The organism is Streptomyces sp. NBC_01171 (assembly GCF_045039805.1).
In the GTDB taxonomy this organism is placed as follows: domain Bacteria; phylum Actinomycetota; class Actinomycetes; order Streptomycetales; family Streptomycetaceae; genus Streptomyces.
Genome location: NZ_CP108609.1, coordinates 1 through 55,603, shown reverse-complemented (window position 1 = coordinate 55,603; position 55,603 = coordinate 1). Strand labels below are relative to the sequence as shown.

51 protein-coding genes and 8 pseudogenes (1 of these 59 cut by a window edge) are annotated in these 55,603 nt (G+C 68.8%); 27 read left to right on the top strand and 32 right to left on the bottom strand.

Going from position 1 to position 55,603, the window contains the following annotated elements:
* Positions 1-288: the 5' end (the start) of a PP2C family protein-serine/threonine phosphatase gene (locus OG448_RS00295; RefSeq protein ID WP_405558613.1), read on the bottom strand. It extends 1,035 nt beyond the left edge of the window; only the first 288 of its 1,323 coding nucleotides appear in the window; it begins with the start codon at positions 286-288; its stop codon lies beyond the left edge, outside the window.
* Positions 288-1,091 carry an alpha/beta fold hydrolase gene (locus OG448_RS00290; RefSeq protein WP_405550498.1) on the bottom strand — a complete coding sequence of 268 codons (804 nt, stop codon included), beginning with the start codon at positions 1,089-1,091 and terminating at the stop codon, positions 288-290. Before OG448_RS00290 ends, OG448_RS00295 begins: the two co-directional genes overlap by 1 nt.
* A gap of 164 nt (positions 1,092-1,255) precedes the next feature.
* Between OG448_RS00290 and OG448_RS00285 the strand changes: the two genes are divergently transcribed.
* A complete protein-coding gene (locus OG448_RS00285) occupies positions 1,256-1,630 on the top strand; it encodes an EamA family transporter (protein WP_405550497.1) in 375 nt (124 codons plus the stop codon).
* Positions 1,631-1,738: 108 nt separating this feature from the next.
* Here OG448_RS00285 and OG448_RS00280 read toward each other — a convergent pair whose 3' ends face one another.
* Positions 1,739-2,653 carry an SDR family NAD(P)-dependent oxidoreductase gene (locus OG448_RS00280; protein ID WP_405550495.1) on the bottom strand — a complete coding sequence of 305 codons (915 nt, stop codon included), beginning with the start codon at positions 2,651-2,653 and terminating at the stop codon, positions 1,739-1,741.
* 470 nt (positions 2,654-3,123) lie between these two features.
* Positions 3,124-3,594: a GNAT family N-acetyltransferase gene (locus OG448_RS00275; protein WP_405550494.1), complete on the bottom strand. Its 471-nt coding sequence runs from the start codon at positions 3,592-3,594 to the stop codon at positions 3,124-3,126.
* Positions 3,595-3,988: 394 nt separating this feature from the next.
* Between OG448_RS00275 and OG448_RS00270 the strand changes: the two genes are divergently transcribed.
* Positions 3,989-4,171: a hypothetical protein gene (locus OG448_RS00270; RefSeq protein ID WP_405550493.1), complete on the top strand. Its 183-nt coding sequence runs from the start codon at positions 3,989-3,991 to the stop codon at positions 4,169-4,171.
* A gap of 477 nt (positions 4,172-4,648) precedes the next feature.
* On the top strand, positions 4,649-5,128 hold the full coding sequence (locus OG448_RS00265) for an HIT family protein (RefSeq protein WP_405550492.1): 480 nt from the start codon (positions 4,649-4,651) through the stop codon (positions 5,126-5,128).
* 754 nt (positions 5,129-5,882) lie between these two features.
* On the opposite strand, the gene OG448_RS00260 is transcribed toward OG448_RS00265, so the two are convergent.
* From OG448_RS00260 to OG448_RS00250, 3 genes and pseudogenes are all read right to left on the bottom strand, one after another.
* A complete protein-coding gene (locus OG448_RS00260; protein WP_405550491.1) occupies positions 5,883-6,095 on the bottom strand; it encodes an SCO4225 family membrane protein in 213 nt (70 codons plus the stop codon).
* A gap of 176 nt (positions 6,096-6,271) precedes the next feature.
* Positions 6,272-6,735 (bottom strand): annotated as a pseudogene (locus OG448_RS00255) (GNAT family N-acetyltransferase).
* Positions 6,736-7,265: 530 nt separating this feature from the next.
* Complete coding sequence (locus tag OG448_RS00250; protein WP_405550490.1) at positions 7,266-7,691, bottom strand: hypothetical protein; 426 nt, start codon at positions 7,689-7,691, stop codon at positions 7,266-7,268.
* A gap of 69 nt (positions 7,692-7,760) precedes the next feature.
* On the opposite strand from OG448_RS00250, the gene OG448_RS00245 reads away from it, so the two are divergent.
* Positions 7,761-8,384 carry a TetR/AcrR family transcriptional regulator gene (locus OG448_RS00245; RefSeq protein WP_405558611.1) on the top strand — a complete coding sequence of 208 codons (624 nt, stop codon included), beginning with the start codon at positions 7,761-7,763 and terminating at the stop codon, positions 8,382-8,384.
* Between the two features lie 407 nt (positions 8,385-8,791).
* Positions 8,792-8,917, top strand: a pseudogene (locus OG448_RS00240) (alpha/beta hydrolase); the annotation flags it as partial.
* A 79-nt stretch (positions 8,918-8,996) separates the two neighbouring features.
* Here OG448_RS00240 and OG448_RS00235 read toward each other — a convergent pair.
* The 3 genes and pseudogenes from OG448_RS00235 to OG448_RS00225 form a co-directional block, all read right to left on the bottom strand.
* Positions 8,997-9,178: pseudogene (locus OG448_RS00235) on the bottom strand (hypothetical protein); the annotation flags it as partial.
* A gap of 298 nt (positions 9,179-9,476) precedes the next feature.
* On the bottom strand, positions 9,477-10,502 hold the full coding sequence (locus OG448_RS00230; protein ID WP_405550489.1) for a hypothetical protein: 1,026 nt from the start codon (positions 10,500-10,502) through the stop codon (positions 9,477-9,479).
* 86 nt (positions 10,503-10,588) lie between these two features.
* On the bottom strand, positions 10,589-10,795 hold the full coding sequence (locus OG448_RS00225; protein ID WP_405550488.1) for a hypothetical protein: 207 nt from the start codon (positions 10,793-10,795) through the stop codon (positions 10,589-10,591).
* A gap of 1,415 nt (positions 10,796-12,210) precedes the next feature.
* Here OG448_RS00225 and OG448_RS00220 point away from each other — a divergent pair.
* Positions 12,211-12,720: a transglycosylase SLT domain-containing protein gene (locus OG448_RS00220; protein WP_405550487.1), complete on the top strand. Its 510-nt coding sequence runs from the start codon at positions 12,211-12,213 to the stop codon at positions 12,718-12,720.
* 15 nt (positions 12,721-12,735) lie between these two features.
* Here the strand turns inward: OG448_RS00220 and OG448_RS00215 are convergent, their stop codons facing one another.
* Positions 12,736-12,882 carry a hypothetical protein gene (locus OG448_RS00215; protein WP_405550485.1) on the bottom strand — a complete coding sequence of 49 codons (147 nt, stop codon included), beginning with the start codon at positions 12,880-12,882 and terminating at the stop codon, positions 12,736-12,738.
* Positions 12,883-12,967: 85 nt separating this feature from the next.
* Here OG448_RS00215 and OG448_RS00210 point away from each other — a divergent pair, with 85 nt between their 5' ends.
* Positions 12,968-13,168 (top strand): LAETG motif-containing sortase-dependent surface protein, encoded by a 201-nt coding sequence (locus OG448_RS00210; protein ID WP_405550484.1) that lies wholly within the window; start codon positions 12,968-12,970, stop codon positions 13,166-13,168.
* Between the two features lie 526 nt (positions 13,169-13,694).
* On the opposite strand, the gene OG448_RS00205 is transcribed toward OG448_RS00210, so the two are convergent.
* A complete protein-coding gene (locus OG448_RS00205) occupies positions 13,695-14,489 on the bottom strand; it encodes an SDR family oxidoreductase (protein WP_405550483.1) in 795 nt (264 codons plus the stop codon).
* Positions 14,490-14,569: 80 nt separating this feature from the next.
* On the opposite strand from OG448_RS00205, the gene OG448_RS00200 reads away from it, so the two are divergent.
* Together OG448_RS00200 and OG448_RS00195 are read left to right on the top strand one after the other, a co-directional pair.
* Positions 14,570-14,746: a hypothetical protein gene (locus OG448_RS00200; RefSeq protein ID WP_405550481.1), complete on the top strand. Its 177-nt coding sequence runs from the start codon at positions 14,570-14,572 to the stop codon at positions 14,744-14,746.
* A gap of 79 nt (positions 14,747-14,825) precedes the next feature.
* On the top strand, positions 14,826-15,482 hold the full coding sequence (locus tag OG448_RS00195; RefSeq protein ID WP_405550480.1) for a maleylpyruvate isomerase N-terminal domain-containing protein: 657 nt from the start codon (positions 14,826-14,828) through the stop codon (positions 15,480-15,482).
* A gap of 46 nt (positions 15,483-15,528) precedes the next feature.
* Here OG448_RS00195 and OG448_RS00190 read toward each other — a convergent pair.
* Positions 15,529-15,624 (bottom strand): annotated as a pseudogene (locus OG448_RS00190) (IS630 family transposase); the annotation flags it as partial.
* Positions 15,625-15,969: 345 nt separating this feature from the next.
* On the opposite strand from OG448_RS00190, the gene OG448_RS00185 reads away from it, so the two are divergent.
* On the top strand, positions 15,970-16,665 hold the full coding sequence (locus OG448_RS00185) for a type 1 glutamine amidotransferase domain-containing protein (protein ID WP_405550478.1): 696 nt from the start codon (positions 15,970-15,972) through the stop codon (positions 16,663-16,665).
* A gap of 209 nt (positions 16,666-16,874) precedes the next feature.
* Here OG448_RS00185 and OG448_RS00180 read toward each other — a convergent pair whose 3' ends face one another.
* Positions 16,875-18,014: a tellurite resistance/C4-dicarboxylate transporter family protein gene (locus OG448_RS00180; RefSeq protein ID WP_405550477.1), complete on the bottom strand. Its 1,140-nt coding sequence runs from the start codon at positions 18,012-18,014 to the stop codon at positions 16,875-16,877.
* Positions 18,015-18,109: 95 nt separating this feature from the next.
* Complete coding sequence (locus OG448_RS00175) at positions 18,110-19,141, bottom strand: DUF4331 family protein (protein ID WP_405550476.1); 1,032 nt, start codon at positions 19,139-19,141, stop codon at positions 18,110-18,112.
* Between the two features lie 442 nt (positions 19,142-19,583).
* Between OG448_RS00175 and OG448_RS00170 the strand changes: the two genes are divergently transcribed.
* A complete protein-coding gene (locus tag OG448_RS00170; protein ID WP_405550475.1) occupies positions 19,584-20,207 on the top strand; it encodes a TetR/AcrR family transcriptional regulator in 624 nt (207 codons plus the stop codon).
* 38 nt (positions 20,208-20,245) lie between these two features.
* Here the strand turns inward: OG448_RS00170 and OG448_RS00165 are convergent, their stop codons facing one another.
* Entirely contained in the window at positions 20,246-21,451 is a 1,206-nt protein-coding gene (locus OG448_RS00165) for a YbfB/YjiJ family MFS transporter (RefSeq protein ID WP_405558610.1), read from the bottom strand.
* 314 nt (positions 21,452-21,765) lie between these two features.
* A complete protein-coding gene (locus OG448_RS00160; protein ID WP_405550474.1) occupies positions 21,766-22,068 on the bottom strand; it encodes a muconolactone Delta-isomerase family protein in 303 nt (100 codons plus the stop codon).
* A gap of 206 nt (positions 22,069-22,274) precedes the next feature.
* Here OG448_RS00160 and OG448_RS00155 point away from each other — a divergent pair, with 206 nt between their 5' ends.
* From OG448_RS00155 to OG448_RS00145, 3 genes are all read left to right on the top strand, one after another.
* Positions 22,275-23,198, top strand: coding sequence for a LysR family transcriptional regulator (locus OG448_RS00155; RefSeq protein WP_405550473.1), 924 nt, complete (start codon positions 22,275-22,277; stop codon positions 23,196-23,198).
* Between the two features lie 218 nt (positions 23,199-23,416).
* On the top strand, positions 23,417-24,124 hold the full coding sequence (locus OG448_RS00150; protein WP_405550472.1) for an SDR family NAD(P)-dependent oxidoreductase: 708 nt from the start codon (positions 23,417-23,419) through the stop codon (positions 24,122-24,124).
* Positions 24,125-24,229: 105 nt separating this feature from the next.
* Positions 24,230-24,604 carry a YybH family protein gene (locus OG448_RS00145; protein ID WP_405550471.1) on the top strand — a complete coding sequence of 125 codons (375 nt, stop codon included), beginning with the start codon at positions 24,230-24,232 and terminating at the stop codon, positions 24,602-24,604.
* Between the two features lie 131 nt (positions 24,605-24,735).
* Here the strand turns inward: OG448_RS00145 and OG448_RS00140 are convergent, their stop codons facing one another.
* Together OG448_RS00140 and OG448_RS00135 are read right to left on the bottom strand one after the other, a co-directional pair.
* Positions 24,736-25,287, bottom strand: a complete 552-nt coding sequence (locus OG448_RS00140; protein ID WP_405550469.1) for a VOC family protein — start codon at positions 25,285-25,287, stop codon at positions 24,736-24,738.
* Between the two features lie 138 nt (positions 25,288-25,425).
* A complete protein-coding gene (locus tag OG448_RS00135) occupies positions 25,426-25,641 on the bottom strand; it encodes a hypothetical protein (protein ID WP_405550468.1) in 216 nt (71 codons plus the stop codon).
* A gap of 504 nt (positions 25,642-26,145) precedes the next feature.
* On the opposite strand from OG448_RS00135, the gene OG448_RS00130 reads away from it, so the two are divergent.
* Positions 26,146-26,859, top strand: a complete 714-nt coding sequence (locus OG448_RS00130) for an SDR family NAD(P)-dependent oxidoreductase (RefSeq protein WP_405550467.1) — start codon at positions 26,146-26,148, stop codon at positions 26,857-26,859.
* Between the two features lie 252 nt (positions 26,860-27,111).
* On the opposite strand, the gene OG448_RS00125 is transcribed toward OG448_RS00130, so the two are convergent.
* Entirely contained in the window at positions 27,112-28,131 is a 1,020-nt protein-coding gene (locus tag OG448_RS00125) for a GlxA family transcriptional regulator (protein ID WP_405550466.1), read from the bottom strand.
* A 554-nt stretch (positions 28,132-28,685) separates the two neighbouring features.
* Here OG448_RS00125 and OG448_RS00120 point away from each other — a divergent pair.
* Both OG448_RS00120 and OG448_RS00115 read left to right on the top strand, forming a co-directional pair.
* A complete protein-coding gene (locus OG448_RS00120; protein ID WP_405550465.1) occupies positions 28,686-29,681 on the top strand; it encodes a TDT family transporter in 996 nt (331 codons plus the stop codon).
* 741 nt (positions 29,682-30,422) lie between these two features.
* Positions 30,423-30,764 (top strand): annotated as a pseudogene (locus OG448_RS00115) (ATP-binding protein); the annotation flags it as partial.
* A 34-nt stretch (positions 30,765-30,798) separates the two neighbouring features.
* Here the strand turns inward: OG448_RS00115 and OG448_RS00110 are convergent.
* The 3 genes from OG448_RS00110 to OG448_RS00100 form a co-directional block, all read right to left on the bottom strand.
* Positions 30,799-31,173: a hypothetical protein gene (locus OG448_RS00110; protein WP_405550463.1), complete on the bottom strand. Its 375-nt coding sequence runs from the start codon at positions 31,171-31,173 to the stop codon at positions 30,799-30,801.
* Positions 31,174-31,242: 69 nt separating this feature from the next.
* On the bottom strand, positions 31,243-31,794 hold the full coding sequence (locus tag OG448_RS00105) for a hypothetical protein (RefSeq protein WP_405550461.1): 552 nt from the start codon (positions 31,792-31,794) through the stop codon (positions 31,243-31,245).
* Between the two features lie 28 nt (positions 31,795-31,822).
* The gene (locus OG448_RS00100) at positions 31,823-32,686 is read right to left on the bottom strand and encodes an NADP-dependent oxidoreductase (protein ID WP_405550460.1); all 864 of its coding nucleotides are present in this window, start codon (positions 32,684-32,686) and stop codon (positions 31,823-31,825) included.
* Between the two features lie 1,290 nt (positions 32,687-33,976).
* On the opposite strand from OG448_RS00100, the gene OG448_RS00095 reads away from it, so the two are divergent.
* Positions 33,977-35,260, top strand: coding sequence for an MFS transporter (locus tag OG448_RS00095; protein WP_405550458.1), 1,284 nt, complete (start codon positions 33,977-33,979; stop codon positions 35,258-35,260).
* Between the two features lie 457 nt (positions 35,261-35,717).
* Here the strand turns inward: OG448_RS00095 and OG448_RS00090 are convergent, their stop codons facing one another.
* Positions 35,718-36,866 (bottom strand): ABC transporter substrate-binding protein, encoded by a 1,149-nt coding sequence (locus OG448_RS00090; protein ID WP_405550457.1) that lies wholly within the window; start codon positions 36,864-36,866, stop codon positions 35,718-35,720.
* A 714-nt stretch (positions 36,867-37,580) separates the two neighbouring features.
* A complete protein-coding gene (locus tag OG448_RS00085; protein ID WP_405550456.1) occupies positions 37,581-38,165 on the bottom strand; it encodes a CGNR zinc finger domain-containing protein in 585 nt (194 codons plus the stop codon).
* 141 nt (positions 38,166-38,306) lie between these two features.
* Between OG448_RS00085 and OG448_RS00080 the strand changes: the two genes are divergently transcribed.
* Together OG448_RS00080 and OG448_RS00075 are read left to right on the top strand one after the other, a co-directional pair.
* Positions 38,307-39,602: an MFS transporter gene (locus tag OG448_RS00080; RefSeq protein ID WP_405550455.1), complete on the top strand. Its 1,296-nt coding sequence runs from the start codon at positions 38,307-38,309 to the stop codon at positions 39,600-39,602.
* Between the two features lie 52 nt (positions 39,603-39,654).
* Positions 39,655-40,776, top strand: coding sequence for an epoxide hydrolase family protein (locus OG448_RS00075; protein ID WP_405550453.1), 1,122 nt, complete (start codon positions 39,655-39,657; stop codon positions 40,774-40,776).
* Positions 40,777-41,073: 297 nt separating this feature from the next.
* On the opposite strand, the pseudogene OG448_RS00070 reads toward OG448_RS00075, so the two are convergent.
* Positions 41,074-41,696, bottom strand: a pseudogene (locus tag OG448_RS00070) (helicase); the annotation flags it as partial.
* Here OG448_RS00070 and OG448_RS00065 point away from each other — a divergent pair.
* Together OG448_RS00065 and OG448_RS00060 are read left to right on the top strand one after the other, a co-directional pair.
* Positions 41,635-41,961, top strand: a pseudogene (locus OG448_RS00065) (hypothetical protein); the annotation flags it as partial. The pseudogenes OG448_RS00070 and OG448_RS00065 sit on opposite strands and share 62 nt — an antisense overlap.
* Positions 41,962-42,346: 385 nt before the next feature.
* Positions 42,347-42,607 carry a hypothetical protein gene (locus OG448_RS00060; protein WP_405550452.1) on the top strand — a complete coding sequence of 87 codons (261 nt, stop codon included), beginning with the start codon at positions 42,347-42,349 and terminating at the stop codon, positions 42,605-42,607.
* Positions 42,608-42,688: 81 nt separating this feature from the next.
* On the opposite strand, the gene OG448_RS00055 is transcribed toward OG448_RS00060, so the two are convergent.
* Both OG448_RS00055 and OG448_RS00050 read right to left on the bottom strand, forming a co-directional pair.
* Positions 42,689-43,639 (bottom strand): NADP-dependent oxidoreductase, encoded by a 951-nt coding sequence (locus OG448_RS00055; RefSeq protein ID WP_405550451.1) that lies wholly within the window; start codon positions 43,637-43,639, stop codon positions 42,689-42,691.
* 572 nt (positions 43,640-44,211) lie between these two features.
* Positions 44,212-44,943, bottom strand: coding sequence for an alpha/beta fold hydrolase (locus OG448_RS00050; protein WP_405550450.1), 732 nt, complete (start codon positions 44,941-44,943; stop codon positions 44,212-44,214).
* A 742-nt stretch (positions 44,944-45,685) separates the two neighbouring features.
* Between OG448_RS00050 and OG448_RS00045 the strand changes: the two genes are divergently transcribed.
* Together OG448_RS00045 and OG448_RS00040 are read left to right on the top strand one after the other, a co-directional pair.
* Positions 45,686-46,288 carry a hypothetical protein gene (locus OG448_RS00045; protein ID WP_405550448.1) on the top strand — a complete coding sequence of 201 codons (603 nt, stop codon included), beginning with the start codon at positions 45,686-45,688 and terminating at the stop codon, positions 46,286-46,288.
* The gene (locus OG448_RS00040) at positions 46,254-46,670 is read left to right on the top strand and encodes an ATP-binding protein (RefSeq protein ID WP_405550446.1); all 417 of its coding nucleotides are present in this window, start codon (positions 46,254-46,256) and stop codon (positions 46,668-46,670) included. The genes OG448_RS00045 and OG448_RS00040 overlap by 35 nt, the downstream gene beginning before the upstream one ends.
* A gap of 1,503 nt (positions 46,671-48,173) precedes the next feature.
* Here the strand turns inward: OG448_RS00040 and OG448_RS00035 are convergent.
* Entirely contained in the window at positions 48,174-48,380 is a 207-nt protein-coding gene (locus OG448_RS00035; RefSeq protein ID WP_405550445.1) for a hypothetical protein, read from the bottom strand.
* 264 nt (positions 48,381-48,644) lie between these two features.
* Between OG448_RS00035 and OG448_RS00030 the strand changes: the two are divergent.
* Positions 48,645-48,809: pseudogene (locus OG448_RS00030) on the top strand (XRE family transcriptional regulator); the annotation flags it as partial.
* A 40-nt stretch (positions 48,810-48,849) separates the two neighbouring features.
* On the opposite strand, the gene OG448_RS00025 reads toward OG448_RS00030, so the two are convergent.
* Positions 48,850-49,257, bottom strand: coding sequence for a hypothetical protein (locus tag OG448_RS00025; protein ID WP_405550444.1), 408 nt, complete (start codon positions 49,255-49,257; stop codon positions 48,850-48,852).
* 1,228 nt (positions 49,258-50,485) lie between these two features.
* On the opposite strand from OG448_RS00025, the gene OG448_RS00020 reads away from it, so the two are divergent.
* Both OG448_RS00020 and OG448_RS00015 read left to right on the top strand, forming a co-directional pair.
* Positions 50,486-51,025, top strand: coding sequence for a SigE family RNA polymerase sigma factor (locus tag OG448_RS00020; protein WP_405550442.1), 540 nt, complete (start codon positions 50,486-50,488; stop codon positions 51,023-51,025).
* Entirely contained in the window at positions 51,022-51,843 is an 822-nt protein-coding gene (locus tag OG448_RS00015; protein ID WP_405550441.1) for a hypothetical protein, read from the top strand. The genes OG448_RS00020 and OG448_RS00015 overlap by 4 nt, the downstream gene beginning before the upstream one ends.
* On the opposite strand, the gene OG448_RS00010 is transcribed toward OG448_RS00015, so the two are convergent.
* Positions 51,823-52,383, bottom strand: a complete 561-nt coding sequence (locus OG448_RS00010; RefSeq protein ID WP_405550440.1) for a hypothetical protein — start codon at positions 52,381-52,383, stop codon at positions 51,823-51,825. The two genes, OG448_RS00015 and OG448_RS00010, sit on opposite strands and share 21 nt — an antisense overlap.
* Positions 52,384-52,548: 165 nt before the next feature.
* Positions 52,549-55,065 carry a Helicase associated domain protein gene (locus tag OG448_RS00005; RefSeq protein ID WP_405550439.1) on the bottom strand — a complete coding sequence of 839 codons (2,517 nt, stop codon included), beginning with the start codon at positions 55,063-55,065 and terminating at the stop codon, positions 52,549-52,551.
* Positions 55,066-55,603: the final 538 nt, after the last annotated feature.

Sequence of the window (55,603 nt, the reverse complement as noted above, 5' to 3'; positions counted from 1 at the left end):
GCGCAGCAGGGGCGCGAAGTGCGTTTCGTGGTAGAGCTTTCCGCCGACGGTGAGGAGGTCAGGGAAGCGGAATCTGCCCACCACCGTCTCGCGCGTGAGACCGAGCCAGTCCAGCAGCGTGGTGTTGATCTTGGCGATGGTGCCGTCCATCAGCGTCGAGAGGTAGCCGCAGGGTGCCGCTTCGTACAGGTCCTCGGCACTGTCCTCCAGCAGGGCCGTGAAAGCGGCATCCGTGCCCGCCGCGTCCCGGATGCCCACCGGGTCCGGCTCCTCGCCGGTGCTGCACATCACCGCAAGGACTCCAGAAAGTCGAGCACCGCTTTGTTGGTGGTCTCGGGGGCGCTCAGCTGCGGGCAATGCCCGATGGCATCCAGAGTGACGAGACGGGAGGAGGGAATCGCGGCGTGCACGTACGCGCCGACCTCGCGGGGCGCGATCACGTCCTGGGAGCACTCCAGTACCAGAGTCGGCACCGTCACACTCTTCAGGTCCTCGCGGCTGTCGGACAGGAAAGTGGTGCGGGCGAAAACCGCCGCGATGTCCGGGTCGGTGGCGCAGAAGCTGTTGGTCAGCTCCTGGCCCAGTTCCGGCCGGCCCGGATTGCCCATGATCACCGGGGCCATCGCGGAGGACCAGCCCAGGTAGTTCGACTCCAGCGAGGTCAGCAGCTCATCGATGTCATCTGCGGTGAAGCCGCCCCGATAGCCGTCGTCGTCGATGTAGCAGGGAGACGGAGCGACCATCACCAGTGCCCCGATCCGCCGCGGTGCCATCCGCGCGGCCAGCACCCCCACCATGGCGCTGACCGAATGCCCGACGAACACCGCCCCTTCCAGGTCCAGCTCGTCGCAGACCTCCACCACATCCTGGGCGTAGCCCTCAAGTGAGGAGTACCGCTCTTGGGTGAACGCCGACAGATCCGAACCGCCAGAGCCGACATAGTCGAACAGCACTACCCGGTACCGCTTCTCCAAGGCCGGCACCGCCAGCCGCCACATGTTCTGATCACAGCCGAAACCGTGCGCCAGCACTACCACCGGCCCCTCGGCCGGGCCGGTGACCGTCACGTTGTTCCTGCTGCGAATATCCATTCCCGCCATACTGTCACTTGGCCCGGCAGACCCGGACCGGGGTACTGGACAGCCCCTCCGGGAACGAGCGGCCCGTCGTACTCGACCCATCTCGTTCTGGCGCTTCCTGGTCGGGGCGGTGCTGCTGCCCGCCTGGGCGCTGCGCCCGTCCCGCAAGGCGCCGCGTGCGCCGCAGCCTGCCACGGCACGGCACCGGCGAGGAGGCGTTCACCCTGACTCTGTGGTCCTTCCTCATCGGCGCGGCAGTGATGCTGCCGCTGGCCCCTCACCAGGGTCTCCTCCCGCAGGGCGGAAACTTCACCGAGGCGGCGCTGGTGACGCTGTACATCGCCGCCGTCACCACGGCGCTCGCCGACCCGCTGTACTTCGCCGGCGTCGCCGCACTCAGGGCCGCCACCGCGTCGGTGACGATGCTCCTCGAACCCGTCAGCGCCGCTGTCCTGGCCGTGCTCTTCCTTGACGAACAGCTCACCACGGGGGTCATCGCCGCCCTCGCCCTCACCGAGTCCCGCCCGCAGGCCCCGCCCGACACCCAGTGAAGTGACGCCAGGCCCCTTGCCATGTGCTCCAATTCCGGTTGAGCACTCTCTGTGATGACGTCGTGGCCGCGATTGTGACTGAGCGCTTGAGTTGGCGAGTTGAGTGCTTCAGATGGCGGCGGCAGGCGCGACGCCGGTCAGCTCCGTGCTCGCCTCCCACAGCCGACGTGCCGTCTCGGCGTCCTCCAACTGAGCCCACAGCCGCTCGCGGTGCGGCCGACCGCGCAGTCCGAAGACGCGCGGGCCCCACAGCTCACCCCCGGCGATCTGGGGGTCCAGCACCGCCCGGACCGCGGGCCGGGCACCCGCGTGCTTGCCCTGGAGAACAAGTGCGGCGGCCGCCCCGCGCAGCGCCGTCCCGGCCTTCCGTACATGGACCGGCGGCCGCGACGGGGTGAGCGAGTCCAGCGCACCGCCTGGATGGACCACCACGCTCGACACCGTGCTGCCCGCGGCCCGCAGACGGCGATCGAGTTCCAGGCCGAAGTACATCTGGGCCAGCTTCGACCGGCCGTAGGTGCGCTTGGCCCGATAGCCGGCCCGGGACTGCAGATCGTCCAGGTCGAGCCGCTCGGACTTGGCGGCGAAGCTGCCGACGGTCACGACGCGGGCGCTCGGCGCGGCCTCCAGCAGCGGCAGCAGCCAGTGGGTGAGCGCGAAGTGCCCGAGGTGGTTGGTTCCGAAATGCACCTCGTTGCCGTCCCGCGTCTCCCCCCGCTCCAGCCCTTCGCGGAGGACGCCGGCGTTGTGGACCACCGCGTCGAGGCGCTCTACCTCCAGGGATTCCGCGATTCCCCGCAGCGAGCCGAGGTCGGCGAGGTCCAGGCCCACCGAACGCACCCGCGCACCGGGCACCCGCGCACGGATCGCGTCCATGGCGGCCTCGGCCCGCTCGGCACTCCGGCTGCCCAGCACCACCGTGGCGCCGGTACCGGCCAGCTGCTCGGCGGTGAAATACCCGATACCTGCGTTGCCGCCGGTGACCAGATACACGCGGTCAGCGGCGGAAGGGATCTGAGACATGGCGGGAACTCCCGTGAGATGCGACGGCGGCTCCCGGCGGAGCAACCCGGCGCCCACGCTGCCACTGGCCTCCGACATGTCGCCGATAACCCTCCGACAGGGCGGAACCGGCCGCGCGTTCACGCGCAGTCGCACGACGCCTGAGTGTTTTTAGCCAAGGCTGGTGAGGGCGCCGACGGGTACGGCCGGAGCCACCGACTCCAGCAGCGCCGCTGCGGCTGCGCGCAGAGGGCGCGAAGGCGAGGGAAGGCTTGCCCGACCCCGAGACGCCGGTGAAGACCATTGCGTCGGGAGGGACCGTGAGGTCACCCGAACGTCGTACTGGACGGGTGAGGGCTCCTGGGGATCGGGCGCTGCTGCATCTGTCGTGCCGCAAGGCCAACAACGCCTGGCCGCACTGGGGCGTCTCGGTAGTCGGCCCCAGTGCGTGGCTGGGATCCGTCCCCGACGACTAGGACTTGTCCGGGCGATCACGAAGTTGTCGGCGGCAGGTTCTTCATGAGGACGACGCTGTCGTAATTGGTGACATCCCACCGCCAGGTGCCGATCGGTTCGTAGCCTCGCCGGCGATACCAGTCGACGAGGTCTGTGGCCTGCGAGGAGGTGTCGATGACGGCCTGGGTCGATCCGAGGGCAGTAATGCGTGACTCTGCCAGAGCCAGCAGCCGTTGCCCGAGACCGGTGCCTCTTTGCGACGGCTCGACAGCCAGTTGCCAGAACGAGCCCCCGCCCACTGGCGCCGGGTATCCGGCCGGAGTGGTGTGCGGAGCTGACACGGTGACGGTTCCGACCAGTACGTTTCCGTTCATTGCGACCCAGCACTCGCCCTTGCTCAGGCGGTGCTGTGTGTCCTGCGGAGATTGGTAGGAGGCGAAGAAGACCCGCCCGGCAGCAGCGTGGTCCGCGTAGGCGCGGTGGAGCAGAGACGTGAGCTGCTCCACCGAATCGCCGTTGCGGAAACGCCTGACCCGCACGGTCGCGGACGGATTTGCTTCCGTCTAGTTGATGTTCATTCTGGCAGTCAAGCGCACTTCTGGTATCTGTCGAGCTCAGTCATGTGACTCGTCTTTGCTCAGGACGTTGTTCTGGGTATGGGGCGGGGCGATCTGACAGATGCCGAGTGGGAACGGCTGCGGCCGCTCGTACTCCGCTACGGAGACGCATGGGATTCGCTGGTACCACGAGGAGTTCGACGGCGCCCGTGATCACAACAACCAGCCGATCAAGGGGATGACCGGACCGAACCAGACGCTGCAGTTCGTCCTCAAACACGTCCCCATGCCTCAACGGCGAGTCATGATCTTTGAGTTGAACGCCCACTTGGTGATTCGCCCGATGGCCGACACATTCCAGAAGAGCGCTCTCGTACAGGACCGGCACAATCGCCACGCGGTGTGCCATGAGGCGTCCTACGGCTCCTTCCGGGAGGAGTACCTGCTGCCCGCACTACTGAACATGCACGCCCTGCTGCGGGGGCTGTACGAGAAGATGGAGGAGGAAAACCGCAACACCAGCTGAGAGTGGCGCCCGCCTCGGGACGCTCGCCAGGCCCAGTTTCGGTCCTGATGGTGCTGCTGATCAGACCGGATCCGCCTAGGAGCCCCGGATGAGCCAGCAGTCGGCCCCCGCGCCCGTTCCCGACCGCCAGCCCCTGAACGAGCACGCCGCCGCGTTCGCTGGTCGGCCGCGGAGTCCGGTGTGCGGTGTGAGGACGCCCGAGACGCCCGCCTGGAGCGTCTCGCCGGGTAGCACCCCCGTGTCGCCTGAGCACGGACCGCGCCGCTCCCAGGTCGTCATGGTGGAGCCCGAGCAGAGCCAGCTAGAGAAGCTGACCGCAACCGAGACGCACCGCTTGGACCGCGCGATCGTCGCGATCAGCGCCAACCCCGCGCTCGGCCGGGGTCGCTCTTCGCCTCGTTTGGTTGGTTCTTGATGTATGTGGGGAGGTTGGGGAGCGAAGAGCGGGCCTTGATCACCTGTGGCTAGGTTGGGGCCATGACTGGTGACTGGAGGATGGATCGGATCGGGGCTGCTCTGCGAGGTGAGAACCCGACCGTGCTGCGGCGGCTTGAGGCGGGGTTCGCGGTGATCGGCGATGTTCAGTTCTTGCCGGGTTACTCGGTTCTCCTCGTGGACGAACCAGGTGTTCAGCGGCTGTCTGATCTGCCGAAGGCGAGGCGGCTGTCGTTTCTGTCCGACATGGACCGGCTCGGAGAGGCCGTTGAGCGCGTCTGCCGACGCTTGGATCCCGGCTTCCGCCGGGTCAATCTGGAGATTCTGGGGAACACCGACCCGTTCTTGCATGCTCATGTCTGGCCGCGGTTCGAGTGGGAGCCGGCCGAGCTGGTGGGCAAGCCTGTCTGGCTGTATCCGGGTGACCGGTGGAGTGACGAGGGGTTCAGGCTGGGTCCGCAGCATGACGTGTTGCGGGACGGGATCGGGAGCGAACTGGATCGGTTGCGTTCGATGGGCTGACGGTGTGCGTCCGCCGGCCGTCAGGTCGGCCGGCTCGGTGATCAATGGCGGTAAGTGGACGACGGTCACTGAGTCCTTCGCAGCGTAACGATGTCGGGGCTGGCGGTGGGGACGGAAGGACGGGCGGCTTCGGCACGGCACCACATCATTACGACGCCGAACCGGGCCACCGTCCTGTGGCTGTCCCCTGTCGACTCCGCCGGCGCGGTCGTCGCTGCCCTCCAGCGTGCTTGTTCAGACGCGCCATAGGAAATAACGTCAAGGATCGTGAAGCGGGCGGGGCCCAGAGAGTGGGGGCTCCTGTTCAGCGTCCCGAGTCGCGGAAGGCCGTGCTGACCCTTAGACCGGATGTATGAGCAGTGACACTCCTGAGGCCCATCACCCCGGGGAGATCGTCTCCGAGTCGGGGATCTACGAGTGCGACTGTGCGCAGCACCATGCGTACAGCACAGACGTGAAAGGCCACCGGTTTCCGCCCCTTCCCGATGCGTGCACTGGTAGTGGCTGGACATTGAAGGCGGCCGCACATCCGGAGTCCTGACCGAGCGGGAAGACGGCGCTTGGCCCGCTGATGGGACGGGCAGGCCTGGGCGCCGCGGTCCGGCCTGCGCACGTCTTGGTCGAACGGGGGGCGAGCTCGTCGGAGTCCAGGAAGCCACTTCCGACCACCAGGCCGAACATCGGGACATCGGTGACTGGCCACCGCCGGCCCCTCGGCCTGGCTGGGGAGCGATGGCCAGCGGCGGAAGGTCGGTCAGGACACGAAACGTCGAGCGGCAGCCAGCACGAAGACAGCGATGCTGAGCGGCGCCGTGGTGATCACCGGGTGGACAGCGGCGTACCCGGAATTCGGCCCGAAGAATGTGTCGCCCAGGAAGTACGTCAACGCCACCGCGACCACGGCGAGGTAGCCGCTTGCGAGCCAGTTGTCTACCGCGGGCGCCAACCGGGTCCGCAGCCGAGCCATACGCGAGCTCGCGGGCTGCGCACTGTCGGAGCCCCGCTGTGCGGGGGAGCCGAGAGGACTGCAAGGCCCGGACGCGGTCGAGCGCGGCATCCATTCGCCTCAAGAGACATCGAGGCGTGGCCACCAGGTAGGACGAGATCAAGGGTCGCTTCGCGGCACCGTCCTCGTTGCCGCCATCACTGAGTGGTTGCGGCGTACTGGTCCGAGGACAACTCGAACACCCGTACTCGCCGACCGCAGGTGGGATTGACGGTCTCACGGACGGGATGCATCCCCAGTTTGGTCATGATCCGTTCGGAGGCGTCGTTGCCCAATTGAGCGATGCTGACGATCCGCTCCAGCCCTCGATCCTCGAACCCGAACCGCACAGCAGCCATAGCGGCCTCGGTGGCCAAGCCCTGCCCCCAGTGGGAACGTCCCAGGCGCCAGCCGACCTCAACCGCCGGCAGTACCTCCGGCAAGAAGCCGGGCACCGAAAGGCCGGTGAACCCGGCCAGCTCGCCAGTAGACCGGACCTCCACGGCGAACAGGCCGAAGCCCTGTGACTCCCACTCGCTCTCCCATGCCTGAACCCCACAGCGAGTCTGCTGCCGTCACGGATCCACCGCATGACCTCGGGGTCGGCATTGACGGCAGCCATGGGCGCGATGTCTTCCTCGCGCCAGCGACGCAGGATCAAACGGGGAGTCTCAAGCGTGACCATCCGGTCATCCTGGATCACAAACGGGCTCGCCGCCATCCTCGCCAGGCACTTCAAATATGAGGCGCTGCAGCGCTCGTTGCTCCAGCCGGACGCCGCCGGCCGAGTCCGCGCTGCCTTCCCCGTGTGTGTGTGGGTGGGGAGTCCAGTTGCGTTCGCCGCCCGAGGCGACCGTGTGCGCCCAACTGCTCCAGATCGCGGCCCTTGCTGACAGCCTCGCGGTCGGCACCGTGAGCCGGCGGGCAGCGAACTCGGACTCCAGCGCAGCCCTATGCCTTCGATACGGCCAGGACGTCGTGTCCGCCCCGGACGGCCGCAGCAGGTCGAACGCCGCGAAGCGGGTCATCCACTCAGCAGCGGCCCGGACAGCCCGGCGCCGCGCCGGGCAAGCCGGTTCCCTGCCCGCCGGCCACACCCTCAGGGAACGCCGACCCCCATTTCTGTGCTGCGCCTGGAGCGGTGCCCCACGGTCAACGGGTGGTGTTCTCTGCGGGAGCGTCCGAGGTCGTCCGCGCAGGGGCTGCGGCGACCAGCAGTGCGGCGAACACGATGGGGGCGGCTGTCTGGTACCCCATCCAAACCTCACCCCCAGCGCCGCTGCCCTGCCGCGCCATCAGGAGGCCGGTCAGGGCTGCCAGCACCCAGCCGCTGTCGTAGGCCATCATGAGCTGTGCGTAAGTGCGCATCGACCGGCTGCGCGAGTATGCGAGTTCGACGCCGCCGCCGATCAGCAGGGCCAGCCCTGAGACGACCATCAGCCAGGGTGCCGTGCCGAGCAACCGGCCGAGCGGGGCAGCGCCGGCGATGCAGACCATGGCGAGCAACACCTTGAAGGCGCCATCGGCGATGGCACCTACCGTCTGGCGGGTCACCCGCGACGCCGCAACCTGAGCCATGAGCATCCTCCTTGAAGCTCGTCCCGACTAATCTCGTAACGAGATTACGGTAATAATCGAGCTATGAGAATGACGAGAGCGGAGGGCAAGGAACGCAACCGGCGGGCCTTGCTGGACGCGGCGTTCCAGGTCGTTTCCCGGGACGGATACCGGGCCAAGCTTGACGAGATCGCCGAACTGGCCGACCTGACCACGGGCGCCATCTACTCACTGTTCGGGAGCAAGAACGGCCTGGTGGTCGCCCTGGTAACCGACTACCTGCGGCCGTACTACGAGGAGGTCGAGCGGGCGGTCCCCGCTGGACTGGATCTACTTGAAGCGGTGGACGCCTTTGCGCGGTACTACCGGCGTAGCTGTGACGGTCCCGACGCGCTGTCTCGCCTGTCGCTCCAGATCACCCTGCTGGACATGGCCCTCCATGACCCAGAGCTGGGGTCCCAGCTCGCCACGTCCATCCGGTCGCAGGAGAACCACCTGATCGCGCTTTTCACCGGAAGGGCGCACAACGGAGGGCTTGTGACGTCGCGTCAGGCAGAGCGTCTGACCACCGCTCTCAGGGCGCTGCTCGTCGGCCTCAGTCAGGGCGTCCCCCTCGGCCTGGCCCCTGGTGCCGATGAGGAGTACTTCGCCGCCACCGCTCGCGCTCTGGTGTCCGACGTATCCCTCATCGATCATGACTCGGGCCCTTCGTGATGGCGCCGCGGAAAACCTGGTGGCTTCGACGAGTGGGGTCTGACGTGCTGCGGTTTCAGGGGCCTGTGGTCGTGCTGGGCGGCGGTCCGGTTGAGGGACTGTTCGGGCTGGCACAGGTGCTGTTCGTGATGTTCCCGGCTCTGCGGTCGAGTTGGGGATTGCCTGGCAGGACTCAAACGGGCCTGGCACCGCATCGATGCTGTTCGTGCATGGGCTCGCGGCAGGTGCTCTTTGACTGGGGTGAGGGCAAGCTTCCCGGTTCACGGCTCCGGTCTGGCGTGATTGACTCGCGCCATCCTTCTGATCTGGAGACTGTTTGAGCGGCGCCGCCCCGTTCCGAACGCGTCGCCCGCTCGCGGTTCTGACGCCGGGTGCGGCTGTCCTGGCCGCCGCTACTCAGTTAGACGGGTCGGCTGGTCGAGATCGCCGACTCGTCCACCCTCATCCCCGAGGACCAGCCCGAACGACTCGCCGACGTGCTCACCGACTTCCTGATCCAAACCGGAGCAGACCCGGTCCGACACGTCTACTAAGTGCGGGGGCGGCAGGCGAATCTGGCTCTGCCTACAAGAACGGACAGCAGAGGTCCATTCATAGCCCGGTTCGGCTCGCGTTGGGGTCGATGAAGCGCCGTCGGTTGAGCCCCAGCGTGCCCAGTTGGCGTGAGACGGTGCGGCGGCTGACCTGGATGCCGTCGGCTTGGAGTTCTCCGCGGCGACATGTGCGATCGGCCTGGTCTTGCAGCGTTCAACGAGACGACGGCGTCCTTCGACGCTGAGCGGAGCGTGGGCGATCGTGGCTCCACGCGACCTTCCGTTCCCTGTCGCGCCGGCCGGCGTCCATGTCTTTCGCGGCGATTGGGGCGTAGCCGGCCGGTAGGAGAAACCCGGCACGAGAGGGGTCTGTCGTGGCTCCGGCTCCATCGTGCCGCCTCAGCCAGGTGACGACGTCGTGGTGCAGATCGATCAAGTACTCTCCGAGACTCCACCGCCCCCGATGCCCAGACCGCTACCGCCCGCAGCAGCCCGTCAGGACGCTTCGGCGTCACGGCGTGCCCGCACCGTGACGCCCCGGCTGCACAATGCGGACGGGCTACGTCATCAACTCGATGTGCGGGTGCTCGGGCTCCGCCGGGCAGACGAACAGGTGCTGCCGGTAGCCGCTGCCTATCTGGACACCGGTCGCGTTGTAGCCGCGGTGGCCGGGGTACGGTCCAGCACCTGGGTGGGGGTGCGGAGACCAGCTGTTCCCGGCGTCGTCCCCTTCCTCGAACGTGGCGACGGTCATCAGGACCTCCATGCCGGTGCCGCACTCGGAGCAGGGTCGCGAGCCGGGGTCGGTGGAGTCCCAAGCGGGCCAGCCGCCGACCTTCCAGCCGGGTGCGTTGGACAACACGCAGTCGTAGTACGTGTCCGGGTCCATGTCTTCCTCTGCTGCCTGCGGCACACTCCACTGCTTGAGCTGCTCCCGCAGTTCTTCGCTCAGCTCCAGATGGTCGGGGTACTCGGTGATCTGCTCCGGTTCGAGCACGCACGGTTCCGGTAGATAGCCGTCGAACTGCACTGCGGGCGGCTCGGGGGGCGTGTCGAGAATGTCGGTGACGGCGGCTGCCGAACGCCAGAAGAGCAGGGTCCTGGGCATGATCGGATGATCGAAGGGGCACCACAGAACCTGCAGCAGGTCCTTGCCCTCCGGCGGGCTCAGATCGGGCACATCCCTTACGAACAGCTGCGCGACGGGCAACATCGCTATGGGGCCGTCGTACGCCTGGACCGCCAGCCTCACCGGATACGTCCGAGGGGGGCGGATCCGCTGGAGAGTCTCCCGTTCCTCCGGAGTCAGGTCCCGGCCGTGCGAGGCGGCGAAGATCCGTCGTTCCAGCCGCAGATCCGCCGGGGACTGGGCTGGGTTGATGCCATCCACCACATGCGGTTCCTCGCAGTGCGGCCACGGCTCCTCAGCGGGCCACAGCAGCGGCCCGCCGATCGAGCTGTCGTGCCACGTCGGCGCTCCAGGGCGGGGGTGCAGGCGGGTCGCCGTGCGGGCCAGCGGGGCCAGTTGGGGAAAGACCGCGGCAACGTCGATCGGCCGTGGCGGAGTGACAGGAGTGACATTCATGGCCGCAATCCTGCCAATCGCCTCTGACAACGGCCCTCGTGGCCGCCCCACGAGGAGTTCCGGCACGGGCGTCACCCGGGAGAGCGCTACCGCCGGTCCGTTGCCGGCAGATGGCCCCCGAGCAGGTCCACGATCGCCGCGTGGATGTCCGTCCACGCGCGCGGTTCGTCGCCACGTACCACCTGGACAGGGACGACCTTGGCGTCCATTCCGTCCGGGCCGCCGCCGGTCAGGAGATGGCCCATCACGATCTCCATCGGCAGGCCGTGGCCGAACCCCTTGAAGTTGAGCATCTCGCCGATGGTGCCGCTCCACGGGGGGAGGGGGGCACCAGGGCCGATCTACGGATAACCGTAGCGCTGAAGTGCTGGTCAGGGGCGGCTGTGACTAGTTGTGGCGGCCGGGGGAGTGCGATGGCGGAGCCGATCTGGCGGTCCTCGATGAGGTCCCAGACCTGGATGGTGCCCGTGCGGGTGCCGAGTACGGCTGCAGGGCGCCCGTGGGGGAGGTGCGGCACGTCCATGGCCAGTGCCGATCCGGTGTAGCGCCGTAACTGGTAGATGGCAGGTGGGGCGTCAGTTCCCAGGCAATCTGGTCGACATCATCGATGAATGCGTAAACAGGGCCCTCGGTGGCATCCAGCGCCGTTCAGTCCTTGACCGAGTTCAGGTCTTCGTCGTCGAGCGTAGAACCACAACCGGTACAGCGTCAGATAGTCGGCGTCGGGGCAGGGCAACGGCTCGAGCAGGCATGCCCGCCGCTTGCGCCAGCGTCTCCTGTGCGGCCTGTCCTCCGCCCCAGCACTAGGAAGAACCCGCACCCCTCCCCTCAGGACGGCTCACTGAAGCATCCGTCCTCCGCCCACGACAAGCAGGCGGCAGGGATTCCACCGTCGGCGGACCCGGCCCGGACGAAGTGCAGTTGCGGCGATCCGCGCAGCGGGGGCGTTGCGCGGAAGCGCCCTTGGCCTTCTCCCTTTCCTCGGTGCCCTTCCCAGCCGGACCGGGGGATACGGCCGCGGATGCTGCCGAGCTGGCCGTGGAGACAGTACTGCTTGGGTGGGTCAGGCGAGGAAGCGTGAGCGTTGCATGGCCGGTACTGCGCTCGGTCGGCTGACGGCCCCACCCAGACGTGCCCCGCCACCGAGCGCCTTGCCGCTGTTCATCCGCGTCGCCCGGCTGGCTGTCCGCGTGTCACTGCCGGGAAAGACCGCCTTGGTGGAGGCATGAAGCAGGGCTGGGACAGGTGACGTGTGCCGTTCACGGTGGGTTCAGGAGACCCGCAGTCACCCTGGAGAGGGCTGGACCGATCACGTGTACGCATTTCCAAGCTGCGCTCTGCCCCCTTCCGGGTGGAGCAAGCCTGGCCGGAAGCCTGATTTTCCGGCTCTCCGCGTGACGCCACCCACGAGAGGTAGGTCACGTCCTAAGCGGGATCGTAGAGCCGTACAGCGGTCTGACGCACAGAAAAGCCAAGAAATGACCGAATTGCGAAGTTCCTACGCTCTTGGGTAGTAGGTCACATTCTTGCTTCCCGTCTACGCGGTCGCTAACCATGTCTCTCGTCGCCGCAAGCAGCGGGTCGGGCCGGGCGGGATCGCCGGGGCCGTCCTTGTTTGCCGCGCTGTGCGGGGCCTCGCCCCGACGCCCGACAGGCCGCGACCGGATGATCCGGCCGGCGCCTCAAAGACGTCCCGTAGGAGACCCCCATGACCGCGATCACCGCTGCGTCCCGCCTCGCCCGTCTGCGCAACCTGGCCGTCACCGGCCTGGTCACCACCGGCGCCGCGGCCGCGGCCCTGACGCTGATGCCGGCCACCGCCCACGCCGCCGAGGCCCCCAAGGCCGCCCCCGCCATCGCCTCCAAGGCCGCCGACCCCGCCGGTGCCAAGGGTGCCGCGAACAACCTCGACGGCTGGATCAAGCAGTCCCTGGCCATCATGAAGGCCAAGGGCATCCCGGGCACCTACGAGGGACTGCACCGCAACATCATGCGCGAGTCCAGCGGCAACCCCAACGCCCAGAACAACTACGACGTCAACGCCAAGAACGGCATCCCCTCCAAGGGCCTGCTCCAGGTCATCGACCCCACGTTCAAGGCATTCCACGTCGCCGGCACCGCCAACAGCTCCACCGACCCGGTCGCCAACATCACCGCCGCCGCCAACTACGCCGCCCACCGCTACGGCTCCATCGACAACGTCAACTCCGCGTACTGAGCCACCCCGCGTTCGTCACCCGTCCGGATTGAGTTCCGCGTACAGCATCTCCAGCAGCTCCCCGCCCTCGGGCGTGCCCGGGTCGCCGGGAACCTCGTAGCTGGCCGTCACGCCGGAGGTGGCCCAGGCCCCGGCCGGGACGAAGGTATCGGTTACTGTCACGGTCACCGCCCAGCTCTCCGGCGCCCGGGTTCCCGGAGTCACGGTCGCAGTCGCCGAAACGGGCACCCACGGCGAGCACGGGCAGGTGACCACCGGTCCCGACGGCACCGCTGACTGGGAGCCGCCCCACCAGCCGGTCACACCCACCGCGCAGCTCGCCCACACCGGCTCACCCGACACCCCCTGGCTCATCGGCGCGGGCGGCGTCCTGGTGGCCGCCGGAGGCGGCGCGGTACGGGCCGGATCCCGCCGGCGCCGCCACCCGCACACCTCCGACAACCAGTGACCGCCCGCGGACGGTACGGGGCTTGATGTCCAGGCGCTGGGCGAGTGTGGTGGCGGGCCATCCGGCCCGTGCCAGGTCGGCCGGCAGCCGCGATGCTCCGCGGAGTCGGTCAGGCCGGGGGCGCCGGGGTTGCGGCAGTGGGGGAGCGGGATGCCGAGGACGGCGTCCGCAGTGGTGCGGGCGATGTCCCGGACCGTCTGGCCGTCTGGGGGGTGCGCAGGACGCGGCGGACCAGGGTCACGGAGAGCCCGGCCCCGTCGGCGATGTCCTGTGCGGACACGCCGTGCTCGTGCAGCCGGACCGCCCTTCCCCGGCCGCACCGGCGGCCCGTCCTCCGTCCTCACGCTCGGTCGCCGGATGGATCCTGACTCACCCCGACACCCTGCCGGAGAGCGATCACCTGAAGCTCGAATCCGTCCTCGCCGGCCGCCCCGAACTGGATGCCCTCACCGGGCACGTCCGAGCTTTCGGGAAGATGCTCACTCAGCTCCAGGGCGACCAACTCCCGCAATGGATCAAGGCGGTCCTACGCGGTTGTGGCGATGCCGCCGTCGACGGGGATCACGGCGCCCGTTAGGTATGCGCCTGCCCGGCTGGCGAGGAACACGGCGACACCTGCCATGTCGTCGTCGCGGCCGATCCGGCGTAGTGGGGCCGACGCCGCGATCGCCTCGCCGAACTCATCGAGGGTTGCAGCCATCATCGTCGACGGGAACGGTCCCGGCGCCACGGCGTTCACGGTGACGTGCTGCGGTCCTAGTTCCTTGGCGAGCACTCTGGTGAGTTGATGCAGTGCGGCCTTGCTGCTGGAGTACGAGTAGTTGGGCCGCTGGGGGATGTGGATGGCGGCGATGCTGCCGATGTTGATGATCCGCGCGGGATCGTCGGCGGTGCCCGCCCTGCGAAGTGCGGGCAGCAGTGCCTGGACCAGCCAGAACGGCGACTTCAGGTTGAGGTCGACGACCGTGTCCCAGGCCGCGTCTGGGAACGTCGCCAGCGGCTCGTCCCACATGGCGCCCGCGTTGTTGACGAGGATGTCCAGACGCTCCGAGTCGGCGGTGACGAGGTCGGACAGTCGCCGACACTCGTCGTGGCGGGACAGGTCGGCGGGGATGGCCCGCACCTCACCGAATTTGGACAGCTGTGCCTGCGCCTGCGCGCACGCTTCTGCGTTGCGGGAGCTGATGACCACGCGGACGCCCGCCTGGAGAAGGCCACGCGCGATCATCATCCCGATGCCTCTGGTGCCACCGGTGACGAGCGCGCGCTTTCCACGCAGATCGAAAAGTTCTGCATGCGTTGTGAATTGATCGTCCACCACTTGCCGTCCTTCTCGTTGGTCGTGCGAAATGATGCGTCGACGCGTCGGGTGTTCGGTTCAGCTGTCTCAACGCTATGGCCTTGGAGTGCGCTGCAAGCAAGCGGATCAGGGTCCCGACGGACCGCGTCCGCAACCGCCTCAAGCGCGGATCGCGAGGCGGACGGCCGCCCAAGTTCGACAAGGACGACTCCAAGCAGCGGCACACGGTCGAGTGCGGGATCACCCGCCTCAAGCGCCACCGGGCTCTAGTGCTCTGACCGCGAACCTGTACCGGGTTGATGGGACGGTGATCAAGAAGGGAGGAGTCGCTCCCTCCGGGCGAGGTACGGTCCTGCCATGTCCCGGTCAGCCGATATCGCTCTCTCCCAGCCCCCCGTCACCGCGGACGACCTCGCCCTTGCCGTGCAACTCGCTGTGGGAGTCCTTCGCAAGGCGCCCCCAGCCGCGTGGGAAGGAAAGGCCGGTTCGCTGGAATGGGACTGCTGGGAAACCGTCGAGCACCTCAGTGACGACCTCTTCGCCTACGCTGCGCAACTGGGCCCCAAAATACCGCCCTTGGATGGCGAGGTGCCCTTCGTATGGGAGAGCCGACGGCCCGGCGGCCCAGCAAACGCCATTCACGCGAACCGCGAGGCGGGGCCCGCCGGCCTGCTGCAGGTCCTGGAAGCGAGCGGCGCGCTGCTGGTCGCCATGGTGCGCACGACGCCTCCGCAGACCCGCGCCCACCACGTCTTCGGCGTCTCGGACCCCGAAGGCTTCGCCGCGATGGGGATCGTGGAGACCCTGGTGCACACGCAGGACCTTGTACAAGGGATCGGTCTCGCGTGGAGCCCGCCTGCCGATCTGTGCGCTCGGGTGCTCGCCCGACTGTTTCCGGATGCACCGTCGCCAACGGACCCTTGGCTCACCCTCTTGTGGGCCACCGGACGCGCCGAACTACCCGGACACCCTCGTCTCACCACATGGCGCTGGGACGGCACACCCCGGGCATAGGCTCAACTGCTCCGCCGTAAGGAGAGGTCAGGGCGGGGTCGGCTGGTCAGGCTGTTGCTGAGATCGGTCGGGCACCCCAACGAATGCCCGTTTCGCTGCGGATGCGGGCGCGTTCCTTGCGCTCAGCGGCCAGGACGTCGCGGGCTGATCTCGTAGCAGGACCCTTCCCGACTCCATGCTGACAGGCTTCTCGTCCTCGGCCTGGTATCAGCCGCTGCCCGACCGTCGAGCAGCACCATTGAGCCGACTCACGGGAAATCAGGGCGCCGGAAGACGCCCCTTGGCCCTCAGACGTGCGGACAACACCGTCGGCTGCCGCAAGGTTGAGCGGAGGAGCGGCGGATTGAATTCACTGCGCGACAGCAACCGCACGCAGCGTGTGTGGTTCGGGGATCTCGTCGGTATGCGCCGGGTCACGGCCGTACCTAGGCTGGAATGCGGCTGAATGCCCCGGGCAGAGCGTCCGAGGACGAGGAGGCGGACAGCGATGGCGAAGGTACTTTTCATCGTTAGTGGCGCGACCTACTGGGTGCTGAAAGACGGGACCCGATACGCGACCGGCTACTGGGCAGAGGAATTCGCGATGCCATACAAGGCGCTCACGGACGCCGGCCACGAGGTCGTGGTCGCGACACCCAACGGAGTTACCCCCAATGTCGACATGATGAGCCTCCGGCCTTCCATGGCCGGAGGTGTCGACGGAGCGCTGGAACTTGAGGAGATCATCCGTTCGGCGGAGGTGATGCGTCGGCCGCTGAAGCTGTCGGACGTCCGCCTCGAGGACTACGACGCCGTGTACCTGCCCGGCGGGCACGGCCCGATGTCGGACTTGGCGTACGACGCTGACGCGGGCCGACTGCTGACCGCGCAACTCGCCTCGGGCAACCCGCTGGCGATCGTGTGTCACGCCCCCGCGTCCCTCCTGGCCACCCGGATCCATGGTGTGTCTCCCTTCCAGGGCTACCGGGTCACCGGGTTCACCAACGAGGAGGAGGAAGGCGTCGGCCTGGCTTCCAGAGCACCGTGGCTGCTGGAAGACGAACTGAAGGACAAGGTGGGCGTCGACTACAGCCGAGGCCCGATCTGGGAGCCGTACATGGTTGAGGACCGCAATCTCGTCACCGGACAGAATCCGCACTCGGCGGCGGTTCTGGCAGACCGTCTTCTCGAAATCCTCAAGTGAGCATGTGGCAGGGCGTCGCAAGGCCCGTCCGTATGGGGGAGGTTGATTACGCGGCGGATGGCGCTTCGAAGCGATGCACTGCGGCACCCGGTGGGCGCTGGAACGATGTGAATCACGGCATGGCGGACGGGTGGGAGGACTGGGTCCGTACGGCTTCCACGTCCTCCGACCCCGAGGTGGTCCGAGGCCTGGTGCGCGAGGAGTGAGCGTCAGCCGGGGTGTGTCTGGTGGGGGTGAGTGGATGCGTCGCCCCGACGGCCGGATCCGACGTGGGGGCGAAGGAAGGTGACTGTCATGGCGATGACCACGACGGCCCAGACTCCGACGGCGACCCAAATTTCCCCACGGCCCATCGACGTCATCCACGTTTTCCCGGTTACGCGTCCCAGTTCGTGGGTGACAACCCCGTACATCCCGATCGGGAAGACCAGGTTCCACCAGCCGAACTCGTAACGCAGCGGAATCTTCTGCACCCCGTGTCGCCAAGCCCCCAGAGCCAGCAGCAGGGGGATCAGCCAACTGGCGAATGACCAGAGGACGATCGACCAACCGGTCAGGATGGCGTGGGGAAGCAGCAGGCTTTCCGGGGGCAGTTCGAGCAGCCGTGTCGCCGCGAGCACACTGATCGCCGCCGCACCCATGAAGATCCACAACGAGGTCATGAGATCCCCGGGGTTGAGCGGCCGCACGAGCAGCCTCGCCAGGACGATCCCGGCGACCAACAGGTACTGCACCAAGGCGATGGCCCAGCACACGACCGCCGCCGCCGGCAGAAGGCCTCCAGAGGTCACATGGGCGAGGGAGGCTGCCGCGACCGCTGTCGAGTCGGTGCCCACCGACCAGAGGAACCAGGTGCCGTCAACCTGGTCGAGCGAGGGGCGCCGCCGGGTGGTGGTGATCAGGGCCAGGGGAACCGCGTAGCCCAGAAGCAGCCACACGGCCGCTCCGAACGCCAGGAACGCCTCCGCGATCGCCGTGTGTCCGCTCGGGACCAGTCGTGCGGCCAGGACGTTGGGGGCGATGGCGATGGTGAGGAAGGCGAAGGAGACCGGTCCGAGGAAGGCCGCGGCGAACCGTTCCCGCCGATGCAGCAGTCCCCAGCCGTAAGCGGGCAGCAGGACGGCAAATCCCGCGAGGCCTACCCAGAGCAGTGCCGCGGAAGCGGTGCCGGCTCCATTGAGGTAGAGCGCCGTGGACACGATCCCGGTGCCCATGACGAACGAGAACGCCCCCGGGTGGAGGTTCGCCACGGCGGAGGAAAGTGTCGCCCGGCACCGGTGCGGGCGCGTGTCAGGCGCGATGTCGGACACCTGAAAGCCGTTCTCGGAGGCCAGTTGTCCGTCCGTCACCTGGCTCGTTCGACGTGAACACAGAATTCCTCGTAGCGCTGATCTTGGGAAGCGCACGTCGCGCAGGGCGGCGGTACGTCGCGGATGTGGTGCTGTCAGCCGGCCGGAGCCACGTAGGGGAAGGATGACGTGGTCGGCGCGTCCACCGCCTCCTTGCCCAGTCCGACGCTCACGGCGCTGTCCGTGGCCAGAGAGAACATGACCTCCCCCGCATTGTCGGTGAGCGCCCGGCCGTTGAACTTCGCGAAGCCGAAGACGGCGGGAGTGCCCACCGTGTACGGGAGGACGTCCGGGAGGAGCCGCTCGGCCACCTCCTGGCCGTAGACCTGAGGATCCGACGCGGTGCCGCGCGCGCCGACGACTGCGGCGACGCGGTCGGTGATCGCCTGGCTGAGGACGCGCGTGTCGTCGGCCGGTCGGGTCTGGTTCAGCAGTTCCGCGAGGTCGTCGTCGAACTGGGCGAAGATCGGCGACACCATCGGGAGTCCGCAGCGGTTGATGCGGTGCCATCCGCCGGCGTCGGTCGCCAATGCCGTCACCCCCCATGCGCCGATGTCCCTGCCGGCTGTGAAGGCGAGCAGTTCCGCGTCCGGCACCTCCAGCACGATGGAGCGCACCTTCATGCCGGAGAACAGGCTGGTGACCTCGGAGGAGTCGGGCTGGGGCAGTTCCACGTCAGTACCGTGCTGGAAGGCTTGTCCGACCGCCTCAACGACGGCCGGATTCATCCAGAACGGATCGCTGGCCCGACCGGTCCAGAGCCGCAGGCCCGCGTCGGTGCTCAGCTCCTGCCCCGTCCGGCCGGCGAGCAGTACGGTGCCGGTCGCCGAATCATCGGCCGCCTCGGCTCCGGTGAGGCGGCTCAACTCGACCGTCTGCGAGCCATCGGCATCGGGCTCACCGAAGGTCAAACGGAAGGCGAGGTCCTCGACAGCGTCGCCGGTGCTGTCGATCTTGAATTCATATCGAGCCTCGGGGTGGAACCCTTTCGGCGCGTCGGGGCCCGCGGAGTCGGAGCAGACATTCATCACCAGGACAGTTCCGCGTTCACCTCGGAACACGTACGTGTCGGAGATGTTGAGCCGGGCGTCGGCCCTGGCGGCGGGAGAATCGAGATGGTGGGACATGCGATGGCTCCAGACGCAAGCTCGGCGGCACTCAACCGGCGAAGCTGTGAGCCCTCCGCGGTATGAGGCGTCCGTAGGCCGGCTGACCGTCTCCGGCCCGGACTCAACTGCCCGCAAGCGGGCGGAGTGGACCACGGCGAGCCCCCGGCAGGCGAAATGTCGCTTTGCCCAGACTACCGCCCCTGTCGGGGGGCGCATGGGGAAGTCGGCGGGGGAGGCTCCGGACTCGTTCTTTCGCTCTTTGCCGACGCGCGGGGCGCAAGCCAGCAGGTCACCTCGGGGCCATCGGCGTGATCCTGGGCGATCGTCCCTGTGAGCATGGCGCGGTCAATTGGGCGGCCCGCTCCTCTTTCGTGAGGACAGCCGGGCTCGCCGTCGGCCGAGTCCAAAGCGGCTGACGGTCCCACCCCCTGCTATAGACGACCGGTCGTACACTTTGGTCATGGGACGCACCAGCGACGCCCGGAACAAGATCCTCACCGCCGCGCGGTCACTCATCGAACTGCGCGGCTACTCGGCCCTGGGTGTGGCCGACATCTGCAAAGCCGCCCAGGTACCGAAGGGCAGCTTCTACTACTTCTTCGAGTCCAAGGAAGCGCTTGCCCTCGCCGTTATCGACGAGCAGTGGACTGAACAGAAGCGGGCCTGGACGCGTGTCCTCGGGGACGAGACGGAACCCCTGCTGCGGCTTCGAGCCCTGTTCGAGGAGACCCAGGCCACGCAGCACGCCGGTCAGCAGAGTTGTGGCACGGTTTCGGGCTGCGTGTTCGGAAACCTCGCTCTGGAGATGAGCAACCAGGCCGAGTCCGTGCGGCAACGTCTCCAGGACATCTTCGAGGCCCAGATCGACATGGTCGAGTCGGTCGTCGCCGAGGCGCTCTCCCGCGAGGACATCGCCGTTGTGGACACCCGGGAAGCCGCACGAGCCGTGATCGCCCAACTGGAAGGCCAGGTTCTGTTCGCCAAGCTTTACAACAGCACGCAGCGCCTGGCTCCCCTGTGGGCGAACTGTCTGGCGCTGCTCGGCGCCCGCACACCCCAGAAGACCGCGATCGGCCGCGACTGACCTCGATCATCAGCGTCGGGGGGCGGCGCGCAGACCGGTCAGGCTCGGCTTCCGCCCGCCACCGGAGCGTCCTCCGGCCGGCTTACCCGCATCCCTTGCGGCATCCTCTCCACCTGCCGCGGAAATCCGATACGCAGGACGCCTGCCGCCGCCGCTGCCGCGAAAACCACCAGGGAAGCCAGCAGTAGCGCCGGTCGATAGCCGTGGTGGAGCAGTGGCGCCACGACGAGGGGGCCGAAGATCTGACCTACGGAGTATCCGGCGGTCAACAGCGGCACCGACCGGGGAAAGCGCAGGTGGGCGCCCGACGCGAGGGCCAGCGTGCTGATCCCGATGAACGTCGCGCCGAACAGGACCGCCGAGATCAGAGCGGCCGTAACTCCGCCGAACAGCGTGGGCAGCGCAATACCGACCGCTTGGACGACGAGGGCGGCGAACAACAGGCCGGGACGGGACCACCGGCGTCCGAGCCGGGCCCACAGTGCCGCCGAAGGTACCGCGGCAAGACCGACCAGGATCCAGGCACCATTGCCGATCCAGCCCGGTGAGTCCTGCTCGATCGCGGCGACCAGGAACGTACCGGCGACGATGTAACCGGTGCCCTCCAGGGTGTACGCGGCGAACAGCACGGCGAATTGACGCCCGGTACGTGCCCTTGGCTCAGGCTCTCCAGCCGTCGCTCCAGCGACTCCGGCACCCCCCGACGACGGGGACGGCGGCACGGACGGCGCGGGTGCTGCCGGTGCCGCTTCCTGCCGTAGATTCCACGCCGGCACCGCCAGAAACGTGGCGAGCGCTGCCGAGGCCCACCACGCCGCCTGCCAGCCGGCGACGGAACGGACGGCGAGGACAAGCAGCCCGGAAAGTGCGATCCCGCCTCCGACGCCGCCGAACGCCCAGCCGGACATGTGGGCGGGGCGCCCGCGCAGGTGGCTGAGCAGGGAGTTGGCCGCGATGACGAAGATCAGCGCACTGGCGACGCCGGTCACCAGCCGCAGCACGGTCCACCCCGACGTGCTCTCGGTGACGGGCATGGCCGCCAGACTGCCCACCAGCGCGACAAGGGCGGCCCGCAGGAGCGCGGGAGAGCGGACCAGGCCGGGGGCCAGGATGCCGGCGAGCGCGCCGATCAGGTAGCCGACGTAGTTGGCGGTGGCCAGATGCGCGCCCGAGCTCACGCTCAGCCTCGCCTGTACGTGCATCAGGGGGACGATGGGGGTGAAGACGAACCGGCCGACCCCCATGCCGGCGGCGAGGGCCGCAGCGGCTTGCCCCACGTGGCCCCAGGGCGACGGCGGGGTGGTAGCGCGGGCCAGGGCGCAAGAGGCATGCGAACACCGTCGCAGTGGCATGGGAAGTCCTTGGAGGGCGCAGGGCGTTGCGGGAATGGCGGTGCGGACCCGCTCAGATCGTGTGGGCCCGCCCGGCCGGCGAGCCGCGCTGGTCCGTGGCGCAGCGAGGGCCCCCGCGCGTCAGCCGAGGGCCGCGATTCCGGCCGCTCCGACCAGGGCCGGGTGTCGTCCGCCAGGGGTGGGGCGAGGAACGCGACAGCAGCCCGTCAGGCGCTGCCGTCGTTCCGTCCCGGATCGTTCGGATGGGATTCCAGCGGGGTGATGACGAAGGTCATCCACGGGCTCAGGGGCAGAGTGTCGAGCACCGTGGCCCGCAGGTCCTCCTCGTCGTCACCTCGCCAGACACCGATGCTGCGCAGCTCTCCGACGGGGCGCCACAGTCTCGCCAGGTGGCCGGTGGCCGCCAGGTCACGGGCCCGCGCGGCTTCGGCGGCGCGGCGCCGGTCGACCTCCTCCTGCGGGGTCCCGACAGGGATGGTGGTCGTGATCTCGACCAGGAATTCACGCATGGTCACTCTCCATTCGGCACGGTGTGCTGTCCGCGAAGCCGCGCATCCCTCGGAAGGGCGCATGCCGGGGGCCGCACCCACGACGTCGGCACCATCGCCGGCCACCGGCCCTCGGGCACCATGCGTCCATCGTCCGCCCACTTCAGCGCGCCCGCCACGACCGGCGTCCTTCCCGCTGATAGGCGTACCCTCCTACCGGACGTACCATGACCGGCGTGGAACTGCGTCAATTGCGGTACTTCGTCGCCGTCGCCGAGGAGTTGAACTTCGGCCGTGCCGCCGAACGTCTTCTGATCGCCGGGCCGTCCCTGTCACAGCAGATCAAGGCGCTCGAACGCGACCTCGGGGTGCGGCTGTTCGACCGGGATCGCCGCTCGGTGACCCTCACCCCAGCCGGTTCCGATCTGCTCGTTCACACACGGGCCCTGCTCCAACGTGCCGATGACCTCCAGCTCCGAGCCCGCCGGCTCTCCGGTTCGGAACCCGTCCGCCTCGGCTACGTCAACTGGATGCCGCCGGACCTGACGTCCCGTACCGCCGCAGTGGCCCAGATCCATGTCGACGCCTGGGTCGCCCCCTCGCACACCCAGGCGGCCCGGGTCGCCGACGGCAGCCTTGACCTCGCGATCTGCTGGGTGCCCACGAGCACCCTGGAGGAGTGCGGCCTGCGTGCCCGTCTCCTCGGCGCTGACCGGCTGTACGCCGTCTCCTCCGGCGATGCCACGGCGAAGGTCTCCGCCTCGCACACCGTCGTGCTCCTCGACGACGACACCACCTCCTGGTCCTCGTGGAACGCGTACGCCACAGAGCTGGCCAAGGAAACCGGAGCACGCCCGGTACGCATCTCGGACGGTGGGATCACTGGACCCGCGTTTTTCGACCATGTCCGCCGCAGTGGCACGCCCGTCATCAACTCGCCTAAGGGGCAGACAACGACGCTGCCCTCCGACCTGTGCCGGCGCGACATCGAAGGGCCTGAGATCTACTGGACCTGGTCCCTGGTGTGGCGTCGGAGCGAGGTCCGGCGCTCCGTGCTCGCGGCCGTCGACGAATTGTGCGACGTCGTCGGAGACCTCGGTATTCACGCCGCCGATGTCTGGCTGCCGGCCTGCGATCCGTACCGGCAGTAGCGTTCGCGGTCGGGGCGCCGTTCCCTCTCCCGCTGACTCGTGCCTTCGCTGAACTGGGCTGAGAGCCTGCGGCTACTACGTGAGAGGGAGCCGGTCTCGGGAGAAGGGCTGTGGACCTTTGACGGCGGCAACCGGGCGACCTACGGTCGAATTAGTCGACCGGTCGGCTACAAGTTCACCGGGCTCTCCTCGCTCCATCCCTCCCGAAGAAGGCAGTCATGAGCACTCAGGACCAGAAGGTCGCAATCATTACCGGCGCCTCACAGGGCATCGGCGCGGACCTCGCCGCCGCCTACCGCAAGCAGGGCTACGCCGTCGTCGCCACCTCACGCACCATCGCACCCACCGACGACATGGTGACGGTGCAGGGCGACATCGCCGACCCCGCCACCGCGGAGCGGGTCGTCGCCGCGGCAGTCGAGCGCTTCGGCCGTATAGACACCCTCGTCAACAACGCGGGTGTGTTCGTGGCCAAGCCGTTCACGGACTACACGCAGGAGGACTTCGACACCGTGACCGGGGTCAACGTCACCGGCTTCTTCCACATCACCCAGCTGGTCATCGGGCAGATGCTCGCGCAGGGCGGCGGCCACATCGTCAACATCACCACCAGCTTGGTCGACAACGCAGACGCCCGCGTCCCCTCCGCACTCGCCTCGCTGACCAAGGGCGGGCTGCAGTCCGCGACCAAGTCCCTCGCCATCGAGTACGCCACGCGCGGCATCCGTGTCAACGCGGTCGCGCCGGGCACCATCAAGACGCCCATGCACCCGCTGGAGAGCCACAAGACCCTGGCGAGCCTGCACCCGGTCCGGCGCATGGGCGAGTCCAGCGACATCGTCGACGCGGTGCTGTATCTGCAAAACGCCCCGTTCGTCACGGGCGAGATCCTCCACGTCGACGGCGGCATGAGCGCAGGGCACTGACACGCCGGCCGGCCCGGTTCGGGGTGCGCGGGCTCCACGCCTCGCACCCCGGGCGACACGCCGTACAGCGTTACCCCCGCACAACCGACCGGCAGGAGCACCCTGATGAACACCATGACAGACGACACTGAAGCGATCCTGCGAGACGTACTCGACCGGTGGAAGTCCGCCGTCGACGCCCACGAGCCGCAGCGGGTCGCCGCGGAATTCACCGACGACGCCCTCTTCCAGGGGCTGCACCCGTACGGGACCGGAAGGCAGGCCGTCGCCGCCTACTACGACGCACAGCCCGTGGGGATGAAGGCCGCGTACCAAATCCTGGAGACCAGACGCCACTCCGACGACCTCGTGCTGGGCTACCTGACCGTCGACTTCTCGTTCACCGACGGCCCTACGATCACCGTCTACCTGGGTGTCCTGGTGCGCCGCGTTGAGGCCCGTTGGCAGATCGCCCACTATCAGGTCTCGCGCCTCAACTGAACACCACCGGGCGGGCGTTGTTCATCAGCACATCGGCGGCCGCGGCGATCACCGCCGCGCCGAGCACTCACGAGGGGCGTTCTGTCCCGGACTGCTCGCTCACCATGTAGCGCGCATACCAGTCCGGCCAGTCAGCGTCCTCCATGCCGACACGGTCCTCGTGCTCGCCGTGCGCCGCCGCGGCCCGCCGGAGCGCGCCCGGGAGATCGCCGGCCGAGCCGAACGCCGTGGCCGCGGGGTCCAGTCGTCCCGGAAGCCGTGTGGATCTCCTGGAGAAACCAGCCGTTGCCGTCCGGATCGCTGAACGAGACGAAGGATCCGTAGCTGCCGTTGTCCGGCGCGGGACCAGGGACCCGGGCGTCCGTCCCCGCATGGTGGAAGACGCCACCGGCGTCGTGAAACACCTCGCTCGGGTCCGCGCCCCCGCGTACCAGCTCCTCGCGCGCGGCCTCGATGTCATCCACGGCCAGGTGCAGTCCGCGCGCTGAACCGGGGCTCTGTTCTGTCAGCGAGCTGCCGAAGATGACCGAGGCAGGTGATCCCGGCGGCGTGACCTGCACCACCCGGAAGCCCCCGTCGGTGGCGACGTCCGCGTCCAGCCGCCAGCCCAGCGCCGTATAGAAGGCCTTCGCGCGGTCCACGTCGGACACCGGCACCACGGCGACCTCGAATTTCATGTCCATGGGTTGTTCCTCTCGTCTCGGCGCCTGCGGGGACCAGGCATCGAACATCGATGCCGTCCGCGCCCCGGTTCGCGGAGGCCTCCGTGCCCACCGTGCTGGACGGGCCGACGCGTGCGGACGCCCGCACGCGACGAACGCCTAGGGGGCGAGGAGTTGTTGGCCACCGTCGATGTCGTACGTCGCGCCGGTGAGGGCCCCATTGACCATGACGTGCAACGCGAGCGCGGCGACGCCCTCGGGGCCGACCACCCGGCCGATGGGCAACGTCTTCCTCAACTCGACGCGTCGCGTGTCCAGTTGGCTGCCGAGGGGCGCGCCCGTGACGGCCATCCCCGGCGCCGGTCGTCGGGCCACCACTTTCACACCCGGTTTCCGTACGGTCCGCGTCCGACTCCGCGATTGCCCGCTGCGGTTACTCGCAGCGACCCCCGTCGGGACGGTGATGCAAGACACCTGCCCGCTCAAGCACGTGCCTCACGCTCTCGACGCCACCGTGAACGGGGCCGCTGTGCATCGGCCGTCGTGCTCCGCCGAAGCCACCACAGACCCCGGTTTCCGATTTCAGTCTGTCACTCGTGCGGCTGGAGGGCATCCGCGCCGCAGGCTGAGGCGCACCACCCGGCGTGAGCCGGTCACGGCCCGCGAACCATAGTGCTGTCCCTTCTGCCGACGCACAACGCACGACGCGCGCGCCTCAGGTCACGCGTCGAGCTCGCCGGCCGTCGTCTGCGACCCGGCTACTGCGCTGCCTCGAGCCCGCGCGGCGGCATCCGTTGCGGTCGCGGGGGTGACCACAAGGACAGCTCCGACACGCCTGCCGTTACCTCGCCAAGCGTGCCGGGCGCGCCAGAATCGCCCATGGACTCCACGCAAAAGGTCGCCGTCATCACCGGCGCCTCGAGAGGCATCGGGGCGGCTCTGGTCACCGCCTATCGCAGCCTCGGCTACGCGGTCACCGCCGTCGCCCGCTCCATCCCGCCGTCCGACGACCCCGACGTGCTCACCCACGCCGACGACGTGGCCTCATCCGGCGCGGGAGCGCGTATCGCCAAGGCGACGACGGACCGGTTCGGCCGCCTCGACACGCTGGTCAACTGCGCCGGAGTGTTCGTCGCCAAGCCTTTCACCGACTACACCGACGAGGACTTCTCCACCGTTGTCGGCGTCAATGTGCGGGGTTTCTTCGAAGTCACCCGCAGCGCCGTCGGCGTGATGCTCGCCCGCCAGGGCGGAGGCCACGTCGTCAATGTCTCCACGAGTCTGGTCGACAACGCCGACGCCCGGGTCACGGGGGCGCTCGCTTCGCTCACCAAGGGCGGTCTGAACGCGGTCTCCAAGTCGCTGGCCATCGAGTACGCAAAGCGGGACATCCGCGTGAACGCCGTCTCCCTCGGTGTCATCCAGACGTCGATGCACCCGACCGACCCCGGCGGGGTGCAGGCGGCGCTTCACCCGGTCGGCCGGATGGGCCAGGTGGACGACGTGGTGCGGGCCATCCTCTACCTGGAGCAGGCCCCCTTCGTCACTGGCGAGATCGCGCACGTCGACGGTGGGCAAAGCGCGGGACACTGAAACCCGGCAGCTCCGTGACGTCGAGCCTGCACGCCTGTCGGCTCCTCCCGCCGGCCTCCGCCCACACGGAAAGCCGCTCGAAGATGGACCTGCCCCGGCTCGGCCATCGCGAATGACGTGGTCGGTGGCCCCACCGCTACGGGTGGGACAGGTAAATGGCCGTGCTTCTCGCGCATCTGGGACGCCGGACCGGAGGGCGAGGGCCGGTGAGCAGACGCGTCGGGGGCCTGCGCCGCCATCGCACCGGCGCCCTCAGGAGCCCATCGCTCTCGTCGTGAGGCCGACGCCCATCACCCCCGTGGTTCGGAAGCGGGACCGGTACGCTCCGGGGGTGATCGCGAGGTTGCGGATGAAGGCTCGGCGCAGAGATTCCGCGGAGCCGAAGCCGGTGCGACGAGCCACCGAGGCCATGGGATCGTCGCTGCCCTCCAGCATCGCTTGGGCGGCTTCCATGCGGACTTGTTCGACGTAGTGAGCCGGGGTCGTCCCCAGTTCATCGCGGAACAGCCGTGTGACGTGCCGGGTGCTCACGCCCGCCCGGCGGGCCATCGCCGCCAGGGTGTGGTTGGCGGAAGGGTCCTGGGCGACCGCGTCCAGGACGCGGCGCAGCATCTCCTGGCGTGCGTGCGGGGTGCGGGTGCGGACGCTGAACTGCGACTGTCCTCCCGGCCGCTGCATGAAGACGACCATGTCCTTGGCGACCGCGCGGGCCACGTCGGCGCCATGGTGTTCCTCGACCAGGGCGAGCGACAGGTCGATGCCCGAACTGACCCCTGCTGACGTCATGACGCGGCCGTCGCGGACGAACAGGGCGTCAGTGTCCACTGTCACCCGCGGGTAACGCAGGGCCAGTTGGCCGGCGGAACGCCAGTGGGTGGTGGCCCTGCGCCCGTCCAGCAGACCGGCGGCCGCGAGGAGGAAGGCGCCGGTACACACGGAGGCGGTGCAACGGCTGCGGTCGTCGAGGGCCTTTACGGCGTCCAGCAGCGCGTCGTCCTTGACCAGGGAGGGCCACTCGGGGCCACCGGGGACCACGACCACGTCGCTCACGTAGTCGACCTGGCCGACGGCCAAGTCGACCCCGAGTCCGGTGCCCGAGGCGGTGACCACCTCGGAGCCGTCCGGGGAGGCTATGCGTACGCGGTAACGACCACCGAAGTCGTTGGCCGTCGCGAACACCTCGATCGGCCCGGTGACGTCGAGCAGCCGGACTCCCGGAAACACCAGCACCGTGACCAGGAGCGGTTTCCGGTCGGACTCCGTGTCCTTCATCGTGGACCTCCCGCGCCGATGGACGCGGTCCATTGTAGTCCGATAAATTTGAAGATTGAACTTAAGTGATCCAGAAGCGGCACGGACAGCCGGCGGTCGGTCCGCCGACGCCCGTGCGCGGCCCCGTCTCGCCCCATTCGCCGCTGACTGCCCGCTCAGAGGGCTGGGCCTCCAGGTGCCTCAGGGCCGGACCGACCCCCACCGCCGCCCGGGCGGCCGACGCCATGTCCTGAGGTGAGGGTGTCATGGCGCGTGATGACCTGGGTCAAGGGTCCGATGCCGCCCTATCTTCGATGTGCAACGGGCCGCCGGCCCCGGCGGTGACCGGCGAGTTTCCGCGGTGAGTGCCGAACGGGCGCCGGGCCACCGAGGGTGACGACTCGACAGGACGAGGTAAGGCGCTTCACATCATGACCCTGCATTCCAGCTCCACCCCTGTAGTCCCGCCTGTGGCCCGCTCAGGCACAAGGCATACCGCCCCGCGCCGGGACCGGCCGGCCGAGGCGGGCGACAAGGGGCGTACCCCCCTCAGCCCTAGCTGGTTCGCGGCCGTCATGGGCACCGGGATCGTCGCCGATGCGGCGGCCGCCCTGCCCCGCGGGCTTCCCGGACTGCGGGACGCCGCCACGGTGATCTGGGCGGGAGCCGCCCTGCTGCTGGTCGGGCTCGTCATCGGCTACGCGCGACAGCGGAAGCTGCGGGTACACGTAGCCGACCCGGTCGTCTCCCAGTTCTTCGGGGCACCGCCCATGGCCCTGCTGACCGTCGGTGCCGGCACGCTGCTCTTCGGCCCCCGGGTGATCGGGACACACGCGGCCGTGAACGTGGACTGGGTTCTGTGGTTTACCGGCACCGCGCTCGGGCTCGCGACCGCCGTCACCATTCCGTACCTGATGATCACCCGGCACCGTTTCGAACCGAACGCCGCCTTCGGCGGCTGGCTGTTGCCGGTGGTCCCGCCGATGGTGTCCGCCGCGACCGGCGCCCTGCTCGTCCCGCACGCCGCCGCCGGACAACCACGCCTGGCCATGCTGCTGAGCTGCTACGTGATGCTCGGACTCGGGGTGCTGGCCGTCCTCCTCGTGCTGGCCATGGTCTACAGCCGGCTGGTCCACCATGAGACACCCATTGGTGTCGTAGTGCCCACGGTGTGGATCGGCGTGGGCGCGCTGGACCAGGCGGTCACGGCGCTGGGCGCGCTGTCCACGGCCGCACCGAGCGCACTGCCTGGGCCGGGCGCACGGGGAGCCGAGGTCGCGGCGCTACTCGGCGGGGTCGGAATGTGGGGCTTCGCCCTGCTGTGGCTCGCGCTCGCCACGGCGCTCACCGTGCGCGAGGTGCGGCGCGGTCTGCCCTTCGCGCCCACCTGGTGGTCGTTCATCTTTCCCCTCGGCGCGTGTGTCACTGCCACGAGCGCGCTGGCGGCTCTAACGGGATCGCAGCCGTTCATCTGGGGTGCGGTCGGCCTGTACGGGCTGCTCGTCGCCGCGTGGGCTGTCGTCGGCTGGCATTCACTGCGCCACGCTGCCCGGCGCAAGGTCCAAGCCTGAAGACATGAAGAGGTACATCTAACCGCCGGCAGAGAGGCGCCAGGAGGCCCTGGCGGGGCAGACCGCGTACTGGCCGGCCGCCACACACGCTGGGACACCGACCTCGGACGCAGCAGCCCTCGGTCTGGACGAGCGCGGGGCGCGGGCGCCGCTAACCCGCTTCGGCCGCTGGAGCCCCTGCTGCTGATGGGTGAAGTCGCCCTGTACGGTGCCGAGTTGTCTTACCGTGGGCTGCGCCCACGGTCCGCCGCTCCCGATGCATCCTGAAAAGATCACCACTGTGCGACACCCCTGGGCTCAGATGCACGTGGAACGGCGGCGATTTCTGCAGCTCGAACCCTCCGCTGACGAGGATCGGTGTGGCACCGAAGAGGATGAGCGCGATGGCCTCGACAGTGGCCGTGCGGTCGACTCAGCAGAACTGCCTCGTTGCTTCCTTCCCCCGGTGGGTACAGCGGTTGGACCGTCGTAGAAGCCCCGAAGGCCGATACGACCTCGCTGGCAAGGCCGGCCCCCGCCGAAGGCTTTCCGCGACGGGGGCCGGACCGGCTGGGCCGGGGTGTGCAGCGCGTCGGGCACGCTTCAGCGGGGATAGAGGGCGCGTCCGTTGGGGCAGCTCCCGTCTTCGGGGCGTTGTCGCTCACGCCGAGCAGGTGCCAGCAGTCCCAGCACATGCGGACCTCGATGTGGTTGCAGCCGCTGAAGCAGTCCGGGTCCGAGCAGGTCTCATCGCCCGGGCACAACCTCAGAACCGCCGAAGCCGCCGGGCGTCTGACGAACAAGCTCGGTACCTACCTGCGCCCCGGCGTCCTCGTGGTCGATGAGGTCGGCTACCAGCCCCTCGAACGAGCCGAGGCAAATCTGGCTTTCCAAGTCATCTCAAAGCGCTACGAAAAGGGCCCGATCATCCTGACCTCGAACAAGACCTTCAGCAAATGGGGGCAGGTGTTCGGCGACGAGGTCCTCGCCACCGCCATCCTCGACCGCCTCCTCCATCACTGCGAAGTGATCTCCGTCCATGGTCCCAGTTACCGGCTCAAGAACCGCCTCAAGGCGATCGAGCGGGACAACGACGTGGCCTGACGCCCCACGTCGCTTCCGTCGGCCGAGCACTTGATCAGTTGTTGGACACCCGCTGAAAGATCTCGGAGAACTCGCCGTTCTCGATCAGTCCGGCGATCACGTCGGCCATGTTGTCGATGCCGGGATCCCTGACGATCAGGCCGTCCGAGACCCAGAAGTACCGGCCCCCGACGGCCTCGTCGGTCCCTGCCCAGAGTTTCATCAGGCGCTCGACTTCCGCGATGGTGAACACGGTCGCGGTCCAACGAGATCCATCCTTCAGAGTCACGAAGACATCGACGTTGCAGACCTCGTCCAAGTCCTCACCGTCGCTGGGCAGGAACGACGCCTGGAAGCCCTCCATGCGAACCCGATACCAGGGCTCGTCCCATCCTCGCTCGATCAGTTCAGACGACGTGCTGTGGCTCATCGCGCGAGTGTCCCTGGGCGGGGCATCGATCTCAACCGAGATCCTCCGTGGTGCTGCCGCTGCCCGCGGTCAGAGCTGGGGACGTTCGTCCGTACGCAACTGGGGAGAAAAGTCTGTACGCCGACATTCGGCGACGCCCGGCACCTGCTGGGGGAGTTCCTCCCGGACCTCTTCCGTTGAAGCTCTCGTGACGGGCCGGGCATGCCAGTAGCTGGCGGCGTCTTGGCTTTCCTGGATCGCGGTGAACTCGTCTGTTTGCTGCGCGAGCGCGGCAGCGGGCGCTGTGCCCTGAACGTAGGACTCAGGCCCGCGGTTGAGCGCGCTGCGGCTCAAGAACTCGGCGTACTCGCGCACGGACGCGACAATCGCGAAGCCGGCGGGGTGGCCGTGCACCAAGGCATTGCGGACACGGCCCCGTCTGGCCTTCAACACGGCGCCCTCGGCGGCGTAGTTCGCGATCAGGGACCGGTATTCGGCATGGTCGCTCACGCTGGCGAACATGCGCCTGATCCAGGCGCGTTCGGCGGCGGCCCCGGCGTGAGCAAACCTCGCCAGCACGTCCTCGGTCGCCTCCTCAGCCTGACGATTTCTCGATCGCGCCTGGGGAGCGCCGTGGGCCACCGTCGGGATCGGGTGGTGCCCGGTCGGGTCATGCTTGGGTGAGCACGATCTTCTTACCGCCGGCCCGTCCGGTGACCACCCGCGCGAACGCAGCCGGTCCCTCGCTCAGCGGCAGGGGTTCCGGTGCGAGTTTCAAGGCTCCAGCGGCGGCCTGCTCGGCCAGCTGGACAAGCTGCGTGGCGTTGGGCTCGAGGTAGAGGTCCCAACTCGTGATGCCTCGTTCCTCCGCAGGCGCGTCCGAGGTCAGGGAGCACAGTCGGCCGCCGTCCCGCACCAAAGGCAGAGCGGCGTCCGCCGTGCCGGTGGCGATGGTGAGGGCGGCGTCGAACCCGCCGCGTGCCTCGGCCGGCCAGTTCGGGGCGTGGTAGTCGATGACCTCCATCGCTCCCAGACCAAGCAGGCGCTCTGCGGCGGCAGCAGACGCGGTCGCGGTGACCTCGATGCCCTTGGCCGCGGCGAGCTGGATGGCCAGGGCTCCGGTGGCCCCACCTCCGTTGGTGATCAGGAGCCGCTGTCCTCGGCTGAGGTCCAGCTTCTCCAGGGCCTGAAACGCGGTGAGTCCGTTGACCGGCAGCGCCGCCGCGTGCACGGCGTCCAACCCGGGTGGGCAGGCTGCCGTGTGGCACGCGCTGATGAGAACGCGTTCCGCCCAGAAGCCGCTTCCCCCGGGCAGCGGGGCCTCGTGTGCGAGCACGCGGTCGCCTACGGCGAACCCGGTGACACCCGCTCCGACGGCCAGTACCTTGCCCGCGCCCTCCACTCCCAGCGCCGCCGGGGGGCGCAGCCCCACGTCCCAACCAGCGCCATTGAGCAGTTCATCCCACGGGCCGACCCCGGCCGCCTCAACCGCCACCAGGATCTGACCGGGCCCGGGAGATGACGGTTCGGGCAACTCCAGCAGGGTGACTTCCTTCTCGGCCCCCGAGACTCCGCACGCCTTCACAGCAGATCTTTGTCCTCTCACTCACTCGGGCCGCCCGGGAGGTCCAGGCCGGAAACCCAGTGCGCGCACCAGTGTCCACCTCGGGATCCCCTACAGAGGTCACTTGTGGTCTCAGCCGCCTTGGTGTCGAGCCTACGCAGCAGCGACCCGGACATGTGGTCCATTTGGAGCGTGGCTAACTGGGCCAATCGTTGGTCGTGGCCTGCTGTCGCTCAGTTGTACTGGGTGATAGTTCTGTCCTGCGGGGGAGGCGCACGCGGCCTCGGGTAGCGGTCGGTGACACTCCTGTCGGGTCGCACGCTGATCTAACTGATCGTTTCTGAATGGCCCGGCTGAGAGCAGCACTCCCATTGGCACTTATGCGGCTGAGCTGGCAGCTTGGCCCATGGCCTGGTGTATGTGGCCTGATCAGCAGAAGCAGATCCGGACAGGTCGGACGTAGGAGTGGGTGGATGGGCGGGGACGCGGAGCGGGAGTCTGGGAGCTGCGATCAGCAGCCGGTGTGGGTCCGCTTCAGTTCGGGATGTCTCCGGCCGAGGTCGCCAAGGCACTTTTGGTCCCTGAACCGCAGGAAGGGGTTGGCGGCCCGTATGCGTAGGAGGACCCCCCGGATGGGGTGAAAGCCTTCTATGACACGGGCAAGCTCGCCTGCGTTGCGCTGGATGCGGTCACCGGTCCGCAGGTCTTCCTGTCTCGCTTCCCGCTGCGGGAAGCGATCCTGAGCAGGGCCAGCGGTTCCTGCTGGACCACGCTGCGGAGCATGGGAACTGCATGCTCGAACGCCGCGCCGATCTTCACCAGGGGTTGCTCGAACTGGCCTGCAGCCTCATATGGCTCCGCCGCCGTCGGACCTCATTCTGAAACGATCAGTAAGACTTGGCCGCCCCTTGGCTGGCTTGGGCGCCCCGCATGCGACCACATGTGAAGTAGGAGATCCTGGTTCAGTGGTGATCTTGTGAAGGTGTGCCGCCACCCGTAACGTGCAGGTCCTGGAAGGCGCTGAACAGAGTGACTCCCGGCGGATCACGCTGCTTGCACTCCAAGGGAGTTACGCGCGCGATGCCAAGACAGGTGCGGGCTCGTTTACGCCCCCCGGTGGCGGGCCCGCCCGTGTAGACCTCGCAGCGCACCGTTATGCCGTGCCCATGGTTTGGGGGACTGTGACGTTCTCCTCAGCGTGAGCCGCGGACAACGCCCCAGCCGTCCCTCCACGCCCGCCCAGTGAAAGCCCCCCACGTCTTGACCGTCTCCTCGCACGAGGCCCAGTCGGCCGGCCGGCACGCTGCCATCCCCACAGGCAGCCTGTTCCGGCAGATCTACGCACCACGCATCTGCGATGGCCTCGCCTACTCCATGTCGACCTACGCCATGCCTCTCGTCGTGCTGGCCACCACCGGCTCCGCGTCTCTGACGGGCCTGGCCTTCGCACTGGAGTGGATACCTCGGGTGGCCGCGTTCGGCTTCGCGGGCGCCCTGGTGGACCGCAGTGGCGCGGCCATCGTGTCCTTCCTCGCCTCGTTCGCCCGCGCCCTGTTGGTGGCGGGCGCCGCTGCCGCGCTGATCGCACTGCCGCCGGGTACGGTCGAGACCGTCACCGTCATGGCACTGGCCGCCGTGACAGGGGCGCTGACACAGTTCAGCTTCATCGCCAATGAGGCGGTCGGCGCCATCGTCAGCCGCCGCACCGACAGACAGGCCCACAAGGTGCAGTCGGTGCTCATCGGCATCGACCAGACAGCCACCGTCATCGGCCCGGCTCTGGGTGGCCTTCTGCTGCTCACCGGCCCGACTCTCATGCTGGCGTGCCTGAGCGTGCTGTCTTTCCTGTCCGCCGCACTCGCGCTGCAGACACCGCCCACCCCTCTGCGTGCCACACGCCACGGTGGACCGGCGCCGGGCGGCGGCCTGCGGAAAGGATGGCAGACCCTGCGCTCGCTGCCGTCCCTGCGACGGCTGGTGGCCGGACTGGCCTGCTCCAACCTCATGCTCGGACTGCTGCAATCGGCCAGCCCCATCATCGTGGAGGACCGCTTCGGCCACTCCCCGGCCGCCGCCGGCGCGCTCTGGTCCATCGCCGCTGCTCTCACCTTGGCCGCGGTCGCCTGCTGCCGGGCGGGCCTTGACCGGCTCGGCCTGTGGTGGATCGGCGTCATCAGCGCATCCGTCGCGGCTGCCGCCTGCCTTGCCGTGCCGCAGGCCCTCTCCTACCCCGGCTACGTGACCCTCGTGGCCCTCTTCATGGCTGCCGACGGAGGACTTACCGTCGTCCTGCGCACCCTCCGTGCGCAGGTCATCCCACCTGGGGCCTTCGGCACGACCCTGTCCCTGACCGTCCTGTTCCTGCTGCTGCCCTTCCCCGTCGCGGGCGTGTTGCTCGCCCTCACTCCGCCGCCGTACCTGGACGGGCTCATCGGGGCATGCGCCGTGGTGCAGGCGCTCGCTCTGCTCGTCACCTTCCTACGCCTGCGCAACGACCCGATTCTTCGAGCCAGGACATCGCCGGCCCGCCAGGAGGCCACCTGACCCGGCCATCTATCGGGCTGGGCCCGGGCGGCGCGGTGCTGCCGGAGGACCTACAGACGCAGCTGCACGAGTCACAGCGGGATGCCCGGAAGGAGGCCAAGCGGCGGTTGGACGGCGAGGCCCGGTACGCGCGGGCCGTCCAAAGACTCCCACGAACGGGCGGCGCTGGCACCGGCTCCTACACCCCTACCGCCGGTGCAGGTGGGCGAGCTCCGGTGCCAGTGTGACATCGTCCAATGGACCCGCTGCTCGCGAAGAACCGGCGCCACCTTCTCTGGGTCTCCGACCGCACCAACAACACCTGAGAACAGGCCATGACCAGGCCAAACGCGCCTTACCCGCTATCACGCACCAACTCGTTAGAACTCCTAACAAAGATCAGCACGCACCCGGAGACCCTGTCGCCCGAGATCGGCGAGCGCAAGACCTGCGACTCAACTCATTCTGAAACGATCAGTTAGTCCAGTCCTGGCGTCCTACCAGCGGCGTGCTCTTCTGCGAACACCGACTGCAGCTCGGCGAGATGGTCGTGGACCGTGACCCGGCGCTCCACGAGCGGACGGACGTGCGCCGCAACCAGCGCTTCGGCCTTCGGCGGCAGGAAGGACCACGTTGCGTACCCGTACCGACCGTCCGCGACCGACTCCGTGAGACCGACGGCGGCCTTCGCGAAGACACCCGGGGCGACCGTACTCAGAGCCACGCCATCCACGTCCGCCAGAGGAATGTTCCAATCGCCCGGAACCCGCGCCGTGAACCGGCGACGTACCTCTCGATCGAACAGCGCGTCGAGCACTCGCGCGGCATCGTCGGCCACCGATGAAGCCGCGTTGATCCCGACCAGGCTGGCGGTGCCGAACACGAACATCGGCGCGGGAACCGCGTCCCGCAGCGACGGGAACGGCACCACATCCAACCGCGAACAATCATCGGGCAGGAAGCCCGTCATCGCGGGCGCCATCACCGCCGTCCCATCCACTACGCGGGCCAGACCCTGCTCGATGGTGCTCTCGAAGTAGCTGCTCCCGAACCAGCCTCGCTCGAACCAGGTGCACAGAATTTCGATCGCCTCGACGAACACGTCGGACGTCCAGGGAATCTCGCCATGCAGGGCGCTGCGTACGGCGGCCGGGCCGGCGTAGTGGTTGACCACCAGCGTCCACAGCAACTCGGACGACTCCGGCATGTCCGCGCATCCGGCCCCGAACGGAACGAGCCCTTGCCGCAGCGCACGAGCCGCGACTACTTCCAGTTCCGGCAAGGAGGACGGAGGACGGCACCCGACATCCCTGAGGGCCGGTGAATTGAACAGCAGCATCATCGTCTCGCTGCTACGTGGAACACCGAACAACCGACCGGTCACCGTGGCGAGCCGTACCGCAGGTGCGAGCAGACGGGAGCCCCAACCGTAGCGGTCTGCATAGGGGGTGAGGTCGAGGAGATGCCCCCGTCCCACCAGCGACAGGAAGTCACCGGCACGAGGCACCATCACAATGTCCGGTCCGTTCCCCGCCTCGAGCGCTTCGACCGTCCGCTCCCGCGCAGCCGTCGTCAACACCCGCAGGTCCAGCCGCACACGATTCTGACCGGCGTTGAAGGGGTCCACGAACAGCTCGCTGAACTCCTGTGGACCCGGCCCCCTACCGAGCCACCACTCCACACACGCCCGTTCTAATGCCATCGCATGACTGTATCCCGGGTCGTCAGGACGGGGACGGGGCCGTCCAGGAAGCCCACCACGAGCCCAGCCATGACGTCGGCAACCCCTGTCTGCGTAGACGCCATCGGGTTATCCGTCATGGGGCTGGTCTGGTCTGGTCGAACGGGAGTGTCAGCTTACGAGTTGGTGCGTGATAGCGGGTAAGGCGTGTTCGGCCTGGTCGTGGCCTGTTCTCAGGTGTTGTTGGTGCGGTCGGAGACGAGGCCGGCGATGGCGCGGTAGGTGTCGGGCAGGCGGTCGCGGCGATGGGTCCAGCGCATCAGTTGTTTCCAGCGTTTGTGGTCGGGCGAGGGCGTGTTCGACGGTGATGCGGTCGGAGGGGACCTGGGCGTCGAAGAGCGCGAGTTGTCGGTGAGTCATTTCAGGAGTCGGTCCGGGTCGGGATACGCCCGGAGAGCACGCGCCTTGTCGGACTGACACCAGGCTCGCGCTGCTCCTGGACGATCGGAACGGAGATCTTGCCGTCTCGGGCCTGCATTGCGGCTTGCGCGCCGATGCGGTTTGCATCGCGGGGAACACCCTCGGAGGCCCGAAGGAGTTCGTCGAAGGCGAGGTCGGACGAAACCTCGGAGCCGGCCTGGCAGGGTCAGGTGCCGGCGCTCAACGCGGGCTGCGCCGACTCCGGTAGGCCGCGACGCTGGCCCGGTGTGCGCAGGTTCGGGTGCAGTACTGCTTCGAGCCGTTGCGCGAGAGGTCCACGAAAGTGGCCCGGCAGGTCGGCCCGGCACATACGCCGAGACGAGCGGGACCGAGCGTGGCGATCACGGAGGCCAGTGCGCTGAGCGTAGTCGCGGCAAGGTGCGCCGAGCAGCGGTCGGTGTCGGAGGTCACCTCGGTCCACCAGCGGTCGTCCTCGTGGCGCAGTACCGGGGTGGCGCGGCTGCGACGCAGACCGTCGTTGATCAGAGCCGCAGCTTCGACCGCGTCCGCGTTTGCCCGTTCGAGCACCTCACGCACGGTCTCGCGCAACGCGCGGACTTCCGCCAGGTCGGCGCGGGTGAGATGCCGCGGACCGGTCCCTTGGTTCGCGGCCGAACTCGCAGGCTCAGCCGCGGGATGGTCGTCAAGGAAGTCCCGGAGCTGCTCCAGGGTCTCGAGCGCGTCCTCTCCCTTGATCGGCCTCAAGGTGTTGGCCAGGTCGACGGCCGTCTGGACCGCCAATGGGCTGTAATACGCATTCTGCATTTGACGTATCTCCTCACTGCTCCCTAACGTTACACCCAAAGGAGATTTAGCATGTCACAACGTACCCGGCAGTCTGGAAGGGCCCCGGCACCGGAGCGAACCGACGCCCCGGACGGGCGTCGGCTGGGGCTGACTTTGGGGATGCTGGTGTTGCCGATGTACGTGGCACTGGGAGCACCGTCGGTGGCCCTGCCGGCCATCGGCCGCGTACTCGCGGTGCCGTTCGGGGCCACCGCGTGGATTCTCGCCGCGTGGTCGCTGACCTCCGCGCTCGCGATGCCGGTCGCGGGTCGGCTGCTGGTCCGCTGGAGCCCCTTCCAGGTCCTCGTCGCCGGGGTCGTGGCGCTCGCCGCGGGCTCCGCGCTCGCCGGAGCCGGGCCGACACTGTCCGTCGTGATCGTCGGCCGACTGATCGGCGGCGCCGGGGCGGGCGCGACCGTGATCGCCGTCTTTGCCGCGGCCACCGCCCTTCCCGGGCGGCAACGGATCCGCGCCCTGGGAATCATCGCGGTCGCCACCGCGACGGCGTCGGGGTGCGGGACACTGTTGGGCGGGGCGGTGACCGCATGGCTCGGGTGGCGTGCCGTGCTCGCGATCCCGGTCCTCGCGCTGCCCCTCCTGCTGGCCGCATTGCCGAGTAGGCCCGCGCTGACGCGGAGCGGTAGCGGCGAGCGAAACGGCTCGCCCGGGCGACTCGATATCGTCGGCGCGGCCGTGCTGTCGGTACTCGCCGGCTCCTTGATCACCTTGCTGCAGGCACACTCGGTCGGCCTGCCCGCTCCGGTCACGCTCGTCGTGGCTGCCGCGGGGGCGCTCGCCGCCGTGGGACTGTGGTGGCGCGTGCGAAGCACGCCCGACGGGTTCGTGCCTCGGCGGGTGATCGCATCCCGCGGCTTCCTGGCGGCCGGCCTCATCGGCGGGACCGTCTTCGCCGGCTACTACGGGGTGCTGTTCCGCGCCCCGTCCCTGATCGAGCAGGCCACGGGCGGTGGCCTCCTGGAAGCCGGCGTGCTCCTGGTCCCGGCCGCCGCCTGCTCGGTGCTGGCCGGACGGCTGGTCGGCACCTTGACCGACCGGTTCACCGGCTGGCAGGTGTCGGCCGGGCTTGCGGCGGTCACCGTCGTCGGCGTGCTCGTGGTCGCGATCTTCACCGGGCCGATCCCCATTGTCGTCGGTACGGCGTTGACCGTGTGCGGGTTCGCCGGCGCCCAAGCCGTACTGGTGAACCTCGCGCCGGACCTGGTCGCCGCGGACGACCGCGACACCGCACAGAGCCTGCTCAACTTCATGAACGCCCTGGGTGGCGGGATCGGTCCGGCCGCTGTCGCGGGTCTGCTCGCGGCACTTCCCCTGGCCGGACTCGCCCTCAGCCTGATCCGGCGCCCTACCGCCGACCGCCGCCCCCAACCCGACGCCACGCGTGGGAGCCCGCGATGACGGTCCACCTGCATCTGGTCCGATATCGCCCTGACCAGTAAGGAGCCTTGCCATGTCCGCCGAGCCATTCGAGGTCAGCATCACCGAAGCCGAGATCGCGGACCTGCGTGAACGATTGCGACGGACACGGTGGCCCGAGCGCGAGCCGGTGGACGACTGGTCACAGGGTTTGCCGCTGGCGTATGCGCAGGAGCTTTGCCGCAGCTGGGCCGAGGACTACGACTTCGGGTTCGCCGACCGGCTGAACGTGTTCCCGCAGTACCGCGACACGATCGACGGGCTGGGCATCCACTTCCTGCACGTCCGCTCGCCGGAGCCGGACGCGTTCCCGCTCGTGCTCACGCACGGGTGGCCGGGTTCGGTGCTCGAGTTCCTGGAGGTCATCGGCCCGCTCACCGACCCGCGCGCGCACGGCGGTGACCCGGCGGACGCGTTCCACGTGGTCGCGCCGTCGTTGCCCGGGTACGGCTGGAGTGACAAGCCGTCGACGACCGGGTGGGGCACCACTCGCACCGCGCGCGCCTGGGACACGTTGATGGTCTCGCTGGGTTACGAACGGTACGGCGCGCAGGGCGGTGACTGGGGTTCGGCGGTGTCCGGGGTGCTGGGCGAGGTGGCGCCCGAGCGGGTCGCCGGCGTGCACCTGAACCTGGGATCCGTGGCGGCAGGCACCTTCGACGACCCGACGCCCGCCGAGCTGGCGAATCTCGAGGCCGAGAAGGAGATGCAGCGCACCGGCCGGGGGTACTCGGCGATCCAGGCGACCCGGCCGCAGACGCTCGGCTACGGCCTCACCGACTCCCCGGCGGGGCAGGCCGCCTGGATCGCCGAGAAGTTCTGGGCGTGGACGGACAACGACGGCCATCCCGAGGACGCGTTGTCGCGGCAGACGATTCTCGACGAGATCTCGGTCTACTGGTTCACCGCGTCGGCCACATCGTCGGCGCGCCTGTACTGGGAGAGCTTCGCCGACTTCCGAGACAAGGTGACCGCGCCATCCGGGCTCTCGGTCTACCCGCGCGACATAACCCGCCCGTCGAGGCGGGAAGCCGAGCAGCGGTTCACCGACCTGCGCTGGTTCGAGGAGCTGCCGCATGGTGGCCACTTCGCCGCGCTGGAGCAGCCGGAGTCGCTGGTCAAGCAAGTGCGAGGGTTCTTCCGCCTGTTCCGCTGACTGTCCGTGCCACCCCTGGGAAACCCGCGCCCAGGGGATGGTGCTGTCCGTCCCCGTGGTTACCGGCAAATCACGTTGTGGGGCGGCGCAATGGGCGAACGTTGTCTGGCTCGCCGGCGCACGAATTCGCTTCGAGGTTCCTCTTGGAGGCGTCAGCCGCTTCGAGGTCCCGGACGCAGAGGCGGGGCCGCCCATTCAGCACTTCGACGTGACGACCGATGAGCAAGGGAGCGCGGCCATTCCCCCGCTGACGGCGTTCCTTCCGGAGGACACCACAGTCCGCGCCGTGCCGTTGGACTCCGCGTCGATGGAGGACGCGGGCAGCTTGTCCGCAGCGGCCAGGTCGTCGTCCGAGGCGTCGTTCATGTACAGCTCGGCTGCCGTCTCGGGCAGCTTCTCCGCGAACGCCGCCGCTTCCTCGACCTTCTGGTGGAACGTCATGACGGTGCGCAGATTCCACGCGGCGGCGTGCTCCAGGAGCGCGGTCTACAGGAGCGCCAGGCGCCGGCCCCGCCGCGCCTCCTCCGACTCCCCGAGAACGGGTGAGGGGTCGCGGATCTCCAGCACGTCGATCTCAAATCCGGCGAGGATTTCGCGCTCGATCGCCTCGCTCAGGCCAAGCTCTGCGAGCCACGCGCCGTAGGTTCCCTCCGGGTCGTCGGCCATGGTCGCGAGCTCCACCTCCTGGCCGTCCGCCCCTTCTGCGGACGGGCAGCGGCCAGGATGCGCGGGGTCGCGGCCAGGTAGAGCCGGAAGTCCGCCGGGATACGGGCATTGTCGTGGATGGCAGCCCACGGCCGACCAAGATCACCGGAAGTTCCCTAGGCCTCATCCACGGTCGCGAGGTCGAAGCCTGCCATCTGCTGGCCGTACAGCCGCTCCCCGCCCGCCAGAGCGGCCTCTGGCGGCCCGCGAACCTTCCGCCACGCCCACCGCGAGCTTGACGGTGCCCGACACTCCCGCCGTCCGCACTGGTTCACCAAGCAGGCGGGCAACCACGGCGGGACCGGCTGCCCGCAGATCCGCCTGCTCGCCCTGGTCGTCCGCGGCACTCGCACCCTCGTCGACGCCGTCTTCGGCCCCACCACCTCGGGCGAGACCACCTACGTCCCGCGCCTGCTGCCCAGCCTCCGGCGGGGGTTGATCCTGCTGGCAGACCGCAACTTCGCCGCCCAGAAACTGATAGCCGGCATCGCGGCCACCGGAAGCGAGGTCCTGGTCCGGCTCAAGAACGGCCGCCGGATGCCGGTCCTGGCCCGCTACCGGGACGGCTCCTACCTCTCCACGCTCGGCCCGGTACGGTTCGGGTCGTCGACTGCGAGATCACCATCACCACCACCGCCGGGAAGCACACCGGCCTCAACCGGCTGGCCACCACCCTGCTCGACCACCACCGCCACCCGGCAGCCGAACTCGCCGTCCTGTATCAGCAGCGCTGGGAGATCGAAACCGCCTACCTGGACTGAAGCCGACCATCCTCGGTGGCCGCGTCCTGCGGGCCCGCACCCCCGAAGGCGTCGGGCAGGAGATCTACGCGCTGCTCGTCATATACCAACTCCTGCGGACCGCCATGGCAGACGCCACCAGCACCCGGCCCGGCACCGATCCGGACCAGGCCGGCTTCACCATCGCCTGGCAGGCCGCCCGCGACCAGATCATCCTGGCTGCGGACGTCATCGCCGGCACCGTCATCGACCTGGCCGACACCATCGGCCGACACGTCCTCGCCGGCTTGCTGCCCGCACGGCGGCTGCGTGTCAGCCCCCGCATCGTCAAACGCGCCATCTCCAAGTACCAGGCCCGAGGCCTCCGCATCGACCAGACCAGCTAGAAGGCCACCACCGGCATCGAAATCCTCGCGCCCGCAGGTCCTTGACAACACGCCCCAGCCGCAAACTTCACGGCCTTGACACTAGTCCACCAGCAGCACCAGCTTCCCCGTCGTCCGGCCGGTTTCGCCCAGCTCGTGTGCCCTGGCGGCCTCGGCCAGCGGGAAGGTCCCTGCGATCGTCGCCTTCAGCTGCCCCGCCTCCGCCATGCGGGCGATCTCCTGCATCCCGGACCGGTCGGCGTCCACCAGCATCCGCACCGCCCGTACCCCCAGCCGCTCGGCCTCGTCGACGAAGTCCTGGCCGCCGATCGGCACGATCGACACCACGATCCCGCCGGGCCGCAGCACCTCCAACGAGCGCACGGACGTCTCGCCGCCCAGGGTGTCGAGGACGACGTCGACGTCCCGCACCGCCTGCGTGAAGTCCGTGGACCGGTAGTCGACGGGCTCGTCCACGCCGATCTCCCGCAGGAAGTCGTGCTTGCCCGCGCTCGCCGTGCCGATCACGTACGCGCCGAGCGCCTTGGCGATCTGCACCGCCACGTGCCCGACCCCGCCGGCCGCAGCGTGGATCAGGACCCGCTGCCCAGCCCGCAGGCCGGCGTGCTCGGTCAGCGCCTGCCACGCCGTCAGCGACACCAGCGGCAGCGCGCCCGCCTGGACATGGTCGATCGAGGCCGGCCTGTGCGTCAGGGCGCGGACCGGGGCGATGACGTACTCGGCGTGCGAGCCGTGGCCGAAGGGGTAGGGGAGCATGCCGAATACCTCGTCGCCGGGCCGGAACGCGGCCACGCCGATGCCGGTCGCGGCGACCTCGCCGGAGACGTCCCAGCCGAGCACGAACGGGGGTTCGCCGAGGAATCCGCCGGTCGCCCGGTGCTTCCAGTCGGTCGGGTTGACCCCGGCGGCCCGCACCCGGACCAGCACCTCATTCGGACGCGGCGTGGGCCGCTCCACCGTCACTTCCTTCAGGACCTCGGGTCCGCCGAGGACGTCCTGGCTGATGGCCCGCATCGTGTTCACATCGTTCATGGTCACCCAGCCTGCCGTGGTCCGCCCGTCCGGTAACGCTGGGAGGGGGGTTTGTTGGTGTGCCGTGTGTTTGTTGGCCTGTGATGTTGTGGGTTCGTTGGGAGAGGCCGGGTGCACGGTTGCAGTGGGTAGTTCGGGCTGTGAGCTGGGGTTGTGCCGTTGTGTGCTGAGTGAGGCCGGGCTCGTTGTGGGTTTCACCACCGCGTAACGGATCGGTCGGTGTTTGTGCTGGTCAGCGTTGTTTTACCTGTTCGGTGGGTGGGTGTTGGCTGACCTAGTGGCCCCTGGCCCCTGGCCCCCGGCCCCGGCTCGTGGATCTACCCATGGCCAACGGTCCCGGGATCCACCCTGCTCATCGCGCATGGTGCTAGAGCCGTGCTGACGTACCTCACCACGGCCTGCTGTACGCCTGGGAGATGACACATGCTGACCATCACCGGGAGCGCCGCAGACGGAAGGGCAACTTTAGTACTCCAGTGCGGTTTCGTGATCCCCGCAGCGTGCTGTGGTCAAGCACAGTAATTGGCCGGTGAGTGTCCAGGGGAGCCCGGCGGTCTCGGTGCCAGCGGCGATCAGCCGGCGGCAGCAAGCTGTCGGGCGAAGCGGCGGACGGCATCAGTGAAGGCCTCCGGGGCGTCGAAGTTCGCGAGATGTCTTGCTCTCGGGATCAGCTCGACCCGAGCGTGGGGATGTGCACGGGCGAAGACCGCCTCGCCGGCCCGGAAGACGGTGTCCCTTTCGCCGTTGAGGATCAGTACCGGAGCTTCCACAAAACGGATCGCGTCCGCGTCGAAGCGTCCCAGTACCTCGTCCCAGGCTGCGGGCAGAGTATGGAAGGCGTAGCCGGATTGGATGGTCGCCTCCACAACTTCCGGTGGATAGAGCCGCCGCAGCCGCCAGTCGTTCCACTGGGCTAGCCGATCCGCCGAAATGCGAGGGACCAGCCTGGCGACCCAACGGTATGGCGCTGCCCAGAGGCCGCGGGTAGATGCGCTGGCTCCCGCGAGGATCAGTCCGCGCAGTCTTTCTGGACGACGTCGCGCGAACTCCAGCGAGGTGTATCCGCCGAGCGAGTGCCCGACGACCAGCGCTGGCCCACGGTCGAGTGACTCCACTGCGGAAGCGATGATCTCGGTCGCGCTGCTCAGGCTCCAGGGTTGAGCCGAGCGCTCCCCATGGCCGGGCAGGTCGACGGCGGCTACAGGAAATTCGTCCCGGAGTGCAGCAAGCTGCACACTCCACTGTCCCACGCTGAAGCGCGTCCCGTGAACGAAGACGATGGGCACTGTGTCCGCTGCCGCCATCAGGTTCCCCCAGGTACTGCCGTCCAGCCGACTCTACCGGCGCGCTCTCACTCACGATCAAGGGAGATGTCGGAAGGTGCTCAAGCGGCCAACTGGGTCGCTCAGTCAGACGAGTTCATGGGTAGACCGTCGTCGGTAGTGGCTGCGCCGGGCCGGAAGCCGGGCGGCGTCGGCCCCGCGCCCGCGGGGATGCTCCTCCGGCGAGGGAGCCAAGGGGCCCGGCCGGGCAGTCGGCCCCGCGCCCGCGGGGATGCTCCGGGCGGCGTCGTTCCGGGCACCGGCAACACCGAGTCGGCCCCGCGCATGCGGGGATGCTCCGTCGTCCAGCCAGTGGAGGACGAACGCGCCGTCGTTGCCCCCGCGCTCGCGCGGATGCTCCGCTGATGGGCCCGGCCGCCGCCATCAAGGTCGAGTCGGCCCCGCGCCCGCGGGGATGCTCCGAAGGTGTGTCGATCACCGACGCCGTATCCAAGGCATCGCCCCCGCGCAGGCGGGGATGCTCCGCCGCCGTACGCTCCCACGTCTGCGATGTGTTGGTTTGGTGTCGGTGGGTGGGTGTCAGTGACGGCACGTCAGGCCAGGGTGTTTTCGCGTCACTGTCTTGGAACGGCACTTCTGATCTTTCCGAGGGCTGCGTGGCGGCACGGTGGTCGGTGTCGGTTTTGTGCGGGCGGAAGGGTGTGGGGTGGGGGACCTGGGCGCGTGGGGTGAGGTGACGGCGGGGTTGAGGGTGTCCAGGCCGGTGCTGGTTGTGCGGCTGCTGGAGCTGGATGCGGCCGGGGTGTTGACGGCGGCGCATGTGCGTGCGGGTGCTCAGGTCGGCGGGGTGAATGCGCGCACGGTGTGGCACTGGCTGGAGGCTGCGCGGACCGAGGGCCGCATGGAGGGCAGGCCGCGGGCCCGGCTGGAGTTGTCCGACCAGGCGTGGGAGGTGCTGGCGCAGGCGGGCGGGAATGTGGCGCCGCTGTACCGGCATTTGAAGGCGGCCGGTGGCGAGGTGCCCTCGCTGGCGTCGTTGCACCGGGTGTTGCGCCGGGACCTTCAGGCCGGCAGGGTCCTGCCGGACCGCGCGGTGGTGCGGCGGGAGCGGGATGAGCAGCAAACGCGGCAAGCGTTGGCTGACCTCGCCCTGGCCGGGCCGCAGGGGGGCGGCGCGGTGAAGACGTCTGCGCCACTGCGTCTCGTCCCAGAGACGACCAGCGGCTTGCCGGTGGGGGAGCACGGTGCGCTGGCGGGTGTGGCGTTGCCAGCGGGCGCGCAGCTGGTGCGGACGTCGTCGGTGCGGGCGGTGGAAGGCGGTGGGCCAGGCGATGGCTACCCAGGGCGCGGTGTGTGTGTTCGGTGACCCGGGCCAGGGCAAGACCGCGGTCGTGCGGATGGCGCTTGGCGAAGTGCCCCCGGGCTGGAAGGTGACGTGGGTGCCGGTACCGGTGCGCCCGTCGGTGGCCGGCATGAGGCGTGCGGTGTTCGACGCTCTGGGGCTGGCGGGCCGCTTCCCACACACGTCGGCGCTGGCCGACGCCGCGGTCACGGGGGCCTTGGGTGAGGCGCGGGTGCTGGTGGTCGATGAGGTGCAGCGCCTGCCCGTGCCGTGCCTGGAGTGCCTGCAGAGCCTGTGGGACCACCCCGGCACCCGGATCACGCTGGTGCTGTGCGGGGCGGGCAGTGAGCGGGCGCTGTCCCGGCTGCCGCGCCTGGCCTCGGAGCGGAAGTGGCGACTGTGGTGACCGGCTTCCACCCGCTGTGGCGGGCGACGATCGCCTGCACCGCATCGGTGGGGCCGGTTCGCCGCCGCGCCTTACGTCCCCTGCATCGTCGTGCCCGGCGCCCCGAGCACCGGGCGACCACAGCGCACGGATCGCGCCAACCGACCTGAATCGCGTCATCCGCCAGACCAATTTCGAGGGCTGGCCCATGCTCGGAATGCGCTCGTTTTTCGCATCCTGCTCCATCCCGGGCAACGGGGCGAAACCTCGTAGGCCTGCGCGACGACTACCAGCCTCCGCTCGCCGTGTCCGCGCCGGTCAGACGTCTGACCGGGGAAGCCCTGTGCTGACACGTCGGATTCCTACGTAAAAACGATGCCGGATCCTATGCGGAAACCCGGAGCGTCTCCACCCGAAAAGACCGCTCTGACCTGCGGTTATTTGCCGGAGGAAGCGGGTTGCGGCACGGCATGCGGGTGGCCAACCTGCCTCTTGCGGACAGCGCACCGCACCACAACACCCGAGGGGGAAACCGTGCAGACAATCATCCTTACCATCGTTCCGTCCTTCATCGCAGCCGCCGGAACCATCGGTGCCGCCTTGATCAGCCGCCGAGGGCAGTCATCGCGCCGCAATGATGGTCCAGGAGTTGACGGACCCGATGCTCCGGGCACCGGTCGGTCGTTGGTGGACCATGACCAGGACTCCTGACGTGGCGGTCGCCCGTGTGGTCGCCCTCGCCGAACAGGCCACCCTCCACACCACCCTTAAGCACGTCGACCAGGCGCTCGCTGCGAACCGGCGGGAGTCCGAGGCTCTCAACCGGATTGAGGCCGCAGCGCCGCGTCTAGGCGCTTTTGGGGGCGGCTGCGGGCCGGGCTGGCGGGCGCTACTCCCGGGATGGTTGGTAGTCCCGGTTCCCCGGCTGTGGCTGTACGGCATGCACGTGATGGGGTCGACGGTGCCGACGGCGTAGCCGGGGCAGCGGGGGGAGTCGCTGTCATTGGCGGCAACCAGGGCACCGACCGGGAGCAGCAGGGCGAACAGGACCAGGGCGAGCGCCAGGAGGCGGTCGGGCGGGAGAAGTAGGCGTCGGACTGGGGGCGGTGAGTGTTCACGGCGGTGCCTTCCAGGAGGGATGCCTACCGTCGAAGGCATGAGCACGATCCCGGACGCGCAGCCGGCCAGGCCGTGGCGCTCGGAGGACGGGCCACGGCCGGAGGTGTGGACCTGGCCCCGGACCGACCGCCCGGCGCTCCGGGTGATGTCGGGCGGGAAGTGGCGGCACGCGCCGGTTCTAGCACGGCAGAACTGGGCCGACGGCACGGTCCGCTATCAGGTCGAGGGGGACCTGCTCGGCGATAGGCGGGTCCGGATCCTCCCGTACCTGTGGCCACAGCCGGGGTTGCGGGTGGCCTGCGAAAGCGGCTCGGCGCCATCCGGGAGCGCCGCCGGGGGCTGAGCGTGGGTGATACCCCGGCGCGGCCCTGCCAAGGGCTGGCAGGGCCGGCGGGGGCGCTCCGGCTACAGGTAGGTGTCCAGGAACGCGGCGGCGTGCGCGGTGCCGTGCTCGTCGACGAGCGGGTAGCCGAGCAGCTCCACGCGCTCGTCGCGGCCGTTGACGCGGACGGTGACGACGGCACCGTCGGGCGCGGCCGCGCGGAAGCGGACGACGGTGTCCGTGAGCGCGCTGAAGTTGATCACCCTGAAGACGCGGACGGGGTGAGCCATGTGTGGCCCCTCTCGAGCGGGGGCGGCGTCCGTGTTGGCCGCCCTGTACCCCTTCCCGGTCCTCGGGCCTGGTTGGACAGCAACGGCCCTGTACCGGCCGGTCAGGCGGCCGTGCCGACATCCTGGCGCTCGAGGGTAGCCGGGTCTCCGGCGGGGGCGGGAACGTCCCAGTGCTGGTGTGCCTGGACGAATGCGGTCAGCCCCCGCAGCTTTCCCATGAGCCGGTCGAACTCGGTGGCATCGGCCGGGTCCCAGCCGGGCACGGCGCGCCTCTTCGAGGCCCAGCAGGCTGGCGCCACCGAGCAGCGCCTCCAGGAGATCGCCGCCGAAGGACTCAGAGAGGTGTACTTCCAGGACGGCGGCCGTCGCGCCGGCCAGCTGGAGGAAGTCCGGTTCACCGACATCGAGCACCTCGAGTTCGACCTGTAGATCCCGACCATCCGCGAGCCCCGTCGACAGCATCATGTGGTCAGAGCCGGCCGGCCCGCCCCGAGCTCGATGTCCACGACAGCAAAGGCGATTTCGTCCTTGCGCCACTTCTCAGGGGAGTCGTGGTCACCAGGCCGCCCGCGTAGGCCACGCCCGGCAGTTCTGCCTTGGCGTGGCCGCGCATCAGCCCGTTCATCCGCTGCGCCCCCACACGTCCTGGCCGACCAACGGTCTCAAGGGTGAGGCTGTACGGGTACTCCGCAGACTCGACGGGGCCAGTGTCCCGCGAGACTCGGCTCAGAATCCGGTCCCACGCGCTCCGTTGCGCCTGAGTAAGTCGGAGCGGCTGCAGGTCGGCATCGGGATCGAAGTTGGCGTTGAGGTGGTCAAGCGTTCCCTGAAGCGTCAGGCCCGGCTGCACCCGCACGAGCATGATGTCGTAGCTCACCGGGTGAATGTATGCGGCCTTCTGCTACTCGGCTACAGCATTGAACCTGCCCCTACGACTGACTCGCTCATGGTCTGGACGACAGGGCCGACATTGGCAGGTCAAGCAACGTTCCGGACAGACCATCGGTTCCGCAGAGGTCGGCGCTATAACCTCCGCGCACGCGGGGATGCTCGGGGGAACGACGGCCTCCCGGTCACGGCGAACAGGTTGGCCTCGCGCACGCGGGTATGGTCCGGACGGCGACCAGGTCCGGGTGACGTACGCATTGTCGCCCCCGCGCCCGTGGGGATGCTCCGGCCGTTGCGACGGAGCAGACCACGCTCGGCCGGTCGGCCCCGCGCACGCGGGGATGCTCCGCTGCCCACCGGTACGAAGATCCGTTCCGCCCGGTCGGCCCCGCGCAGGCGGGGATGCTCCCGTCTAGGTGCAGCAGTACTGCTGGGCCACCTCGTTGGCCCCGCGCCCGAGGGGATGCTCCGAGGTCGTGAGCTGCGGACACGAGACCCGATGCGTTGCCCCCGCGCCCTCGGCGATGCTCCCGTCGACCTCATCGGCACGAGCGACGACTGGGGGTCGCCCGCCCCCGCACTCGCGGGGATGGTCCGCTGCGGTACGCCGAGGGCGAGGCCGGCGGAGTGGCCCCCGCGCCCACGGTGTCGCCGCCCCGTTGCTTCGACAAGGTGGGGCTCTCGTCGCGAGCACCCTGCCGGACAGCCCCATTGTGATTGACCCCGATGACGGCCCCAGGGAACCACTGCCCGAGCTTCCGGCCGGGCGTTGCGCGTCGGCGGGACTCGCGTTGGACCGGGTTCTCCGGGGCGGATCAGAGATGGCAACCGGCTGGGTGGACAGCGCTGATGCCGCCCAGTGGCGCCAGGAAGTGCGACATATCCTCCAAGCACTCGAAACACCCACTAATCACTGATCGTGACCGCTTCACGGAAGTCGTGCCAGGACCTGAGAACGGATAGCTCTTCGACGGCGGTTCGGGAGGGGCTTGACCGTCGCGGCGTGGTCGAAATGTAGACCTGGGCACATGATGGCGTGACGTTCCGTCAGCACGACGGCCGCGTGCCGGGCTGCCGACGGCCAGCTGGTGTTCGCCGTCGTTGCCGTCCCCGGTCGCCGTGACTGTCCTCTGCTGCGGAGAACACTTCTGCGAAGTCCTGGAGCGAGGCAACGGTCGGGGCAGCTCATGGACTCTGTTTGATGTCAGGAGGTGCCCATGAGTGACGGTAAACGGGCTCGGGACGAGGAGTTCGGCAAGTTCATGGCCGGTCGTTGGCCAGTGTTGATGCGTACGGCCTTTCTTCTCACGGGGGAACGGCACGCGGCCGAGGACTTGGTTCAGTCGACGCTGGAGCGGGTCTACACGGCTTGGCGCAGCGTCGGCAAGGCGGATGACCCCGATGCCTATGTACGGCGCGTCATGATCAACCTGCATGCCCGCCGGCACAGAAGAAGGCTGAAGGAGTTCCTGGCACCGCGCGACGACTCAGGACTGGCGCGGGAGGAGGCTGACGTCGGCGACCGCATCGCCCAGGCCGACGACCGCGGCGTGCTGCTCCAGGCGCTCGCCCGACTGCCACCACGACAGCGGGAAGCGGTGGTTCTGCGCTACTGGGGGGACCTGACGGAGACACAGACCGCTCAGGCGATGGGGTGCTCGGTCGGCACGGTCAAGAGCAACGCCGCCAAGGGGATAGCGAAGCTGCGCGCCATACCGGCGCTGGCCGGAACGGTCCTGCAGGAGGGAAGGAAATGAAGAGCGCGGACGGAAGTGAGCACGACATGACGAAGGACGAGATCGCCCTCCTCCTCGCGGACGCGGCGCACGGGGTCGAGATCGGTGTGGCTCCGGTCGAGACGGTTGTGCGGGCAGGTCGCCGGCGCCGGGCGCGGCGGCGGGCGGTGACGGCGGTCACGGTAGTGGTGCTGGCGGGAGGGACGGGAGCGCTGGCGGTACCTGGCCTGCCGGGACCTGGCGACTCGGTCTCGCCCGCGAAGTCTGTCTCGGCCGATGGACGTCTCGTCTTTGAGCCGGAGATCACCGAGGTAGCCTTTGGCACCCACGGGAGGGTTGCGTGGGGCGTCACGGTACAGGTGTGGCCGGCACCCCGCGACAGGGCCGAGGCCGTCGTACAGACGAAGGCCATGAAGGACTGGGGACTCACACCGGTGACCTCGGGCAGCCCTTCCGACCTGGTCGGGAAGACGAGCTACTTCGTCACACGCCTCAGCAGTAGCTCCGGCGACGTCACCAGCCGTCGGCTGGTGACGTTCGACTCGACCAGTGAGCTGCCCCGGCCGAAAGGAACCGACATCAGGGTCCTTCCCCAGCCCCTCACCAAGGATGACGGGCCACTCCGCCTGGTCATAGGCACGGTCGCCACGACGGCGAAGCAGGTCGCTTGCCACTGGAAGGACGGCAGCACGACGCTGGCCGACCTCGTTCCCCACAACTCCGCGCTTCACAGCACTGATGCCGTGATCAGACCAGTCCGCAGCTACCCCACCGCGAACTGGTTCGCCTGCCTGGCGCCGGGATCCACCACGTACAAGTCAGCGCAGGTGACGAAGTAGCAGGCTGTCGAGCTGCGGCTGACCGCGGTGTCCCGGGCGACGGTCGTGGCCACTGCGACCGCGCGGCGTACGCCGGCGTCGCCGAGCGCCAGGAAGTTCGGTCCAGGCGCCTCGGACGAGGCCGCTGTCGGTTTCCTCCTGGCCGACCGCACCGCTCCGGACGCGTCCTCCTCGGACGCGAGCGGCAGGAGCGCGGGCCCCGCGCCGGACCATGCCGCACTCCTGATGTCGTGCACTACATGGGTGGCCGTGCTCCCGCTCAGGGCCGGCGCCCTCCCGGCGTGCCCGCCGCTCAGCCTCGAAGACCTCGCCGATCCGTTCGTTCAGCCCGGCGTCCTGCACAGCCCTGGCCAACGGTGCGGCCCGGCGCTCGTGGTGGGCGTCGTAGGTACAAGGGGTGATCTTGCCGGCGTGCTCGGTCAGACCACGGCAGATCGGCTCGACTCCGCCGAAGCGGTTCCGCTGCTCGTCGAGGAAGCTCACGAGCGTGTGTGCGGCCTTGTTCACGTCAACAGCTTTGCAGGGAGGGGCGTTGGTCATGGCCGGAAGGTGCCGACGGTTGGCCGGGTGATGCGCGGTCGTTCCGGCGGACCCGGCCACGCGCCGTGAACCTACCTATGGCCAGAGCCCACGGTTCAAGCGACCGTCCGAAGCGGCTGCCGAAGGCCCGCCGTCTGGCCGGGCCCTCACCATCCTCCGGTGCGGCTACGCCGCACCCTCCTGTGCCTGGATGCGTGCCCATTCGAGTCCGAGGCCGGCCAGCCGCTCCACCTGCTCCCGACTCAGCGTCGCGCGCCGGGTCTTGGTGTTCGACAGCCATACCCCGAGCCGCACCTCCGTCCCGTCCTCCAGGGTCTCGGTGTGGGCCCGGCTGACGGCTTCCACGGTGCCTGTGCGTGCCCGGTACTGCTCCAGCGCCTTACATCCCCGCAGGAACGCGGCAGACATGCCCTTGGGCCCCTTCCCGCCCGTCTTCGACCCCACGATGGGGGCCGTCCCGGCTTCTACGATCACCGGGAGCGGGGGAGTAACCCCGAGGCCGGTCAGCCGCTCACGCTGCCCTGCGGCCAGCCCTACCCACACCACATGCTGCCGCTGCCGCTGAAGCCACCGCCCCACATCCGTCCCGGAAGCGGTCACACCCGGCACGATGTCCTCCAGCACCGTCCCCATCGCGATCATCTGCCCCACGGCCGCGTAGGTGCGCTGCCAGTCCACCGGCCACGCCGGGCGCCAGTCCGGGTCGATCTCCGCGAGCTGCGCCGCCCGCCGCTCCGCGCGCTGGGGGTCCTTGCCCAGGGCGATGCCCTTGCGGCAGTTGGCCAGCCACTGCCCCACCGGCTTGTCCAGCGCGGTTGCGGTGACGGGGGCGGCCAGGGTGCCGGCGGTGGCGTAGTAGGCCCGTGCGGCGGCCAGGTTCTCCTCCCACCCCGTGTCGGCCGGGGTCCAGTCGATCCCCAGCTCCTCCAGGTCCGCCGCCCGCTGCGCCGCCAGCGTCCCCGCCTGAAGCGCCCGCCGCTGATCCGCCAGCCACCGACCCAACGGGAACGAATGCTGGTTCGGGGTCAACTCCCGGTGCTCATACGGCACGTTCAGATGCCCCGTCCGCTTCCGGAACGCCACCGCAGCGCGGTGGCCGGCCTTCCAGTTCGCATGCTCCGGCTCCAGCAGGTTGTACCGCACAAACCTGGCGACCAGCGCCGGGTCACGATGGCTGCCGAACCGCAGCAGCGCCCGCTGCTCCACCTCACCTTCTACCGGCTCTGCGCCCAGGTACGACGAACCCGCCTTCGTCCGCGCCGTTGATTCCTGGGGAATGGCGAGCATTTCCACGGCCCGCTCATCATGCGCCCGCAACCCATTAAGGACCTTCACCAGCGGCCGATAAGCAAGCGAATACGGCATATCCTCGGGGCCCTCATCCCGCCCGAGAATGACCGGCACAACAAGCGTCGCCAATTTCCCCTGCCCAGGCTTCTGCCGCAACGCCCGACCGATCGCCTGCACGATGTCCACGGCAGAGCCCTTCGGGTCGATCAGCGCCACAGAATCCACGGACGGCACGTCCACACCCTCACTCAGCACACGGCAGTTCGACATCACCGCCCGCCCCACCCGGCTCCCGAACCGGGTCAGCCGCTCCGCCCGTAGGTCCGGGTCGTGTTCACCCGACAGCCACGACGTCCATACCTCGGCCGGATACCTCTCGGGATCCTCGGCGTGCAGCCGCTTCACCACCCGCCCCAGCCCCTCGGAGAACGCGCGGGCCTCCATGGTGCGGTGATGGAACGTGATGCACCGCGTCAGATCATGCGAAGCCATGGTCTCCAGCAGCGCCGCCTGGAGCACCGCCAGCCGCTCACCGCGCACGCTCTCCTCATGCCGGGACTCCCCGTACAGCCGCTCCGGGGTGAGGCTGTCGTCCCGGACCTCCGCGACGACGATCTGGTACCGCGCCAGCAGGCCCCGTGCGATGGCCTCGGACAGGTCCAGCTCGTACAGCACCGGCCCGTAGATGGCCTCATCGTCCATCGAGCAGGCCATCTCCTCCGGAAGCGGGTCCAGCGCGGCCGGCACCCCCTCCCCGCCGCTCTCCCGCAGCGACCGCAGCAACCGCGGCGCCGGCCGCTCCTCCCAGACCCGCGGCGTCGCCGTCATGTACAGCCGCCGCATCGCCGGCAGCAGCTCCTGCTCGTGCACCGCCGCCCATGCCTTCCCCAGCGAACCACTGGTCCGGTGCGCCTCATCCACCAGCACCAGGTCCCACAGGTCCATGGGCAGGCCGTACTCGCCCGTGTGCGCCTCGGTCACCACCCCCAGCGACGCGTACGTCGCAAACACCGTCACCGGCCCGGAGCCGTGCCACAACGAGAGCTGCGGAGCACTCGTGGTGCACCGCACCCCCATCGCATGCAGACGCGGATCATCATTCAGAGAGCACACCGCCACCATCGGCCCCGCATGCCCGAACCCACGCCACTCCACAACCGTCTGCGCGAGCAACTCCAGCGTCGGCACCAAAACCAGCACACGCCCATGCGGAACCAGCCGCTTCGCCGCCGCAGCACCGATAAACGTCTTCCCCGTGCCACACGCACTGACCACGGTCCCGCGCAGCCCCTCGGCCGGAATCCGCTTACCGGGCGGGATATCCAAACCCGCCACGACAGCCTCCAGCGCCTCGATCTGATGAGGCCGGAGAGAAATAGCTTCGTGGGCCATGGGGTGCGTTTCCGTTCCGGGAGGGGGGGTAGTGGTCTGTTCGTGATTCTACCTGGTGCATCACTCTGGCGGATAGCTTTGATGCACCAGCATGCCGGTTCGGCAGATACTCTCCCCTTGCGTCTTGGCACATGCTGGGCTCCTGACCAGTCGAGCACTTTCGACCGACAGTCAGAAGCGGTCCCTGGATGTATACCTGGCGGTCAGTCAGAGTGAGGCCAGGTCAGTCCGATGTCGCGGTCCTAGAGCTGCTCCCTGCCGGGCCGGCCTCAGGGGGGTGGTGGGCATCGGTTCGTGATCCTACCCGTGGGGGGAGTTGATGCACCGGCCGTCGCTCCTCCTGCCGCCCGGCGTAAGCCGGTTCGGGGTGGGAGCGAAGCGGACACCCCCAGCGGGCCGCGCGCGGCCCGCCGCATTGGAGCGCAGCGGAAATGCAAATTCCCGCCGTGCGGGAATTCCATAAAACGCGTCAGCGTTTTATGACTGCTTTTAATTCCGCTTGCGGAATTCCTGCCTTTCCAGGCGCTCGCGCCTGGTT

What these genes read in the sequence shown, in the direction of transcription:
- OG448_RS00290 (WP_405550498.1), bottom strand. Translation starts at nt 1,091, where the DNA reads ATGGATATTCGCAGCAGGAACAACGTGACGGTCACCGGCCCGGCCGAG.
- OG448_RS00280 (WP_405550495.1), bottom strand. Translation starts at nt 2,653, where the DNA reads ATGTCTCAGATCCCTTCCGCCGCTGACCGCGTGTATCTGGTCACCGGC.
- OG448_RS00270 (WP_405550493.1), top strand. Translation starts at nt 3,989, where the DNA reads ATGGCCGACACATTCCAGAAGAGCGCTCTCGTACAGGACCGGCACAAT.
- OG448_RS00265 (WP_405550492.1), top strand. Translation starts at nt 4,649, where the DNA reads ATGACTGGTGACTGGAGGATGGATCGGATCGGGGCTGCTCTGCGAGGT.
- OG448_RS00260 (WP_405550491.1), bottom strand. Translation starts at nt 6,095, where the DNA reads ATGGCTCGGCTGCGGACCCGGTTGGCGCCCGCGGTAGACAACTGGCTC.
- OG448_RS00250 (WP_405550490.1), bottom strand. Translation starts at nt 7,691, where the DNA reads ATGGCTCAGGTTGCGGCGTCGCGGGTGACCCGCCAGACGGTAGGTGCC.
- OG448_RS00245 (WP_405558611.1), top strand. Translation starts at nt 7,761, where the DNA reads ATGACGAGAGCGGAGGGCAAGGAACGCAACCGGCGGGCCTTGCTGGAC.
- OG448_RS00230 (WP_405550489.1), bottom strand. Translation starts at nt 10,502, where the DNA reads ATGAATGTCACTCCTGTCACTCCGCCACGGCCGATCGACGTTGCCGCG.
- OG448_RS00225 (WP_405550488.1), bottom strand. Translation starts at nt 10,795, where the DNA reads ATGCTCAACTTCAAGGGGTTCGGCCACGGCCTGCCGATGGAGATCGTG.
- OG448_RS00220 (WP_405550487.1), top strand. Translation starts at nt 12,211, where the DNA reads ATGACCGCGATCACCGCTGCGTCCCGCCTCGCCCGTCTGCGCAACCTG.
- OG448_RS00195 (WP_405550480.1), top strand. Translation starts at nt 14,826, where the DNA reads ATGTCCCGGTCAGCCGATATCGCTCTCTCCCAGCCCCCCGTCACCGCG.
- OG448_RS00185 (WP_405550478.1), top strand. Translation starts at nt 15,970, where the DNA reads ATGGCGAAGGTACTTTTCATCGTTAGTGGCGCGACCTACTGGGTGCTG.
- OG448_RS00175 (WP_405550476.1), bottom strand. Translation starts at nt 19,141, where the DNA reads ATGTCCCACCATCTCGATTCTCCCGCCGCCAGGGCCGACGCCCGGCTC.
- OG448_RS00170 (WP_405550475.1), top strand. Translation starts at nt 19,584, where the DNA reads ATGGGACGCACCAGCGACGCCCGGAACAAGATCCTCACCGCCGCGCGG.
- OG448_RS00165 (WP_405558610.1), bottom strand. Translation starts at nt 21,451, where the DNA reads ATGGGGGTCGGCCGGTTCGTCTTCACCCCCATCGTCCCCCTGATGCAC.
- OG448_RS00160 (WP_405550474.1), bottom strand. Translation starts at nt 22,068, where the DNA reads ATGCGTGAATTCCTGGTCGAGATCACGACCACCATCCCTGTCGGGACC.
- OG448_RS00155 (WP_405550473.1), top strand. Translation starts at nt 22,275, where the DNA reads ATGACCGGCGTGGAACTGCGTCAATTGCGGTACTTCGTCGCCGTCGCC.
- OG448_RS00150 (WP_405550472.1), top strand. Translation starts at nt 23,417, where the DNA reads ATGAGCACTCAGGACCAGAAGGTCGCAATCATTACCGGCGCCTCACAG.
- OG448_RS00145 (WP_405550471.1), top strand. Translation starts at nt 24,230, where the DNA reads ATGAACACCATGACAGACGACACTGAAGCGATCCTGCGAGACGTACTC.
- OG448_RS00140 (WP_405550469.1), bottom strand. Translation starts at nt 25,287, where the DNA reads ATGGACATGAAATTCGAGGTCGCCGTGGTGCCGGTGTCCGACGTGGAC.
- OG448_RS00130 (WP_405550467.1), top strand. Translation starts at nt 26,146, where the DNA reads ATGGACTCCACGCAAAAGGTCGCCGTCATCACCGGCGCCTCGAGAGGC.
- OG448_RS00125 (WP_405550466.1), bottom strand. Translation starts at nt 28,131, where the DNA reads ATGAAGGACACGGAGTCCGACCGGAAACCGCTCCTGGTCACGGTGCTG.
- OG448_RS00120 (WP_405550465.1), top strand. Translation starts at nt 28,686, where the DNA reads ATGGGCACCGGGATCGTCGCCGATGCGGCGGCCGCCCTGCCCCGCGGG.
- OG448_RS00110 (WP_405550463.1), bottom strand. Translation starts at nt 31,173, where the DNA reads ATGAGCCACAGCACGTCGTCTGAACTGATCGAGCGAGGATGGGACGAG.
- OG448_RS00085 (WP_405550456.1), bottom strand. Translation starts at nt 38,165, where the DNA reads ATGCAGAATGCGTATTACAGCCCATTGGCGGTCCAGACGGCCGTCGAC.
- OG448_RS00080 (WP_405550455.1), top strand. Translation starts at nt 38,307, where the DNA reads ATGCTGGTGTTGCCGATGTACGTGGCACTGGGAGCACCGTCGGTGGCC.
- OG448_RS00075 (WP_405550453.1), top strand. Translation starts at nt 39,655, where the DNA reads ATGTCCGCCGAGCCATTCGAGGTCAGCATCACCGAAGCCGAGATCGCG.
- OG448_RS00060 (WP_405550452.1), top strand. Translation starts at nt 42,347, where the DNA reads ATGGCAGACGCCACCAGCACCCGGCCCGGCACCGATCCGGACCAGGCC.
- OG448_RS00055 (WP_405550451.1), bottom strand. Translation starts at nt 43,639, where the DNA reads ATGAACGATGTGAACACGATGCGGGCCATCAGCCAGGACGTCCTCGGC.
- OG448_RS00050 (WP_405550450.1), bottom strand. Translation starts at nt 44,943, where the DNA reads ATGGCGGCAGCGGACACAGTGCCCATCGTCTTCGTTCACGGGACGCGC.
- OG448_RS00040 (WP_405550446.1), top strand. Translation starts at nt 46,254, where the DNA reads ATGGCTACCCAGGGCGCGGTGTGTGTGTTCGGTGACCCGGGCCAGGGC.
- OG448_RS00035 (WP_405550445.1), bottom strand. Translation starts at nt 48,380, where the DNA reads ATGGCTCACCCCGTCCGCGTCTTCAGGGTGATCAACTTCAGCGCGCTC.
- OG448_RS00020 (WP_405550442.1), top strand. Translation starts at nt 50,486, where the DNA reads ATGAGTGACGGTAAACGGGCTCGGGACGAGGAGTTCGGCAAGTTCATG.
- OG448_RS00015 (WP_405550441.1), top strand. Translation starts at nt 51,022, where the DNA reads ATGAAGAGCGCGGACGGAAGTGAGCACGACATGACGAAGGACGAGATC.
- OG448_RS00010 (WP_405550440.1), bottom strand. Translation starts at nt 52,383, where the DNA reads ATGACCAACGCCCCTCCCTGCAAAGCTGTTGACGTGAACAAGGCCGCA.
- OG448_RS00005 (WP_405550439.1), bottom strand. Translation starts at nt 55,065, where the DNA reads ATGGCCCACGAAGCTATTTCTCTCCGGCCTCATCAGATCGAGGCGCTG.